General features: G+C 71.2%; 55 protein-coding genes and 2 pseudogenes (2 of these 57 cut by a window edge). 31 read left to right on the plus strand and 26 right to left on the minus strand.

Going from position 1 to position 55,606, the window contains the following annotated elements:
- Positions 1-570 carry the final stretch of a hypothetical protein gene (locus AB0B40_RS18370; RefSeq protein ID WP_362264558.1) on the plus strand. It extends 2,073 nt beyond the left edge of the window, so 570 of the gene's 2,643 nt are visible here — the last part of the coding sequence; its start codon lies off the left edge, out of view; its stop codon occupies positions 568-570.
- 105 nt (positions 571-675) lie between these two features.
- Positions 676-1,104: a nuclear transport factor 2 family protein gene (locus tag AB0B40_RS18375; RefSeq protein ID WP_345055876.1), complete on the plus strand. Its 429-nt coding sequence runs from the start codon at positions 676-678 to the stop codon at positions 1,102-1,104.
- Positions 1,105-1,156: 52 nt separating this feature from the next.
- Here the strand turns inward: AB0B40_RS18375 and AB0B40_RS18380 are convergent, their stop codons facing one another.
- From AB0B40_RS18380 to AB0B40_RS18395, 4 genes are all read right to left on the minus strand, one after another.
- Complete coding sequence (locus AB0B40_RS18380) at positions 1,157-3,595, minus strand: right-handed parallel beta-helix repeat-containing protein (protein ID WP_362264493.1); 2,439 nt, start codon at positions 3,593-3,595, stop codon at positions 1,157-1,159.
- Between the two features lie 226 nt (positions 3,596-3,821).
- The gene (locus AB0B40_RS18385) at positions 3,822-4,427 is read right to left on the minus strand and encodes a hypothetical protein (protein ID WP_345055878.1); all 606 of its coding nucleotides are present in this window, start codon (positions 4,425-4,427) and stop codon (positions 3,822-3,824) included.
- Between the two features lie 172 nt (positions 4,428-4,599).
- Positions 4,600-5,460 (minus strand): MOSC N-terminal beta barrel domain-containing protein, encoded by an 861-nt coding sequence (locus tag AB0B40_RS18390; protein ID WP_362264495.1) that lies wholly within the window; start codon positions 5,458-5,460, stop codon positions 4,600-4,602.
- 45 nt (positions 5,461-5,505) lie between these two features.
- Positions 5,506-5,937, minus strand: coding sequence for a DUF6643 family protein (locus tag AB0B40_RS18395; RefSeq protein WP_345055881.1), 432 nt, complete (start codon positions 5,935-5,937; stop codon positions 5,506-5,508).
- A gap of 309 nt (positions 5,938-6,246) precedes the next feature.
- On the opposite strand from AB0B40_RS18395, the gene AB0B40_RS18400 reads away from it, so the two are divergent.
- Complete coding sequence (locus tag AB0B40_RS18400) at positions 6,247-7,491, plus strand: TerD family protein (protein ID WP_362264561.1); 1,245 nt, start codon at positions 6,247-6,249, stop codon at positions 7,489-7,491.
- Between the two features lie 6 nt (positions 7,492-7,497).
- Here AB0B40_RS18400 and AB0B40_RS18405 read toward each other — a convergent pair whose 3' ends face one another.
- Positions 7,498-8,673 carry a glycosyltransferase gene (locus AB0B40_RS18405; protein ID WP_362264497.1) on the minus strand — a complete coding sequence of 392 codons (1,176 nt, stop codon included), beginning with the start codon at positions 8,671-8,673 and terminating at the stop codon, positions 7,498-7,500.
- A gap of 57 nt (positions 8,674-8,730) precedes the next feature.
- On the opposite strand from AB0B40_RS18405, the gene AB0B40_RS18410 reads away from it, so the two are divergent.
- Together AB0B40_RS18410 and AB0B40_RS18415 are read left to right on the plus strand one after the other, a co-directional pair.
- A complete protein-coding gene (locus AB0B40_RS18410; RefSeq protein ID WP_345055884.1) occupies positions 8,731-9,516 on the plus strand; it encodes an aspartate/glutamate racemase family protein in 786 nt (261 codons plus the stop codon).
- Positions 9,517-9,621: 105 nt separating this feature from the next.
- A complete protein-coding gene (locus AB0B40_RS18415) occupies positions 9,622-10,167 on the plus strand; it encodes a hypothetical protein (RefSeq protein ID WP_345055885.1) in 546 nt (181 codons plus the stop codon).
- Positions 10,168-10,303: 136 nt separating this feature from the next.
- On the opposite strand, the gene AB0B40_RS18420 is transcribed toward AB0B40_RS18415, so the two are convergent.
- The gene (locus tag AB0B40_RS18420) at positions 10,304-11,275 is read right to left on the minus strand and encodes an O-antigen ligase family protein (protein WP_362264499.1); all 972 of its coding nucleotides are present in this window, start codon (positions 11,273-11,275) and stop codon (positions 10,304-10,306) included.
- Between the two features lie 416 nt (positions 11,276-11,691).
- Here AB0B40_RS18420 and lnt point away from each other — a divergent pair, with 416 nt between their 5' ends.
- The 4 genes from lnt (at position 11,692) to AB0B40_RS18440 (ending at position 16,707) form a co-directional block, all read left to right on the plus strand.
- Positions 11,692-13,302 carry an apolipoprotein N-acyltransferase gene (gene lnt / locus AB0B40_RS18425; protein WP_345055888.1) on the plus strand — a complete coding sequence of 537 codons (1,611 nt, stop codon included), beginning with the start codon at positions 11,692-11,694 and terminating at the stop codon, positions 13,300-13,302.
- Between the two features lie 56 nt (positions 13,303-13,358).
- The gene (locus tag AB0B40_RS18430; RefSeq protein WP_345055890.1) at positions 13,359-13,838 is read left to right on the plus strand and encodes an NUDIX domain-containing protein; all 480 of its coding nucleotides are present in this window, start codon (positions 13,359-13,361) and stop codon (positions 13,836-13,838) included.
- Positions 13,839-13,892: 54 nt separating this feature from the next.
- Entirely contained in the window at positions 13,893-14,714 is an 822-nt protein-coding gene (locus tag AB0B40_RS18435; RefSeq protein ID WP_362264501.1) for a 3-hydroxybutyrate dehydrogenase, read from the plus strand.
- 76 nt (positions 14,715-14,790) lie between these two features.
- Positions 14,791-16,707, plus strand: a complete 1,917-nt coding sequence (locus tag AB0B40_RS18440) for a GAF domain-containing protein (protein ID WP_362264503.1) — start codon at positions 14,791-14,793, stop codon at positions 16,705-16,707.
- A 49-nt stretch (positions 16,708-16,756) separates the two neighbouring features.
- Here AB0B40_RS18440 and AB0B40_RS18445 read toward each other — a convergent pair whose 3' ends face one another.
- Entirely contained in the window at positions 16,757-18,133 is a 1,377-nt protein-coding gene (locus tag AB0B40_RS18445) for an MFS transporter (protein WP_345055896.1), read from the minus strand.
- A 299-nt stretch (positions 18,134-18,432) separates the two neighbouring features.
- Between AB0B40_RS18445 and AB0B40_RS18450 the strand changes: the two genes are divergently transcribed.
- A complete protein-coding gene (locus tag AB0B40_RS18450) occupies positions 18,433-18,597 on the plus strand; it encodes a hypothetical protein (RefSeq protein ID WP_176986079.1) in 165 nt (54 codons plus the stop codon).
- Positions 18,598-18,653: 56 nt separating this feature from the next.
- Here the strand turns inward: AB0B40_RS18450 and AB0B40_RS18455 are convergent, their stop codons facing one another.
- Genes AB0B40_RS18455 through AB0B40_RS18465 form a run of 3 tightly spaced genes read right to left on the minus strand, consistent with a single transcriptional unit; the run spans position 18,654 to position 19,705 of the window.
- A complete protein-coding gene (locus AB0B40_RS18455; RefSeq protein WP_362264505.1) occupies positions 18,654-19,016 on the minus strand; it encodes a hypothetical protein in 363 nt (120 codons plus the stop codon).
- Between the two features lie 29 nt (positions 19,017-19,045).
- On the minus strand, positions 19,046-19,270 hold the full coding sequence (locus AB0B40_RS18460; RefSeq protein WP_362264506.1) for a hypothetical protein: 225 nt from the start codon (positions 19,268-19,270) through the stop codon (positions 19,046-19,048).
- A 36-nt stretch (positions 19,271-19,306) separates the two neighbouring features.
- Complete coding sequence (locus AB0B40_RS18465) at positions 19,307-19,705, minus strand: hypothetical protein (RefSeq protein ID WP_362264508.1); 399 nt, start codon at positions 19,703-19,705, stop codon at positions 19,307-19,309.
- A 594-nt stretch (positions 19,706-20,299) separates the two neighbouring features.
- Between AB0B40_RS18465 and AB0B40_RS18470 the strand changes: the two genes are divergently transcribed.
- On the plus strand, positions 20,300-20,650 hold the full coding sequence (locus AB0B40_RS18470) for a DUF5335 family protein (RefSeq protein ID WP_362264509.1): 351 nt from the start codon (positions 20,300-20,302) through the stop codon (positions 20,648-20,650).
- A 390-nt stretch (positions 20,651-21,040) separates the two neighbouring features.
- Here the strand turns inward: AB0B40_RS18470 and AB0B40_RS18475 are convergent, their stop codons facing one another.
- From AB0B40_RS18475 to AB0B40_RS18490, 4 genes are all read right to left on the minus strand, one after another.
- Positions 21,041-21,790 carry a hypothetical protein gene (locus AB0B40_RS18475; protein ID WP_362264511.1) on the minus strand — a complete coding sequence of 250 codons (750 nt, stop codon included), beginning with the start codon at positions 21,788-21,790 and terminating at the stop codon, positions 21,041-21,043.
- A gap of 204 nt (positions 21,791-21,994) precedes the next feature.
- Positions 21,995-22,360 carry an STAS domain-containing protein gene (locus AB0B40_RS18480; RefSeq protein ID WP_345055905.1) on the minus strand — a complete coding sequence of 122 codons (366 nt, stop codon included), beginning with the start codon at positions 22,358-22,360 and terminating at the stop codon, positions 21,995-21,997.
- A gap of 160 nt (positions 22,361-22,520) precedes the next feature.
- A complete protein-coding gene (locus AB0B40_RS18485) occupies positions 22,521-24,089 on the minus strand; it encodes a PP2C family protein-serine/threonine phosphatase (RefSeq protein WP_345055907.1) in 1,569 nt (522 codons plus the stop codon).
- Positions 24,086-24,640 (minus strand): methanogen output domain 1-containing protein, encoded by a 555-nt coding sequence (locus tag AB0B40_RS18490; protein WP_345055909.1) that lies wholly within the window; start codon positions 24,638-24,640, stop codon positions 24,086-24,088. The genes AB0B40_RS18485 and AB0B40_RS18490 overlap by 4 nt, the downstream gene beginning before the upstream one ends.
- Positions 24,641-24,884: 244 nt before the next feature.
- Between AB0B40_RS18490 and AB0B40_RS18495 the strand changes: the two genes are divergently transcribed.
- Both AB0B40_RS18495 and AB0B40_RS18500 read left to right on the plus strand, forming a co-directional pair.
- Positions 24,885-25,247, plus strand: coding sequence for an STAS domain-containing protein (locus tag AB0B40_RS18495; RefSeq protein ID WP_362264513.1), 363 nt, complete (start codon positions 24,885-24,887; stop codon positions 25,245-25,247).
- Complete coding sequence (locus AB0B40_RS18500; protein ID WP_362264515.1) at positions 25,244-26,170, plus strand: sensor histidine kinase; 927 nt, start codon at positions 25,244-25,246, stop codon at positions 26,168-26,170. Before AB0B40_RS18495 ends, AB0B40_RS18500 begins: the two co-directional genes overlap by 4 nt.
- A 116-nt stretch (positions 26,171-26,286) precedes the next feature.
- On the opposite strand, the gene AB0B40_RS18505 is transcribed toward AB0B40_RS18500, so the two are convergent.
- Positions 26,287-28,407: a SpoIIE family protein phosphatase gene (locus tag AB0B40_RS18505; protein WP_345055915.1), complete on the minus strand. Its 2,121-nt coding sequence runs from the start codon at positions 28,405-28,407 to the stop codon at positions 26,287-26,289.
- Positions 28,408-28,758: 351 nt separating this feature from the next.
- On the opposite strand from AB0B40_RS18505, the gene AB0B40_RS18510 reads away from it, so the two are divergent.
- Entirely contained in the window at positions 28,759-28,881 is a 123-nt protein-coding gene (locus tag AB0B40_RS18510) for a hypothetical protein (protein ID WP_362264517.1), read from the plus strand.
- Positions 28,882-28,933: 52 nt separating this feature from the next.
- On the opposite strand, the gene AB0B40_RS18515 is transcribed toward AB0B40_RS18510, so the two are convergent.
- Entirely contained in the window at positions 28,934-30,403 is a 1,470-nt protein-coding gene (locus AB0B40_RS18515) for an MFS transporter (protein ID WP_362264519.1), read from the minus strand.
- 151 nt (positions 30,404-30,554) lie between these two features.
- Between AB0B40_RS18515 and AB0B40_RS18520 the strand changes: the two genes are divergently transcribed.
- Entirely contained in the window at positions 30,555-31,121 is a 567-nt protein-coding gene (locus AB0B40_RS18520; protein WP_345055921.1) for a TetR/AcrR family transcriptional regulator, read from the plus strand.
- Between the two features lie 104 nt (positions 31,122-31,225).
- Here AB0B40_RS18520 and AB0B40_RS18525 read toward each other — a convergent pair whose 3' ends face one another.
- A complete protein-coding gene (locus AB0B40_RS18525) occupies positions 31,226-31,435 on the minus strand; it encodes a hypothetical protein (RefSeq protein WP_345055922.1) in 210 nt (69 codons plus the stop codon).
- A gap of 403 nt (positions 31,436-31,838) precedes the next feature.
- The gene (locus AB0B40_RS18530) at positions 31,839-33,059 is read right to left on the minus strand and encodes a metallophosphoesterase (RefSeq protein ID WP_362264521.1); all 1,221 of its coding nucleotides are present in this window, start codon (positions 33,057-33,059) and stop codon (positions 31,839-31,841) included.
- 184 nt (positions 33,060-33,243) lie between these two features.
- On the opposite strand from AB0B40_RS18530, the gene AB0B40_RS18535 reads away from it, so the two are divergent.
- The 5 genes and pseudogenes from AB0B40_RS18535 (at position 33,244) to AB0B40_RS18555 (ending at position 36,983) form a co-directional block, all read left to right on the plus strand.
- Positions 33,244-33,729, plus strand: coding sequence for a MarR family transcriptional regulator (locus tag AB0B40_RS18535; protein ID WP_345055926.1), 486 nt, complete (start codon positions 33,244-33,246; stop codon positions 33,727-33,729).
- Between the two features lie 319 nt (positions 33,730-34,048).
- A pseudogene (locus AB0B40_RS18540) lies at positions 34,049-34,719 on the plus strand (nitroreductase).
- A gap of 98 nt (positions 34,720-34,817) precedes the next feature.
- On the plus strand, positions 34,818-35,546 hold the full coding sequence (locus AB0B40_RS18545; protein WP_345055928.1) for an SDR family oxidoreductase: 729 nt from the start codon (positions 34,818-34,820) through the stop codon (positions 35,544-35,546).
- Between the two features lie 95 nt (positions 35,547-35,641).
- Positions 35,642-36,307, plus strand: a complete 666-nt coding sequence (locus AB0B40_RS18550) for a nitroreductase (RefSeq protein WP_345056044.1) — start codon at positions 35,642-35,644, stop codon at positions 36,305-36,307.
- Positions 36,308-36,536: 229 nt separating this feature from the next.
- Complete coding sequence (locus tag AB0B40_RS18555; RefSeq protein WP_345055930.1) at positions 36,537-36,983, plus strand: cupin domain-containing protein; 447 nt, start codon at positions 36,537-36,539, stop codon at positions 36,981-36,983.
- 180 nt (positions 36,984-37,163) lie between these two features.
- Here AB0B40_RS18555 and AB0B40_RS18560 read toward each other — a convergent pair whose 3' ends face one another.
- The 5 genes and pseudogenes from AB0B40_RS18560 to AB0B40_RS18580 all read right to left on the minus strand — a co-directional run bounded on the left by AB0B40_RS18560 (position 37,164) and on the right by AB0B40_RS18580 (position 40,553).
- Positions 37,164-38,072 carry an NAD(P)H-binding protein gene (locus AB0B40_RS18560; protein ID WP_345055932.1) on the minus strand — a complete coding sequence of 303 codons (909 nt, stop codon included), beginning with the start codon at positions 38,070-38,072 and terminating at the stop codon, positions 37,164-37,166.
- 133 nt (positions 38,073-38,205) lie between these two features.
- Positions 38,206-38,961: pseudogene (locus tag AB0B40_RS18565) on the minus strand (alcohol dehydrogenase catalytic domain-containing protein); the annotation flags it as partial.
- Between the two features lie 2 nt (positions 38,962-38,963).
- Positions 38,964-39,164, minus strand: a complete 201-nt coding sequence (locus AB0B40_RS18570) for a hypothetical protein (RefSeq protein WP_362264524.1) — start codon at positions 39,162-39,164, stop codon at positions 38,964-38,966.
- A gap of 12 nt (positions 39,165-39,176) precedes the next feature.
- Complete coding sequence (locus AB0B40_RS18575) at positions 39,177-39,368, minus strand: hypothetical protein (protein WP_362264526.1); 192 nt, start codon at positions 39,366-39,368, stop codon at positions 39,177-39,179.
- A 48-nt stretch (positions 39,369-39,416) separates the two neighbouring features.
- Positions 39,417-40,553 (minus strand): MFS transporter, encoded by a 1,137-nt coding sequence (locus AB0B40_RS18580; protein ID WP_345055935.1) that lies wholly within the window; start codon positions 40,551-40,553, stop codon positions 39,417-39,419.
- A gap of 209 nt (positions 40,554-40,762) precedes the next feature.
- Between AB0B40_RS18580 and AB0B40_RS18585 the strand changes: the two genes are divergently transcribed.
- The 4 genes from AB0B40_RS18585 to AB0B40_RS18600 all read left to right on the plus strand — a co-directional run bounded on the left by AB0B40_RS18585 (position 40,763) and on the right by AB0B40_RS18600 (position 45,280).
- On the plus strand, positions 40,763-41,314 hold the full coding sequence (locus AB0B40_RS18585) for a helix-turn-helix domain-containing protein (protein ID WP_345055937.1): 552 nt from the start codon (positions 40,763-40,765) through the stop codon (positions 41,312-41,314).
- Positions 41,315-41,501: 187 nt separating this feature from the next.
- Positions 41,502-43,853 (plus strand): SpoIIE family protein phosphatase, encoded by a 2,352-nt coding sequence (locus AB0B40_RS18590; protein ID WP_345055939.1) that lies wholly within the window; start codon positions 41,502-41,504, stop codon positions 43,851-43,853.
- Positions 43,854-44,084: 231 nt separating this feature from the next.
- The gene (locus AB0B40_RS18595; RefSeq protein WP_345055941.1) at positions 44,085-44,675 is read left to right on the plus strand and encodes a hypothetical protein; all 591 of its coding nucleotides are present in this window, start codon (positions 44,085-44,087) and stop codon (positions 44,673-44,675) included.
- A gap of 116 nt (positions 44,676-44,791) precedes the next feature.
- The gene (locus AB0B40_RS18600) at positions 44,792-45,280 is read left to right on the plus strand and encodes a GNAT family N-acetyltransferase (protein WP_345055943.1); all 489 of its coding nucleotides are present in this window, start codon (positions 44,792-44,794) and stop codon (positions 45,278-45,280) included.
- 219 nt (positions 45,281-45,499) lie between these two features.
- On the opposite strand, the gene AB0B40_RS18605 is transcribed toward AB0B40_RS18600, so the two are convergent.
- A complete protein-coding gene (locus AB0B40_RS18605) occupies positions 45,500-46,480 on the minus strand; it encodes a zinc-binding dehydrogenase (protein ID WP_345055945.1) in 981 nt (326 codons plus the stop codon).
- Positions 46,481-46,566: 86 nt separating this feature from the next.
- Positions 46,567-47,151: a helix-turn-helix domain-containing protein gene (locus AB0B40_RS18610; RefSeq protein ID WP_362264528.1), complete on the minus strand. Its 585-nt coding sequence runs from the start codon at positions 47,149-47,151 to the stop codon at positions 46,567-46,569.
- A gap of 530 nt (positions 47,152-47,681) precedes the next feature.
- On the opposite strand from AB0B40_RS18610, the gene AB0B40_RS18615 reads away from it, so the two are divergent.
- The 3 genes from AB0B40_RS18615 to AB0B40_RS18625 are packed head-to-tail and all read left to right on the plus strand — an operon-like array spanning position 47,682 to position 51,469.
- The gene (locus AB0B40_RS18615; RefSeq protein WP_345055949.1) at positions 47,682-48,251 is read left to right on the plus strand and encodes a 2Fe-2S iron-sulfur cluster-binding protein; all 570 of its coding nucleotides are present in this window, start codon (positions 47,682-47,684) and stop codon (positions 48,249-48,251) included.
- Positions 48,248-49,231 (plus strand): xanthine dehydrogenase family protein subunit M, encoded by a 984-nt coding sequence (locus AB0B40_RS18620; protein WP_345055951.1) that lies wholly within the window; start codon positions 48,248-48,250, stop codon positions 49,229-49,231. The genes AB0B40_RS18615 and AB0B40_RS18620 overlap by 4 nt, the downstream gene beginning before the upstream one ends.
- Positions 49,232-49,240: 9 nt before the next feature.
- Positions 49,241-51,469 carry a xanthine dehydrogenase family protein molybdopterin-binding subunit gene (locus tag AB0B40_RS18625; protein ID WP_345055953.1) on the plus strand — a complete coding sequence of 743 codons (2,229 nt, stop codon included), beginning with the start codon at positions 49,241-49,243 and terminating at the stop codon, positions 51,467-51,469.
- Positions 51,470-51,674: 205 nt separating this feature from the next.
- Here AB0B40_RS18625 and AB0B40_RS18630 read toward each other — a convergent pair whose 3' ends face one another.
- On the minus strand, positions 51,675-52,097 hold the full coding sequence (locus AB0B40_RS18630) for a hypothetical protein (RefSeq protein ID WP_345056046.1): 423 nt from the start codon (positions 52,095-52,097) through the stop codon (positions 51,675-51,677).
- A gap of 289 nt (positions 52,098-52,386) precedes the next feature.
- Here AB0B40_RS18630 and AB0B40_RS18635 point away from each other — a divergent pair, with 289 nt between their 5' ends.
- The 4 genes from AB0B40_RS18635 to AB0B40_RS18650 all read left to right on the plus strand — a co-directional run.
- Positions 52,387-52,665 carry an FmdB family zinc ribbon protein gene (locus AB0B40_RS18635; RefSeq protein WP_362264531.1) on the plus strand — a complete coding sequence of 93 codons (279 nt, stop codon included), beginning with the start codon at positions 52,387-52,389 and terminating at the stop codon, positions 52,663-52,665.
- Positions 52,666-52,753: 88 nt separating this feature from the next.
- Positions 52,754-53,398, plus strand: coding sequence for an AmiS/UreI family transporter (locus tag AB0B40_RS18640; protein WP_362264533.1), 645 nt, complete (start codon positions 52,754-52,756; stop codon positions 53,396-53,398).
- 28 nt (positions 53,399-53,426) lie between these two features.
- Positions 53,427-54,677 (plus strand): formamidase, encoded by a 1,251-nt coding sequence (gene fmdA, locus AB0B40_RS18645; RefSeq protein WP_345055957.1) that lies wholly within the window; start codon positions 53,427-53,429, stop codon positions 54,675-54,677.
- Between the two features lie 249 nt (positions 54,678-54,926).
- A protein-coding gene (locus tag AB0B40_RS18650) for an alpha/beta hydrolase (protein WP_362264536.1) crosses the window boundary here: on the plus strand, positions 54,927-55,606 show its 5' portion. 100 nt of this gene lie beyond the right edge of the window; the window shows 680 of its 780 coding nt (coding positions 1-680); its start codon is at positions 54,927-54,929; its stop codon lies beyond the right edge, outside the window.

Consider the following 55,606-nt stretch of genomic DNA (forward strand, 5'->3'; position numbering starts at 1 on the left):
ATCCTCTGGGACGTCGGCACCTTCTGGCCGCGCGCCGCCCATCCCTTCGCACCGCCCTGCTACGCCGAACGCGCGGTGCCGGACCTGACCTGGCGCATGGCCACCTGGACCCGGCGCAGCGGAGGCCGGCTGGTGCTGTCCGGGCACTCGCAGGGCACCGTCCTCGCCGCGGCGGCGGCCTGGCAACTCCCGCCGTCCGTACGCGCACGAGTCGCCCTGCTCACCTACGGCTCCCCGCTGGAGCGCCTGTACGGCCGCTGGTTCCCGGCCCACTTCGGGCCGCCGGCGCTCGCCGCCCTGCACCACGACATCGCCTGCTGGCGCAACCTGTACCGCCGGACCGACCCCATCGGGGGCCCCGTCCGCGTCCCCGGCGACCAGACCCCGGACGTCGACCATGAGCCCCTGCCGGATCCCCGCGCCTACGGTCGCACCGCCCGACACCCGCTTCCGGCCCCGATCCTCGGCCACTCCGACTACCAGTCGGATCCCGCCTTCGCCCGCGAACGGGCCGCCCTCCTGGCTCGTCTGAGCCCGGACCTGCCGGGCCAGCGCCCGGACACCGGCTGACTAATCAAGTTTTACTAAGTCGCTCGTGCGGTGTACTCTCCTGGGCGTCCACTAGAAAAACTTGACTACTTATTCGTATGTGACCGCTTCTCCGAAGGAGCCCGCATGACCCTTCTCCCCGACACCGGCTACGCCCCGACGGCCGAGGACCGCGCGAGCCTGGACGCCTGGTTCGCGGAGTACGACGCCGCGAGCGGCAAGCGCGACGTGCAGCGCATGGCGGACATGGCCGTGTTCCCGCTCAACCTCGTCAGCGACGATGCCGCCGGCAACGGCCGGTCGGCGCAGTGGGACCGGGACCGGTTCACCGCGACGATGACCCAGGTGCTGGGCGAAGGGAGCCGGGACATCACCTTCGAGTCCACCCGGACCCCGGTGTTCCTGTCCTCCTCCATGGCGGTGGTCTTCACGGACTCCACCATGACCGTGGACGGCCGATCCCAGCAGCTCCGGTACGCGGACATCCTGCTCAGGCGGGACGGGAAGTGGGCGTTCCAGACCATGATCCAAGAGGGCTGGGGAGACAGCCTGTAGGCCTTCGGGGCCTTCGGGTGCGGCCACCGCCGCCGGCCGATCACGGCAGCGCTCAGGGCAGCTCCGGCAGGTCCTCCGGGAACAGCAGTGTCAGGTCGTCGGTGCTCGGGTCGGGAAGCCGGGCGACGCGGCTCGCGTGGCGCTCCACCATCGCCTCGAACGTCTGCCGGGCGGTACGGCCGTTGCCGAACGCGGGCCCCTTCGGGATCGCTGTGAAGTACTTCAACAGCGCCTCGCCCGCGCCCGGCGCCAGCCGGTACTCGTGCTCGTCGGCCTGCTGCTCCACGATCCGCAGCAGCTCCTCCGGGCCGTAGTCGCCGAAGGTGATGGTGCGGGAGAAGCGCGAGGCCACGCCCGGGTTGACGGAGAGGAAGCGCTCCATCTCCGCGGTGTACCCGGCGACGATCACCACCACCGCGTCCCGCTGGTCCTCCATCAGCTTCACGAGGGTGTCGATGGCCTCCTTGCCGAAGTCCCGGCCGGCGTCCTGCGGGGACAGCGCGTAGGCCTCATCGATGAACAGCACACCGCCGCGCGCCCGTTCGAAGGCCTCCTGGGTGCGGATCGCCGTGGAACCGATGTGCTCGCCGACCAGGTCCACCCGGGACACCTCCACCAGGTGGCCCTTCTCCAGCACGTCCAGCGAGGCGAGGATCTCGCCGTAGAGCCGGGCGACCGTCGTCTTGCCGGTGCCCGGAGAACCGGTGAAGACCAGATGCCGCTTGACCGAGGCCGCCTTGAGCCCCGCCAGCTGCCGGCGCCGGCCCACCTCGATCATGTCGGTCAGCGCCCGCACCTCGAGTTTGACGCTCTCCAGGCCCACCAGCGCGTCGAGTTCCCCGAGCACGTCCTTCGACGTCCGCTGCGCCGCCGCCGGTTCCGCACCGGCGACGGCCGGCTCCCGCTCCGCCGCCCGCTGCCCGGGGAGCGCGCCCAGCAGGCCGGGGGACTGCGTCACCGTCTGCACGGCCGGCTCCCGCGCCGCGGGCGTCCGGGGACCGCCACTCTCGTCGCTGGTGCAGTCCTCCACGACCGGGCCCGTCCCGGAGCCGGTGTCCGGGCCGCCGTCGGCGAACTCGTACCCGCCGCGCGCGCACCGCTCCGTACGGCACCGGCGCAGCGTCGTACGGCAGCCGTCGATCACGTGGAAGCCGTAACCGCCGCTGCCGGTGACCCGGCAGTTCAGGAAGCTGCCCCGGCCGCCCGCCGAGACGTAGAAACCGGCCTCCGAGGGCGAGTCGACCGTGCAGCGCTCGATGGTCGGGTCGGCGCCCTTGGTGACGATCACTCCCGTCTGGGTGCCGTCCAGGGTGCAGTTGTTGAGAGTGCCGCCGCTGCCGTGGTCACGGAACCAGGCTCCGGTGGCCGCCTCCCGGATCCGGCAGTCGTCCAGTTGCGCGGTCGCCCCGTCGCTCACCGACACGGCCGTGTTGCGCACCTGCGACAGGTCGCTGTCGACGACGTCCGCGCGGGAACCGCGGTCCAGGACGAACAGCGCGTCCGGCACATCGTGCACCCGGCAGGAGTCGAGCACGGCGGTGGCCCCGTCGCTCACCCACACCGCCGGGTAGTCGCCGGTGCTGTCGAAGATCTCGCACTGGTTGGCGTCCACCCGGGTCCCCGGGTCCCACACCGACAGGCCGTTGCGCCCGAACTGACGGACCGTCGTCCGGGTCAGTGTGAGCACCGACCGGGAGCGCAGGTCGACCGCGTTCTCCGGGATGTCGTGGATACGGCAGTCGGCGAGCGTGAGCACCGCGTCGGTGTCCAGGGTGATCCCGTCGGCGGTGGTGCGGTGCACGTCGCAGTCCGTCAGGTGCGCGGTGGCCCGCTGGGTGACCTGCACGCCGGAGCCGCGCACCTCGTAGATCTCGCACCCCACCGCCTCCAGCGCGGAGTTCTCGCCGGTCGCGGTGAGCCCGGCACCGGCGGCGTGGTGCACCCGGCAGCGCTCCAGACGCGGATGGGCCCCGCCCCGGACGGTCACGCCCGCCTGCCCTGCCGCGACGACCTCGCACTCCTCGAACAACCCTGCGCCACCGTCGAGTACGGCGATGCCGATGCCGGCCGGGTTGTCGACGGTGCACCGGCGCACGGTCGGACGGGCCCCGCCGCGCACCTCGATGCCGGCGGCGGACCGGGTGACGATCCGCAGGTCCATCAGCTCGGGCGTGCCCTCTTCGACCAGCAGCGCGGGCGCCGCGCTGTCCTGGCCCTCCACGTGCAGGTCTTGCACCACGGCCGAGGCCCGCACGGTGAGCGGCACCCCGTCCACGGGCGCGATCCGCACCGAGCCGGGCGAGCCCTCGGGCCCACGCAGCGTCACCGCCCGCTCCACGACGAGGTTCTCCCGGTACGTGCCGGGGGCGATCATGAGGACGTCGCCCTCCGCGGCGGCCTCCAGGGCGGCGGTGAGCGAAGCGTACTCACCCGTGCGGCGCCGCCACCGCGACGTACCGGTGTGCGTCACCTGGACCGTGCCCTGTGCCATGGCGTTGCTGTGCCCCCACCTCGTCGTACTGATGGCTCGCTGCCCGTCGGGACGGCCGCCGGCGCCCGGACCGCGACCGTGCTCGGCGTCCGGGCGTGAGCGCGTTCGCGCTCCCGGAAGTGTGCTCGCTCCCGGGGTCACGGACCCGCGGGGCGCCGCCGGCAGCGCTTCAGCCGGTCCACCGTAGCGCGTGCCGGGACGCCCGGTGACCAGAGCCGTGCCCCCGTCAGCTCCCGGTGCCCGCCTTGCCCCAGTCCGGGCCGGCCCGGTCCCACGCCTGGTCCCAGCGCGCGTACCGCCGGCGGACCAGGCGCCAGACGGTCAGGCGCCGGCCGCTCTCGGCCAGGGCCGCGGTCAGCAGGCCCGCGCCGAGCCCGGCGAGCACGGCATGTGCCGTCGCCGTGGCGGAGTCCAGCGGGCGGGTCGTTATTCGGCCGTGCGGGTCGGTCCAGAGTCCGAAACGGTCCCCACGGTGCGGGGATGTGAGGCTCGCCAGGGCCGGGCCGTGCTCCGGGGCACCGTCCGGCGCGGTCCACCGCGCGAGCACACGACTGCGGACCCCATGCCCGGAGGCCGTCTCCGGGTCGGGCTCCGGCAGCGCGCCGCCCAGCTTCCGCACCACGGTGGCCGTGACGAGATGGCGCGCGTGCTGCTGCTGTCGCGCGGACCGCTGGAGGGAGGCCTCGGCGGAGGCACCGACCAGGCACCCCGTGACGGGTGCGACCACGGCGATCAGCAACAGCGCTACGAGGGCCGCCCACGCCTCGGCCAGATCGGTCGTGCGGCACAGCGGATTGTGCCGCCAGCGCCACAGCCCCTTGAGCGCCCGCATGTCCTCGCCCCTCTCCGGTCCGCCGCGACCCCCGCGCCGGCGCCCGTCCCCGGCCCGGACCGGGGACGATCGGCACCGCCTGCGCCGCGTCGGCTGACGCACGGGGCCTCGCACGGATCTCCCTCGCTTCCTCAACGAGCGGGCAGCGGGCACCGGTTCCCGGCCCGCCGGATCAGCTCCGGCCCACTGCCGGGGTACCGCTCGCGGGCTGGTCCAGCAGCCGGACCGGGTCGCCCACTCTGATCGTGCCGGGGGAGAGGGGCACGAGGTTCTGCCCGAACAGCAGCTTCCCGCCGATCCTGCGGTGGGCCGCCAGGGTCTGCAACGGTTCCCGGCCCCGCACCGCCGTCGCCTGGTCGGTGGTGGTCACGACACACCGTCCACTCGGCTTGGGGGCCCGGAAGACCACCTCACCGACGGCGATCCGCGTCCAGTGGTCCTCGGCCCAGGGCTCCGTGCCGGCGACGACGACGTTGGGCCGGAACCGGTTCATGGGCAGCGGGCCCTCGTTGCCGGCGCGGCCCTCGGCGATCAGCGCGTTCAGGGCGTCCAGCGAGGCCACGGTGGTGATCAGCAGGGGATATCCGTCGGCGAAGCTCACCGTCTCGCCCGGCAGGGCGTACTCGGGGTCGACGGGACGGCGGGTGGCCGGGTCGTCCATGTGCACCAGGCGGACCCCGACGCCCAGATAGGCACTGCACCAGGCGTGTGCGGCCGCGGCGGCCGGTACCGCCTCCACCTTCGTGCCGAACACGCTGACCGGCACGGTCACCGCCGGCTCCGGCACCTCGACCGTCAGCGGCGCCCGACCGGGCGCGGACAGACGAACGCCGCCGCCGGCCAAAGGCTCGGCGGCGGCCAGCGCGAGGCGTGGCTGCTCGCGCTGTGTGACGACCTTTCCCCCGTCGTCGATCAGCGTCCAGCGCCGGTCACCGGCCAGGCCCCAGGGCTCCACGGCGGCCTCCCGGAGCGACACGGCTCGGAACGCTTTGACCGGATGGACGTGGATCGACAGCACCGTGGCGTTTCCCATGCCGTCCATGGTGCCAGCCGGCACCGACAGCCAGGGGCGCGCCGGTCAGTAGCCGCGGTACTGCTGGTTGTTGTACGGGTCCTGGTACTGGGTCGGCGCGGGCCGCGGCGCGGCCGGACGCATGGCCTCGTACCCGGTGCCCGCCGCCATCGGCCGCTGCTGCTGAGCGTGCGGACCGGGATAGCCGCGCGGGGCGCTCGCCTGCTGAGGGATGTACGCCGTGGGCGCCTGATGCATCGGTACGTGCTGCTGCTGCGGGTAGCCGTAGGCGGGGGGCTGTGCGGAGGGGGCCGCCGGGAGGGCGGGCAGCGCCGACGGCAGGGCGGGGAGGCTGTTGCCCGTGTCGTAGGCGGCGGGGACCCGGATCGGGGCGATCTGCGGGGTGCCCCTCTCGGCCACGAGCGAGTCGTAGATCGGGGTGTCCGGGAAGGAGGCGGAGTAGTAGCCGCCACCATAAGTGGAGCGGGGGGAGGTCATGGCACATAAGTTAAGCCCACGATGTGCTGGTTGGGGAGACCGATAAGAGGGTTGTTTTCCGTGTCGGCAGTGGTCTGGGACCCTCAATATGAGCGAACTTGGCAAAAAGGGACACCCCTGACTGTTCGGATCGTGTAAAGGCCGGGCGCCTCCGGGGTTACCAGCGGTTGACCGGCGATCTTGCTGTGCCGTTCGTGGGCGCGCGCCGCCCCCCGGAATAGGTTGTGCGGGTAGGGATGACACGGGCCTGGACGGCCCGGCCGAAGCGCGAAAAGCCGGAGCCGATATGCGATGGGGGCGGACATGACAATGTCGAAAGGGTCGAACACGCCGGTGCCGAGCACGGCGCTGCGCGTCGAACTGGGCTGGCGTTCCGGTCCCGGCGTGCCTGACGCGGACGCCTCGGCGCTGTTGCTCGTGGCCGGAAAGGTCCGCTCCGACGGCGACTTCGTCTTCTACAACCAGCCCGCCCACACCTCCGGCGCCGTACGCCACGAGGGCAAGCGGACCGCCGGCGGGCGGGTCACCGACACCCTGCTGGCCGATCTCCCGCGCGTGGAGGACGCCGTCGAGCGGATCGTCCTCGCCGCCTCCTCGGACGGCGGAACGTTCGGGCAGGTCCCGGAGCTCTACATCCAGGTGACCGACGCCGCCACGGGCCAGGTGGTCGCCCGCTTCGACAACCCGGGCGCGACCGTGGAGACGGCCTTCGTGCTCGGCGAGTTGTACCGCCGCCAGGGCGGCTGGAAGTTCCGTGCCGTCGGCCAGGGTTACGGCAGTGGACTCGAAGGCCTCGCAACGGACTTCGGCATCACCGTGGACGAACCCCAGCACGCCGCACCGCCGGCGGCACAGCCCCCGGCCGCCGTCCCGCCGCGCCCCGCCGCGGCCCCGGCGGCCACGCCCCCGGCCCCGCCCGCCCAGCCGGTGCGTCTGTCCAAGGTCACGCTCACGAAGGCCGCCCCGTCCGTGTCGCTGGCAAAGCAGGGCGGTACCTCCGGTGCCATGCGGGTGAACCTCAACTGGCAGATGCGCAAACAGTCGCCGGGCTGGGGCGGACGGTGGGGCGGCCGCGGCGACGTCGACCTCGACCTGTGCGCGCTGTACGAACTCACCGACGGGCGCAAGGGAGTCGTACAGGCCCTCGGCAACGCCTTCGGCTCGCTCCACCGGCCGCCGTACATCCACCTCGACGGCGACGACCGGACCGGAGCCGCGGCCGGCGGCGAGAACCTCACCATCAACCTCGACCACAAGAACGACTTCCGGCGCGTCCTCGTCTTCGTCACCATCTACGAAGGCGCCACGTCCTTCGCCGACCTGCACGCCACCGTCACCCTCCAGCCGCAGCACGGCGCCCCCATCGAGTTCTCGCTCGACGAGTGCACCGTCGCCTCCCCGGTGTGCGCGCTCGCCCTGATCACCAACACCGGCGGTGACCTCATCGTCCAGCGCGAAGCGCGGTACCTGGTCCCGGACCGCGGAACGAGTCCCCAGCGGACCATGGACCGCGCCTACGGCTGGGGCATGAACTGGACGCCCGGCCGCAAGTGACCGGGCTCAGCCCTCGTCCGGCACGGCGTCCGGACGGGCATAGGTGCGGCCCTTCCACGCGGCCCCGCGCCCGCGGTAGTGCTGCACGGCGGAGTCCACCGTCATCAGCAGGTACAGCAGCGCGGTGAACGGCAGCAGCGGGGCGAGCCACAGCGGCTGCCGGTAGTAGCGCAGCATCGGCAGATACGTTCCCGTCATCACCGTCCACGCCGCCGCCCCGACGAGCGCGGTCGCCGCACCGCCGCCGGCCACGCCCACGACCACCGCGGTCGGCGGCACCAGGTACACCAGCGCGAGCCCGGCGACCGTGCCGAGGAGCAGCAGCGGGTTGTGCCGCAGCTGTGCGTAGGCGCTGCGCGAGACCATCCGCCACAGGTCGCCCAGCCGCGGGTAGGGACGCACGCTGTCCACGTGGTCGGCCAGCCCCAGCCAGACGCGACCGCCCGAGCCCTTCACCGCGCGCGCGAGCGCCACGTCGTCGATGACCGCGTGCCGGATGGACTCCGGGACGCGGGCCTCGTCCGCCATGCCCGCGCGCAGCAGGACACAGCCGCCCGCCGCCGCTGCCGTACGCGCTCCCTTCCGGCCGATCCACCGGAACGGATACAACTGCGCGAAGAAGTACACGAACGCCGGGACCACGAGCCGCTCCCACGGACTCGCCACCCGCAGCCGCGCCATCTGCGAGACGACGTCGAACCCCCCGGTGCGGGCCGCCGCCACCAGCTCGCGCAGGCCGCCCGGCGCGTGCGCGATGTCGGCGTCCGTCAGCAGCAGGTATTCGGGGTCACGCGCGCGGGCCAGCCCGATGCCGTGGCGCACCGCCCACAGCTTGCCCGTCCAGCCCGCCGGCGGCTCACCGGGCGACCCGACCGTGAGCGGCAGCCCGCCGTGCCGCCGGGACAGCTCGCGGGCCAGCTCCCCGGTGCCGTCCGTACTTCCGTCGTCCACCAGGAAGACCTCCGCCCGCCCCGGATAGTCCTGCGCCAGCAGCGACGGCAGACTGGCGGACAGCACGGCGGCCTCGTCGCGGGCCGGTACGACCACACAGACCGACGGCCACTCCTCAGGTTCCCGGCGCGGCGGCAGCCGCACGTCGGTGCGCCAGAAGAAGCCCTGGCCGAACAGCAGCCAGCACCACGCGGCCAGTGACACGACGGTGATCCACAGCAAGGCGCTCACGGCGGCAGTCTGCCCCACCCGGGCGGCTCACCGGGGCCCATCGTCTATCGTGGCCGGGTGAAGATCGCGCTCATGGACTCCGGAATCGGCCTGCTTCCCGCTGCTGCGGCGGTGCGCCGGCTGCGGCCCGACGCGGATCTCGTGCTGTCATGGGACCCGGACGGCATGCCCTGGGGACCGCGTACCCCGGAAGACATCACCGAGCGGGCCGTCGCCGTCGCCGCGGCCGCCGCCGCGCACGAGCCCGACGTCCTCATCGTCGCGTGCAACACCGCGTCGGTGCACTCGCTGCCGGCGATGCGGGCCCGCTTCGAGCCGGACATCCCGATCATCGGCACCGTTCCGGCGATCAAGCCCGCTGCCGCGGGGGGCGGGCCCGTCGCTATCTGGGCGACCCCGGCCACCACGGGAAGCGCCTATCAGCGCGGGCTGATCGAGCGGTTCGCCGACGGTGTGACCGTGGCGGAGGTGGCGTGCCCCGGCCTCGCGGACGCCGTGCACCACGCGGACGAGAGGGCCATCGACGCCGCCATCGCCTCGGCCGCCGCCCGTACCCCGGACGACGTGACCACACTCGTGCTGGGCTGCACCAACTACGAACTGGTCGCCGAGCGCATCCGGGCGGCCGTCCAGCGACCCGGCCGCCCGCCCCTCGTCCTGCACGGCACCGCGGGAGCGGTGGCCGCCCAGGCGCTGCGCCGGATCGGAGCGGAGCCGGCTCCGGCCGCGGTCGCCGACACCACCCTCACGGTGCTGCTGAGCGGTCGTACGGCGACGCTCCCGGACACGGCGCTGTCCTACGCCGAAGGCCGCTTCCTGCAGGCCGTCAGCCCCGTCCGCTGACCGGGCGCGCGGCGAACCCGGCCGCGGGTCCACCGTGCTCCGCCCGGGCCAGTCACCCCGCGCCATGCCCTACCCGCGCGGCGAAACCTGAGTAACCTCATAAACATGAGGGACCACCCCGACGCCGACGACAGGCTCCGCCCGGACGTCTGGACGGGACGCGCCACCAACCGGGTCCAGTGGCTGCTCGCCCTGGTCGGCGCCGCCTGCCTGGCGCTCGGCATCGAGCTGGCCGTCGACTCGGCCTGGACCTCCGGCATCGCCCCGCTGGTGATGTCCGTCGTGGGCTGCATCGCGGCCGGCCTGCTCGTTCTGTTCGGCACGCTCGCCTTCGTGCACGTCGACCTCAAGCTGGACAGGGAGTGCGTCGAGGTGCGCTGCGGGCACGTCGGGCTGCCGCGCCGCCGCATCCCGCTCTCCCAGGTGGCGGGCGCCGACTTCACCGCCCTGGTCACCCCCAGACACTGGGGCGGCTGGGGCTACCGCTGGCGCCCCGAGAAGGGCACCGCGGTCGTCGTACGCCGTGGCGAGGGCATCGTGCTGCGCCTGTGGGACGGCCACACGTTCACGGTCACCGTCGACAACGCGGAGTCCGCGGTACGGGTCATCAGAGACCGCCTCCGCACGATCCGCCCCGGCACGGCAGGCTGAGACAGCCCCGGCCGGGTCTGCGTGGACCGTCCGCCCCGGCCGTGTGTCGCCGGGATGGCCCCCGCACGGGGCCAGGCCGTGCCGTTCCCGCTCAGCAGCCGGAGGTCGTGGTGTCGCCCGTCCGGGCCGTTCCCGCTCAGCGGCCGGAGGTCATGGTGTCGCCCGTCCACGGCCGGGCCGTGGCCCAGCCGGCCAGGAGGCCCGCGCCGACTGTCACCGTCGTGAAACTCAGCGCGTTGCTCACCGAGGCGAGCGCGGCCAGTGCCGTCAGGGCCGCGCCCGCCGTGAGGGCGACGGGCGTGGGGCGGGAGGTGCGCCACAGCGCGTACAGGACCCAGGCGAACACGGCGGCCAGCAGGCACACCCCGATCAGGCCCTGCTCGGCCGCCTGCTGCAGCGGGGCCGAGTGCGGTCTGCCGTCGGACAGCGGTGTCCGCGGCAGGACCTGACTCAGCTCGCCGAACCGGCCGGGCCCGACACCGAGGCCGCTGTTGCGGTCCGCGAGCCGCAGCGCGTCCTCCCACCGAGGCACCCGCTGCGGGGGCAACCGGTCCGCCAGTGCCCCGGCGAGGCCGGCGGGCAGCGTGCCCGCCGCGACCGCCCAGACCGTGACCGCCACCAGGCCCGCCGCCGCGGCCAGCCCCGCCAGCCACGGACCCCGGCCGCGTGCCGAGCCGGCGGCCACTGCACAGAGCAGGACGGCCGCGCTGGCCACGCACCCCGCCGACGACCCCACCACGATCCCGGCCGGCACGCCGGCGCAGGCCAGGGCGCCCATCCCGAGCCGCAGCCCGGGTGCGGTCGCCGCCCAGGCGGCACAGCACGCGGCCCCCGTGGCCAGGGCCAGCAGGGCGGCCGTGGCACCTGCGTAGCCGAGCGGGGCGGTGTACCAGCGACCGGGGGAGAGCCTGGGCAGCACCACGGCCAGGGCCAGTCCCGCCGCCGCGCCGACGCAGGGCGCGGCCACCGGCAGCAGTGCCCCGGAGACCCGGCCCGCGGCGTAACCGGCGGCCACGGCGAGCACTGCCAGCAGCATGCCCTCCGGCCGTCCGTCGTGGGCCGCCGCGGTGATCAGCGACCACCCGGCGCAGGCCCCCAACAGGATCATGCCCGTGCCATCGGAAACGTTTCTTCTCGTGCTGTAGGCGTCCGCACCGTATGCACCGGTCACGGACCGCGTCCCCGTCGACCCCACCCGCCGCCCCTCGTACCCGGTCCCCCGACCTGTGGCAGGCCACGGCCGCGTACCGGGTCCGGCAGCGCCGCCGAGGCTGCGCACACCGTAGCGGCTCATGGCCGGTTTGGTCACGAGACGCGGAGGAACGGCATGGTTCCGTCAGGTACCGCCCACCGTCCCGCCCAGGCACCCGCAGGGGTCCGATCCGCGCCCCCGGGGGGCGGGCAGCGCGGCCGGACACTCCGCCCGCGGTGCCCGGACACCGGCGTTCACCAGCGACAACCGCCGGTGCCGGGGCTCCCGGACCGTCCTGTCGGCGGCGGCCACAGCCGCCGTACACTCACCCGGTGACCGTCACCGCAACTTCCGTGGACCAGCCGGACCAGCTCAAGCCGCGCCCCGCCTCCGGCGCGGGCCGTGGCCGACTGCTGCGCCTGGTCCCGGCCGCCGCCTCCGTGCTCTGCGGAGTGCTGCTCTACGTCAGCTTCCCGCCGCGGACCCTGTGGTGGCTGGCCCTGCCCGCCTTCGCCGGCTTCGGCTGGGTGCTGCGCGGCCGGAGCTGGAAGGCCGCCCTCGGCCTCGGCTACCTCTTCGGGCTCGGCTTCCTGCTGCCCCTGCTGGTGTGGACCAGTGTGGAGGTCGGCCCCCTGCCCTGGCTGGCCCTGGTCCTCATCGAGGCGGTCTTCGTCGCCCTGGTCGGGGTGGGCGTCGCCGCCGTCTCCAGGCTGCCCGCCTGGCCGGTGTGGGCCGCCGCCCTGTGGACAGCGGGAGAAGCGGTACGCGCGCGCGTGCCCTTCCACGGCTTCCCCTGGGGCAAGATCGCCTTCGGCCAGGCGGACGGCGTCTTCCTGCCGCTCGCCGCGGTGGGCGGAACGCCCGTGCTCGGCTTCGCGGTCGTCCTGTGCGGATTCGGCCTGTACGAGGCCGGGCGGCTGCTCTCCGGGCGGCGCCGGACCCGGACCGTGCGGCGCGCCGCCGCGACCGCCGCGCTGCTGAGCGTCGCCGTGCCGGTGGCGGGCGCGATCGCGGCCCGCGCGCTGGTCAGCGACAAGGCGGAGAGCGGCACCGCGACGGTGGCGCTCATCCAGGGCAACGTGCCGCGCTCCGGGCTGGAGTTCAACGCCCAGCGGCGGGCCGTGCTCGACTACCACGCGCGCGAGACGCACAAGCTCGCCGCCGACATCAGGGCGGGCAAGGTCGCCAAGCCCGACTACGTCCTGTGGCCGGAGAACTCCTCCGACATCGACCCCTTCGAGTATCCCGACGGCGCCGCCGTCATCGAGCAGGCGGTCGAGGACGTCGGCGTGCCCGTCTCCGTCGGCGCCGTCGTGGAGAAGGACGGCAAGCTGCTCAACGAGCAGATCCTGTGGGACCCGGCCAAGGGCGCGACGCAGACCTACGACAAGCGGCAGATCCAGCCCTTCGGCGAGTACCTTCCGCTGCGCTCGCTCGTCGGCGCGATCAACAAGAGCTGGACCGACATGGCCCGCCGGGACTTCAGCCGGGGCGGCAAGCCGGGCGTGTTCGACATCGACGGCGCGAAGGTGGGCCTCGCCACCTGCTACGAGGCCGCTTTCGACTGGGCCGTGCGGGACACGGTGACGCACGGCGCGCAGATGATCTCCGTGCCGAGCAACAACGCCACGTTCGACCGCAGCGAGATGACCTACCAGCAGCTCGCCATGTCCCGCATCCGTGCCGTCGAGCACAGCCGCACCGTGACCGTGCCGGTGACCAGCGGCGTCAGCGCGGTCATCATGCCGGACGGACGGATCACGCAGAAGACAGGCATGTTCGTGCCCGCCTACCTCGTCCAGAAGGTGCCGCTGCGCACGTCCACGACGCCCGCCACGGAGCTGGGCATCCTCCCGGAGATCGCACTGGTGCTGGTCGCCGTCGGCGGGATCGGCTGGGCGATCGGGTCCGGCCTGCGCTCCCGGCGCGCCGGTGACGCGTAACCGTACGACCCCTGAACCGGCCGGGCCTCGCGCAGCGGCCGGTTAGGGTCGGGCTCATGGCTACTCCCGAATTCATCCGCACGCTCAGGGACTCTGCCGGCCGGCAGCTGCTCTGGCTTCCCGGAGTCACCGCGATCGTCTTCGACGACGAGGGCCGGGTGCTGCTCGGCCGGCGGACCGACACACGCAAGTGGTCGGTGATCGGCGGCATCCCCGATCCGGGCGAGCAGCCGGCGGCCTGTGCGGTGCGGGAGGTCTTCGAGGAGACGGCGGTGCACTGCGTGGCCGAGCGGGTGGTCCTGGTCCAGGCGCTGGAGCCGGTGACGTACCCCAACGGCGACGTCTGCCAGTACATGGACATCACCATCCGCTGCCGGGCCGTGGGCGGGGAGGCCCGGGTCAACGACGACGAGTCTCTGGAAGTGGGCTGGTTCGCGGTGGACGCACTGCCCGGCCTGAACGAGTTCGGCCTCTTCCGGATCAAGCAGGCCATGTCCGATGCACCCACATGGTTTGACCCTACGGCCGCCAGCTGAAGTATGGGTGGCCACCACATGTGGTGGCCTTCGGGTTCTGCGTAGGGTCGGGACATGACCTCGCCCACCCCCCTGCCCGGTCCCGGACCCCTGCTCCAGCCGCTCGCCCTCGACCTCGCCGGCCGCACCGCCCTCGTCACCGGCGCCGCCGGCGGCATCGGCCGCGCCTGCGCACTGCGGCTGGCCGCCGCCGGGGCCGAGGTGCGCGCCGTCGACCGGGACGCCTCCGGCCTGGCCGAGCTGGCCCAGCAGGCGGAGCGGACCGGCGCCTTCACCGGCACCGTCGTACCGCGGGTCGTGGACCTCACCGACCTGGACGCCGCCGAACGTGCCGCCGAGGGTGTCGATGTGCTGGTCAACAATGCCGGACTGCAACTCGTCCGGCCCATCGAGGAGTTTCCGCCCGACGTCTTCCACACGGTGCTGACCGTGATGCTGGAGGCACCCTTCCGTCTCATCCGCGGCGCCCTCCCGCACATGTACGCCCAAGGCTGGGGCCGGATCGTGAATGTGTCCTCCGTCCATGGTCTGCGAGCCTCAGCCTTTAAATCCGCCTATGTGGCCGCCAAACATGGCCTCGAAGGACTGTCCAAGACGGCCGCACTGGAGGGCGCGGCCCACGGAGTCACCTCCAACTGTGTGAACCCGGCATACGTGCGCACCCCCCTGGTCGAGAAGCAGATCGCCGACCAGGCACAGGCGCACGGGATTCCCGAGGAGCGTGTCCTGTCCGACGTGCTGCTGAAGGACAGCGCGCTGCGCCGGCTCATCGAACCCGAGGAGGTCGCCGAGGCCGTGGCCTACCTGTGCAGCCCGCAGGCGTCCTTCGTCACCGGCACCTCGCTCGTCCTGGACGGCGGATGGACGGCTCACTGACCGGCCCGGCAGCACCGGCCCCGAGAGTTTTCCACAGGCATGCCGGGCCTGGTGGCCGATACGGGATCCTGTGACCATGTCCCGCGATCACCTGCAGTCGGCCCCCGGCACCAGCGCCGAGACCCCGTACCTCGGCCTGCTGGCCCGCGACGCCTCGGTGGAGGCCTATGAGCGGCCCGTCCTGCTCGCCCGTGCCGAGGGTGAGCCCGCAGGCCGGATAGCCGCGCTGGAAGAGGCCAGACTGCTCGCCCTGCGCGTGCGTGCCGAACTGGAGGGACGCAGGCGGCGCGAGGCGGAGCTGTCGGCGCTCTTCGAGACCGCGCACGACCTCGCCGGACTCCGCGACCTGGACGCCGTCCTGCAGGCCATCGTGCAGCGCGCACGCTCCCTGCTCGGCACGGACGTCGCCTACCTCAGCCTCAACGACCCGGCACGCGGCGACACCTACATGCGGGTCACGGAGGGCTCGGTGTCCGCCCGCTTCCAGCAGCTGCGCCTCGGCATGGGAGAGGGGCTCGGCGGGCTCGTCGCCCAGACGGCGCGGCCGTACGTCACGGACGACTACTTCCAGGACGGCCGGTTCCAGCACACGCACACCATCGATGCCGGGGTCAGCGACGAGGGCCTGGTCGCCATCCTCGGCGTCCCCCTCATGCTCGGTCCGCACGTGATCGGTGTCCTGTTCGCGGCGGACCGGCGGGCGAGAGTCTTCGAACGCGAGCAGATCGCCCTGCTCGGCTCCTTCGCCGCGCTCGCCGCGGCGGCCATCGACACCGCCAACCTGCTCACCGAGACCCGCTCGGCCCTGGCCGGTCTGGAGCGCGCCAACGAGATCATCCGGGACCGCAGCGGCGTCATCGAGCGGGCGTCCGAGGTTCACGACCGGCTCGCCGAACTCGTCCTGCGCGGCGGCGGAGTGCACGACGTGGCCGCAGCGGTCTCCCAAGTCCTCGATGGAACCGTGGAGTTCACCGAGGAAGCGGCGGTACCGGCCGAGGCGCTGGAGGCGTCCCGAGCCGAGGGGCACGCCGTACGGCACGGCAGGGACTGGATCGCCGCCGTGGCCGCGGGAGGGGAACTCCTCGGTGCCCTGGTCCTGCGCGGCCACCCCGGCCTGGACCCTGTCGACCAGCGCACCCTGGAGCGCGCGGCGATGGTCACCTCCCTGCTGCTGCTCGCCCGGCGTTCCGCCGCCGAGGCCGAACAGCGGGTGCGCGGCGAGTTGCTGGACGACCTGCTGGACGCGCGGGACCGGGACTCGCGCCTGCTGCGCGAGCGCGCCGGCCGCCTCCATGCGGACCTGGACGCCACCCATGTCGTCCTCGCCGCACGTCTCGACGGACCGGCGGCCGACGCCGACGAGGAGGCCGCGGCCCGCCGCCGGCTGTGGTCCGCCGCGTCGCACCTCGCGGCCACGCGGCACGGTCTGGCCGCCGCCCGCGACGGCGGCACCGTTCTGCTGCTGCCGCTGGGCGGCGACACCGCCACGGAGGTGGCCCGCCGCACCGCCCGTCACCTGGGCACGGCCGTCCACCAGCCGGTCACGGTCGGTGCCTCCGCCCCCGTCACCGACCTCGCCGCCCACCCCGAGACCGTGGCGTCCGCCTACGCCGAGGGCCGCCGCTGCCTGGACGCGCTGCACCTGCTGGGCCGGCCCGGGGACGGCGCCGCGGCCGAGGACTTCGGCTTCCTCGGCCTGCTCCTCGCCGGTGAACGGGACATCGCCGGTTTCGTCGACCGGACCATCGGCCCGGTGGTGTCGTACGACGCGCAACGCGGCACGGAACTGCTGCGAACCCTGGACGCCTACTTCGAGGGCGGGATGAGCCCGGCCCGCACCAAGGACGCGCTGCACGTGCACGTGAACACGGTGGCCCAGCGTCTGGAGCGCGTGGGGCGTCTCCTCGGCGCGGACTGGCAGACCCCCGCCCGGGCCCTGGAGATCCAACTCGCCCTGAGACTGAACCGGTTGGTGACACCGGGACCCCGCTGACCGGCCCCCGCACGGCGGCCGGCCGGTGCGGAGGCGGTCGTGACGCCGGTCAGGCGGTCCGCGCCCCGGCGGCCGGTGCCGCCTCGGCGGACTCCGCGCTCTCACCTTCGACCTGCGCGAGGTCCCGATGCCGCGTCTCTCGCGAGACGGCCACCGCGACCAGGGTCAGTACGGCGGCGGCGATCACGTACAGGGCGATCGGGGTGGAGCTGTCGTAGTCGGAGAGCAGTGCCGTGGCGATGAGCGGTGCGGGGGCACCGGCCGCCACGGAGGCGAACTGGGCGCCGATGGAGGCTCCCGAGTACCGCATCCGGGTCGCGAACATCTCGGCGAAGAACGCGGCCTGGGGTGCGTACATCGCGCCGTGCAGCACGAGTCCGACGGTCACGGCCAGGACCAGGTACCCGAACGAGCCCCTGTCGACCAGCGCGAAGAACGGGAACATCCACAGTCCGATGCCGGCCGCGCCGAACAGGTACACCGGCCGCCGTCCGACCCGGTCGGACAGCGCGCCCCAGGCCGGGATGACGGCGAAGTGCACGGCGGAGCCGACGAGTACGGCGTTGAGCGCGGTCTGCTTGGTGACGCCGGCCGAGGTGGTGGCGTAGACGAGGATGAACGCGGTGATGACGTAGTAGCTGATGTTCTCCGCCATCCGGGCGCCCATCGCCACGAGTACGTCCCGCCAGTGGTGGCGCAGCACGGAGACGAGCGGCGGCTTCTCGTCCGCGTCGCCCTGCCGTGCCTCGGCACGCTCCAACGCCTGCTTGAAAACGGGCGATTCATCGACAGACAGACGAATCCACAGACCGACGAGCACGAGCACTCCGGAGAGCAGGAACGGAATCCGCCAGCCCCAGTCGCCGAACGCTTCGTCGGACAGGACCGCGGTGAGCAGCGAGAGCACGCCCGTCGCGAGCAACTGACCGGCGGGTGCGCCGGTCTGCGGCCAGGAGGCCCAGAAGCCGCGCCGCCGCGCGTCCCCGTGCTCCGACACCAACAGCACGGCGCCGCCCCACTCGCCACCGAGTGCGAAGCCCTGCACCAGCCGCAGCGTGGTGAGCAGGACGGGGGCGGCGGTCCCGACGGTGGCGTGCGTGGGCAGCAGCCCGATGGCGAAAGTGGCCCCGCCCATCAGCACGAGACTCAGCACCAGCAGCCTCTTCCGCCCCAGCCGGTCACCGTAGTGGCCGAAGACGAGCGCCCCCAGCGGGCGGGCCGCGAACCCGACGGCGTAGGTCAGGAACGACAGCAGCGTACCGACGAGCGGGTCGGAGTCGGGAAAGAACAACTTGTTGAACACCAGTGCGGCGGCGGAGCCGTAGAGAAAGAAGTCGTACCACTCGATGGTGGTGCCGATGAGGCTGGCGGCGACGATTCTGGGGAGGCTGGCGGGGGGTGGGGGAGCGGTGGTTCCGGAGGCCATGTGCGCCACTTCCTCGTGTGCGGTGGGGACGGGTACGTGTCGGCACACGGTAGGAAGATGCAGGTCAGGGGCACATGTGGTGGGGCACCATATTTCGGGGGTTGGCTATGCGTGCGGCCACCATGCCGGCTCGCGGAAGGCGTGAGCCAGGTCAGTCGGTATGGACCGCCGGTGCGGGGGTTGGGTGCCCGCCGGGGTGTACCGGGGCTCGTAGGGCCCGGCCTTGCGGATGCGACGGTCGGAGGTGCCACCGCGGCCTGAGAGGGGAGAATGGACGTGAGCGATTAAGGAGGCCCGTCATGAAATCCGGAGCCCCTGATTACGACGCCTGGTACTCGCGCACACCTTCGCAGGCCGAGGGCGAGCGGGACGAGACGGGCGAGCGTACCGCAACCGAACAGCACCCGGACGTCCCCCGGAGCGAGCCGTCCCAGGCAGAGGGCGAGCGGGGCGACGACGCCTAGCACCCCTGGACGATCCGTTGCCGGGGGCCGGGTGCGGGTGCACTTTTTCGGCGCTGTCACCGGTTCCCGGCCCGCCTGCCGTCCAGCAGTCCGTGCAGGTGCGCGGCGGCGTTCTCGATGTCCGCGTATTTCTGCTGTCCGGCGTGTACCTCGGCGGAGAGGACACCGCAGCGGTGGACGCGCTCGAAATCGCCGTAGGGGAACTTGTACCGGCCCTTGGTGTCCTCTCCCATACCGTCGTCGATGCCCAGGTACCACCTGGCGTACTTGTTGAAGCCGTTCTCCTCGAGATAGGCATTCTCGTCCGCAGCCGAAGGCCGGTGCTCGCTCCACTCGTCCCGGTCGTCCAGGACGATCCGGCCCTCTTCGGCCAGTTTCCTCGCGTGGTCGAAGGCCCTCGCGTTCAGTTTCACCGTCATGCCGTTCACCTCCGCGTCGACTGCCGTGTTCAGATGTCGGCTGCTGCCGCCCGGATGTCCTGCGACGCCTGCTCCATCAGCTCGTCCAAGTCGCCGACCTCAGGGGTGAGTTCCCGCACGCGTGGCGCGACCTGCTGCAGCCATGCCGCAGTGGCCAAAGCCAGCTCGACGGCCTCCTGGGCCTGCTCCTCGCCGAGCAGTTTCTCGATCTTGAAAGCAATGCTCGCGAGCGTGTCGTCATCGGTGGCCGGCACCAGGTAGGGCTCGAGGCCCGGCGGATACGGGGTCCGCTACCGGTATTCACGCATCGCGGTCACGACCGCGGGCACCGCGCTGTACCGGTCGAGGAGGCCCATGAAGACGTACAGGCGTGCCACCAGCCGTGGCAGGCCGGGGTGCCGGTCCAGCCAGGCCATCAGCTCGCGCTGATCACCGAAGTGGTCGATGAGCTGCCTCATCCCCTCCCCGACCCGGTTGGGCCAGGTCCAGTGGAAGGGCAGCAGCCGCGCCACCTGATGAGCGAGCGCCGCCTCGCCCTCCGCGTCCAGCGTGCCGGCGACGAATGCGCCGACCTGCCCGCGGTCCAATCCATAGTCGGCCGGCGCCGTCCGGTCCTGCGAGGTCTGCGACGCGTCGTGACGCAGACGCAACAGCTTGGTGCCGATCTTGCTCAGTGTCCGGTTCCGCATTGTTCCTCCCAGCTCGCGATGGCGCACCGTGCGGCTCCCACACCTCGGGGTCGCGATCGCCCTCGGACCGCAGCAGTGCGGCGGCCGGTACGGCACCGGCCGTGGTGCCGGCGGCGACTTCGGCGGTGGCGAGGCGGCGCTGGTGAGGTGGATGCCGCTGTTCGGTTCGGTCATGCGTGAGGCGACCGCGCCGACGATGGTCACTTCGAGTCCACGCGTCCGCTGCATCCGGCCACGTCGTCGGCACGGTGACGGCGAGCGGTCCGTGCCCGTACGCACGGACCAACCGCCGACGACCCAAGGAATGCGAGGGACCCCCTCGCGGCACGGGATCCGAGCCGCGCCACGGCACTCTGCGCCTTTCCGTGGCTGCCGACGGGCGGCTGGAGGGCCTCCGCCTGTGCGGCCACCCTGACCGAGCGGCGGCCTGCAGCGGCAGTGGCGGAAGCGGTCGCCTGGCACCCGCCGTGCGCGGGCCCCGGCCTGGCAGGTCCAGCGCGGTCGCACCGCTGGACCTGCCAGGCCGAGGCCGCGGGCAGGCGGCGCGGCGACTGTCGTATCTGTGGACCACTGCGCATCCATGGAGGACCGTCGATGACCGGCAACGGAACACTCACCCGTGACGAATGGAAGACCGCGCTGGACCGGATCACTGAGGAGCGAACGGGCGAACACGTCACCATCGAGCTGCTGGACCCGGAGGTCGGGCACCAGTACGAGGCCGAGCGGCTGCCCTTCGCGTACCTCGACTACGACCCGAAGGACGACACGGTGATCGTGGCCGTCGGCGGGCGGTCGGCCCGCTACCCGGTAGTGCTGAGGCACATGATCGCCCACCCCAGGGAGGTCGACGTCGCGACCCAGGACATCCCGGAACCGGCCGTCCGGATCGTCGGCTCGGACGGCGCCACCACACTGATCACCTTCTTCAAGGCCGAGTCGTGATCCATGCCGAGTCCTGATCCACCGGACCCGCGGTGCTCGGGCCGGACGGGTGGGGCCACTCGCACGGCGCCTCGCACGCTTGGCCCGGCCGGGGCGATCTTCCGGCGCTCCGGCCGCCCGGGGACTGCCCGAAGGCCCGGTGAAGCGGACTGACCGCTCGTAGTTCCGGGAGTGGGCACGTCAGGCGGTTGCCCATGCCATGCTGGGCGGGCCGGGCACTGAGAGGATCACATGCCAAGAGCACCCGCGAGGCCGGCGCGGACGCGGGGGACGAGCCGCTGCTGACCGGGAACGTCTTCCCTGGGCACCCACCCGGCTGTGTTGGACTACACCCCCAGTCAGCGGCCCGGCCGGCCTGCTCCGCCACGGCTGCCATGCCCCAGTCATCCGTCAGGGTGTGGGCGAGGCCTCGGTGAGTGACATCCAGGCGCGGACCGTCTCCTGGTGCGAACCGCTCGCTGTGCTCGCCGTCACTGCCTCCGCGTCCTCGTCAGAGCACGGCGCCCCTGCTCGGGTGAGCAGGACGAGCGGCCACTCGGGGGCCGTGCCGGCCGACTCGCCGTCGAAGGCGGCCCAGTCCCAGGGCCCGTCGAACCGCCATGCCCGGCCGACGGCGTCGGCGACCTCGTCGCCCACCCGGAGAGACGCGTACGGACGCATCAACAGTTCAAAGGTGAAAGGGATCCCGTCACCAGGGTGGATGGTGTACCCCGAGCCATCAAGATGGCTCCCGTCCGGGAAATCGCGATAGGACAGGCCTCGGCGCAGCACGGTCACGGTCAGGGTCGGTCGCGGCAGCCAGGCTGTCTCCAGCGGAGGGTCGTGGTGGTCGACAGCCGTCACGTGCACCACCGTGGGTGGCACGCCGACCCGGCACGCGTCTCCCGCCTTCAGCCGCTCGGGCGGAGGGTCGGTTCGAAACAGCTCACCCTCTACTTCAGGCGCGCCGCACTCGCCGCTGCTCACACCGAGGGCGACGATCCCGTTCCAGTGCGCGAACTCGTTGGCGGTGTCGATCTCCCACCACGGCCATCGCACCGACAGGTGACCTGACGTCACACCCCGCTCGACCCTGGTGTCCGTGAAAGGGCAAGCGACCGACAACACGTCGCCGACCCGGAAGTCCCCCGCATCCGTCATCCGACCAGGGTAGACGGGCTTGTTACGGTCTACTGTCGCTGAGCGCCCCAGTCGGGCCGTCCGGCCGGTATGCGCTCAACCGGAGAGCCTGATCTTCACGTCCCACGCGTCGGGGGCTGCCCGGTGCGTCATCCGCACGTGGAACGCGTCCCGCGGGCCAACTGGATCGCTCAGTCACATCCCGGGTCGCCGCGGTAGGGGAGGTCAGGGGTTCAGGGCCTGTTCGAGGGTGGGATGGCAGGGGATGACCTCGTCGATGCCGACCAGGTGCAGCAGACGTACGACGGACTCCTGGGCGCCGGCGATGCGCAGCCATCCCTGAGTGCCGCTCACGCGTTGGTGGGCGGCGACGAGGACATTGAGGCCGCTGGAGTCCATGAAGGTCACCCCGCTGAGGTCCGCCACGATCCGCGGCGGCGCCGTGCCGTCCTCGGACTGCAGGGCCTGGCTGAGGACGTCCTTGACGTCGTGATCGATCTCGCCGTGCACGGTCACGACGAGGACGCCCTCGAGCTCCTCGTGCTGGATGGAGAGCCGGCCTGGCCGGACTGGTTTGTGGATGTCGCTCACGTCTCCTCGGCTCGCGCCTAGGCTTGCCCACTCAGGGCTTGCCCGGACGATTCTGCCCCACCGCCGCGGCGGCATACGCCCAATCAGCCGTGCCGTACACCACCCTGCCCCGTCGACGGGACGTCGGGTCGTCCGGCTCGCGCCAAGTCCGTCGGGCGGGTCAGCGGGGCGTGTCCGGGCGGGCCACGAGCAGGGCACGGTCGTCGGGGTAGTCGGCGCCGGGCTGGTGGTCGAGGAACAGCTGGCACAGTTCCTGCACGTTCATGCCTGCGCCCTGGAGGGCTGTCTCCGTGAGGCGGGCCAGGCCGGTGTCCAGGTGCTCCCCGTGGCGTTCGATGAGGCCGTCGGTGTACAGCAGGACTGACTCGCCCTTGGCCAGGGTGGTCTCGCCCTGGCGGTAGCGGGCGCCGGGGACCGGTCCCACCGGCGGGCAGATCGGTCCGTCGAGGTAGTGGCTGGAGCCGTCGGGGCGTACCACGAGCGGCGGGGGGTGTCCGGCCTTGACGTAGGTCAGAACCCGGGTGGGCCGGTGGTACAGCAGGTAGGTGGCGGTGGCCATCTGGCCGCGGTGGTACAGGTACAGATACTCGTTCAGTTCGGTGAGGACGGCTTGGGGGCGCGTGCCGCACCGCAGGACGATGCCGCGCAGTGCGGCGATTATCTGGGCCATGACGGCTGCCTGGGGCAGGCCGTGGCCGGCGACGTCGCCGATCGACAGGCCGATGTGGTCCTCGTCGAGGCTGTAGAGGTCGTACCAGTCGCCGCCGACCATGACCATGTCGCTGCCTGGCGCGTAGCAGGTCGCCACCTCCAGACCCGTCACGTCGGGGAGTTGGGGCAGGAGGCCGAGCTGAAGGCGCTCGGCGACGCGGTGTTCGTGTTCGTACAGCCCGGCGCGGCGCACCGCCTGGGCGATCTGCTGGCCCACCGCGGTCAGGTGCTGCGGCTCCGGCACCCCGGCCGCCCCGGGATGCACGGTGAGCGTGCCCAGTACGACATCGTCGGCCTCCAGCGCGATCCGTACCGCTCCCGCGGGCACAGCGCGCACGCTGTCGTGGGGATGATCGAGGTCCTGCCAGGCGGTTTCCTTCAGGACATGCAGGTCCTCACCTGGTTCCAGGGCGGGCACCAGGCGCTGGGAATGCAGCTCCAGGGTCACGTCCTTCACGTCCAGCACCGCCGCGGCAGTGGAGGCCACGGCTTCGGCGACCTGGGCCAGGGTGGCGGACGCGGCCAGCGCCGCGGTCAGCTGATACAGGCGTTGCAGACGGACGCGTGCGGCCTGCTCGGCGAGCAGCAGTTCCTCGCGCTGGGCTTCCGCGGTACGCCGGATGGCGATTTCCCGGTTCAGCGCGCTGACCTGCTGGCTGAGGACAGCGAACCGGTCAGCGTGGTCCACCCGGCGCAAGGTCAACTGCACCGCGGGACCGGGCCCCTGCCACCAGGTGGCGCGCACACCGTGGCAGCGAAAGCGCACCGGACCGCCGTCGCCGTCCTCGAGGACGAGCGCGCCCGGCAGCGGGCCGCCGTTGCGCAGCCAGTTGCCCAGATGCCGTCGCAGGACACTGGCGTCGTCGCGGTTGAGGGCATACAGGCTCGCGCCCGCGCACAGCCGAGGGACGGAGGCGCGGGCGGCCGGGTTGGCCGCCAGGATCGTGCCGTCCCCCGCACACAGCACGACGGGATCGGGCAGGGATTTGACGACGGCCTCAAACAGGCCAAGGCTCACGCAGGTACCGTACCGGCGCCCGGGCCGCCGGCGGCCGGCTCCGCGTCGGCGAAGTACTCACGCCCACTCGTCGGGCCGCCGCCGGGGACCAGGTGCACCACCACGCGGCAGCCGGCGTCCCCGCGGGCGATGGTCTCCTGCAGCTCGACGCTGGCGTAACCGAGATTGCGGGCGGCGATCGTTCCGAAGACGTTCGACGTCATCATGCACATCGACTCACGACCCAGCACCTTCTCCGCGAACGGACAGGCCCGGTTACCCAGCACGATCTTCGTCTCGTCGTGCTCGATGAGGTAGAAGTCGCCCTTGATGCGCCGCTTGAGATCGACCAGTGCCTCCGCGACCTGCTCCCGGGACAGCCTGTCGGTGCCGAGCGCCTTGAGGTACATGTCGTCGATCTGTGTTCCCACGGCCTGGCCCACCAGACTGATGTACCCGGATGCCTCCTCCAGACCGATCACCGATTCCAGCGACGTCGCCAGCTCCCGCACCAACGTCCGCAGGAACACATCACGGTCGAGATCGATTTCCACATCCACCGGCTGACTCACAAGCGCCGTCCTCCTCTTTTTCAGGGTCTCGCAGCCGCGCGAGCACCCGGTACATGACCAGCCCACGCTGTGCGAGCCACAGCGCTGCGAACCCTTGTACCCTCCCACAGTGCGGCCCGGACGCGGTCCGACGGCGGTCCGACGCCGACGTCCACCGCAGACGTCCCTTCCGCCATGCTGCCCCATTCACTTCATCCGTAGGAGATACTCGGCAGAAGACGGCAGGTGACCCAGGGGTGACGGCGTGGACAGTTCAGGGCAGGCGGAGGCGTCGCCGGCATCGCCGACCCAGCCCGCGGGCGCTCTGCGCGTGCACCCGCTGGCGGACCGGCCAGGCTGGCAAGCGGCCGGCGAGATCAATCTGCTCACCCGATCGGCCTGGGAAGAGACGCTGCACCACCTTGCTCTGAGCGACGAAGAGGCATGCCACTTGGAACTCTCCGCGATCACCTTCGTCGACGTCGCCGGAGTCTCGGCCCTGGCGGTAACAGCCCAGGGCCTTGCCGAGGGGCGACGCATCGTGCTCGAAGAGCCACCTGCCACCCTGCGGCGCGTGCTGAACATGTTCTGGCCGGACCTGCCCACCGTCGAGGTGATGGCGCGATGACTGCCTCGACCCAACCGTTCGTTCATCCCGCCTTGTTCTACCAAGGCGACAAGGAGTACCTGCACGGCACCGTGCCCTTCATCCGCGACGGCCTGAAGGCCGGGGAGCCGGTGGCGGTCGCCGTGCCCGGGCCGAACCTCGCCATCCTGAAGACGGCCCTGGGCGAGGACGCCGCACACGTGAAGTTCCTCGACATGACCGAGGCGGGGCGCAACCCCGGACGGATCATTCCCAAGGTGCTGCGCGCCTTCGCGGACTCCCATCGCCAGACGCGCGTGCGGATCATCGGTGAGCCGATCTGGGCCGGCCGCAGCAGCGTGGAATACCCGGCATGTGTCCAGCACGAGGCACTGATCAACCCGGCGTTCCAAGGCCGGAACGTCACTATCCTGTGTCCCTACGATGCCGATCACCTCGACGAACAGGTACTCGCCGACGCCTACGAGACCCACCCCCTCGTCATCGCCGACGGCAGGGAACGGCCCAGCCCCGCCTACGCCCCCGAACATGTGGTCGCGCGCTACAACCAGCCCCTGGAGCAGCCGGCCGCGGCCGAGGAACTCCTTTTCCACGTCGACCGGCTGCCGGACGCCCGGCAGTTCGCTGTCACACACGCCGCGCGGCTCGGCCTCTCCGGAATCCGCCTGGAAGACGTCGCCCTCATCGTGGCCGAGCTGACCGCCAACAGCGTCATACACGGCGGGGGCTTCGGCACCCTACGGGTGTGGGCTGACGGCGGCCAGGTGGTCTGCGAGGTGCGCGACCAGGGGCACCTGGACGATCCGCTCGCCGGACGACGCCCACCCGCACGGGACCAGATCGGCGGCCGGGGCCTGCTGCTCGTGCACTTCCTCGCCGACCTGGTACGCATCCACACCAGCCCCGACGGTACGGCCGTCCGCTGCTACATCAGCCCTCACTGACCCTGCCTCAGCAAGCCGGGGGTCGTCCCTTCATACACCCGGCCGGCCCATGGGACGCAGCGTCCGCGGGAGGGTTCGGCCTCACTGTGGTCACGGCACCACGCGAACTGGCTTTTTCAGCGGGGACGTTCGTCAGCATCTGGTGCGAACGACTGCGTACGGGCGATCAGCAGGGCGACGTCGTCGTGGTCGTCGGGCTGCCGCAGGTCGTGCAGGAGCCGGTCGCAGCTCTCTTCCAGGGGGCAGTCGGGTGCGTCGAGGACGCGGAGGAGTGTGTCGAGGCGTTCGTCGATGGGGTGGTGGCGGGTTTCGACCAGTCCGTCGGTGTAGAGGACCAGCCGGTCGCCCGGATCAAGGCTGACGGTGGTGGTCTCGAAGCGGACGCCGCCGACGCCGAGGGGGGCGCCGGAGGGCAGGTCGAGCAGTTGGGGATGGTTCCCGGGGCGGACGAGGGCGGGGGGCAGGTGGCCCGCGTTGGCGATGTGGCACTCACCGCGGTGGGGGTCGTAGGCGGCGTAGAGGCAGGTGGCGATGTACTGCTCCAGTCCGGAGGTGATCGTGTCGAGCTGTTCGAGGACGCGGGTGGGGTCGAGGTCGAGGCCGGCGAAGGCGGCGGTCGCGGTGCGCAGACGGCCCATGGCCGCGGCCGCGTCGATGCCGCTGCCCATGACGTCACCCACGACCAGAGCCGTCCGGTCGCCGCCCAGCGGGAGGACGTCGTACCAGTCACCGCCGATCTCGTAGGCGGCCTGTGCGGGCTGGTACCGGGTAGCGATCTGCAGGCCGGGCAGGTGGGGCGGATGGCGGGGGAGGAGGCTGCGCTGCAGGGTTTCGGCGGCGTTGCGCACGCTCTGGTGGGCGCGGGCGTTGTCGATGCACACCGCGGTGCGGGAGGCCAGTTCCGTGGCGATGGCGAGGTCGTCCTCGTCGAAGGGCCGTGGGTCGCGGGCGCGGGCCAGGCCCAGGAAGCCGAGGACGGTGGCGCGTGCGGTGAGGGGGACGGCCATGTAGGAGTGCACTCCGGCGCGGGCCAGCAGCGTGGCGGCGTGGTCGTCGCGCGCGATGCGCGTCAGGTCGTTTCCGTCGGCGTGCGGGATCAGGATGGGCCGGCCGGTGCGCACGCAGCGGGTGGCCACGCGGTCCGCGTCGTACGCGGCGATGTGGCCCGGCGGATCCGCAGCCTCAGCGGCCTCGGTGGGGTAGGCGGCCTTCAGGGCGAGGGCGCGGAAGAACGCGGGACCGAACCGGGTGCGAGGCCGGTGCTCGTCCAGGGCGGAGTCGAGCACATCGACGGAGACCACGTCGGCGAGCTCGGGAACGGTGACGTCGGCAAGCTCCCGGGCGGTCTGTGCGACGTCCAGGGTGGTGCCGATACGGGCGGAGCCGTCGGCGATCACGGCCAGGCGCCGCCGCGTCGCGGTCGCCTCCTTGGCCGACTGGTAACGCTCGGTGACGTCCGTGACCAGCTCGGCCACCCCGATCACGCGGCCCTGGGTGTCCTCCAGCCGGTAGACCGAGATCGTCCAGGCGTGCAGGCGCGGTTCCGCGTCGGCCGGGCTGTGGCCGACGATGGTGGACTGGTCGATCATGGGGAAGCCCGTGCCGAGGACCTGCCGCATCGCGGCCTCCGGCATCTCGAACTTCGTGGCCTGCATGATCTCGCGGTAGTAGCGGCCGAGGTGCTCTTTCGCGGGGATGCCGTGCATACGCTCCAGCGCGGGGTTGACAGCCAGGTACCGCAGGTCGGCGTCGAGGATCGCGATTCCGATGGGGGACTGGGAGATCAGCCGGGTGGACAGGGCGAGGTCCCGCTCCACCTCGCGCAGTGTGGGCGAGTCGGTGCCGAGCCCGAGGGCGTAGAAGTCGCCGCGGTCGTCCAGGAGCCGCATGTTGCGCAGCTCCACCAGTCGTGTGCCGCCGCCCTTTCGCCGGACGGGGAACGTGCCGCTCCAGCCCTGGCCCGTCTCCATGACCTCGGCGAACTTCTTGAGCACCCAGTCCCAGTGCTCCTCGGGGACCAGTAGCTGCGCGGCGTACTGCCCGAGTGCCTCCTCGGCGGTGTAGCCGTACAGTTCCTCGGCCTGCGGGCTCCACAGGACGACCCGTCCCTCGGCGTCCAGCAGCACCGCCGCGACACCGAGAAGATCCATCAGCCCGCTCTGTTGCGATGGTTCGTTGTTCGGTCGGCCGCCGAGCGCCTGTCCGATGCCCGCGGGATGCCCTTCGGCTTCGCTCATCGCAGGCACTCCTTCCGCTGGTCCGCGCCATGTGAGCCATTCCTCGGCCTGGAGCGCGGCCTGTCTGCGCCTGGTGGCGCTTCGGCTTCCATGGTTCACCCAGTCCGTGGGGAACACACCCCGTCCATGTGCGTGCGGGCCGGTACTGGAGGCGGAGCCCGGCACACCCGCTGGGGTGCGGCGAACCGACGCTGCCCGGGGTCGTGGACGTCGGGTACGAGCGCCGGATCCTTGGTCAGGCCCCAGACGGCGCCCTGAAGCGCGTCCGGTCCGTGGGTGCGGGTGGGGGAGCGGAGCGGCGCCGTCGGACGGCGGACCGGTCAGCGAGGCGTCGACCACACTCCTGGACCGGTGGGGCTTCAGGTGTTCTCGGGGCTGGGCGGGGTGCCCCCCGACCAACTGGACGATCATGCCGCCGGGGCCGGTGACCTGGAGCAGCTCACGCCCCTGGGCTCCTCGGCGGCGGCATGGTGATGTCGACGCCCTCGGCGCGCCGCCGCTGCTCCCGGCCAAGGCGTTGTCATGGTCAACGGCTTTTCACGGATGCCTCGTTCGAGGTGGTGACCGCATCCGGCTCGGTGGAACGATGCGGCGCCGCGGAGCCTTCCGCAGGCTCGGACCTCGCCAGCCGCAGGCCGGTGAACACGGCGGTGGCCAAAGTGACGGTACCGGCCGCGACGAAGGCGCTGTTGAGGCCGGTCTCGAAGGAGGCGCCGCCGGATTGCCGGGTGCGGACGATGGCCCCGAGTACCGCCACGCCGAGCACCGCGCCGATCTGCCGGGTGGTGCTGCTGACGCCTGAGGCGAGGCCGCCTTCCCGCGGGCTGACCGCTTGGATGGCGGCGCCCGTCAGCGGGGACATGGCCAGGGCGAAGCCGATGCCGGCGAGTCCCAACCGCCACCACACGTTCCCGTAGCCGGTGTCGGCGTGCACCGTGCCGAGCGCCAGCAGTCCCAGGCCGGCCAGGGCCAGGCCGGTGGTGACCACGATGCGGAAGCCGTACCGGGCGGCGAGCCGGCCCGCGTACGGGCTGACGATCACCATGGCGAGGGATACCGGCAGGGTCTGCAGGCCGGCGCGCAGGATCGAGCTGCCCTGGACGTACACGAAGAACTGGGAGAAGAAGAACGACGAACCCATGAGCGCGAACCCCACCACGACCATGGCGGTGTTGGACACGGTGAACAGGCGCTGGCGGAACAGCCGCAGGGGCAGCATCGGAGCGGCGCGGCGCGCTTCGACGGCGATGAAGGCAGCGAGGAGGATCGCCGCGGCGGCGAAGCTGCCCAGGATGACCGGTGAGGTCCAGCCGCGGGCACCCCCCTCGATCAGCCCGTAGGTCAGTACGCCCACCGCCGGCACGGACAGCACCGTGCCCGGGATGTCGATCGCGGGGGCGCTCGGATTGCGGGACTCGCCGAGGTGGCGCAGGCCGACCAGCAGCAGGACCACGCCGATGGGCAGATTGACCAGGAAGATGGCGGGCCAGCCGAAGGCTTCCGTCAGCACACCGCCGGCCACGGGACCCGCGGCCAGACCGATTCCGCTGAATCCGGCCCACAGCCCGATCGCCCTGATGCGTTCTTGCGGCACGGGATGGGCGGCGGCGAGCAGGGCGAGCGAGGCAGGGCTCAGCGCCGCGGCCCCGATGCCCTGCAGCACCCGGCCGGCGACCAGCCAGCCGACCGAGGGCGCGAGGCTGCACAGCAGCGACGCGGCGGTGAAGACCGCCACGCCGGTCAGGTACACCCGCTTGCGGCCGAACCGGTCGGCGAAGACACCGCCGGACAGCAACAGCATGGCGACCAGCAGTACGTACGCGTCGACGATCCATTGCAGACCGGTCAGCTGAGTGTGCAGCCGGTGCTGCATATCGGGCAGTGCCGCTGCGACGATCGTGTTGTCGAGCAGGACCATGAACTGGCCCAGGCAGGTCACCGTGAGCAGCACGGCCCGGTTCGGTCGACTGCCTGCGGTCGCATGCGATGCGGCCATGGGGATCCCCCTCAATCGGTAGCTGCGCCCGGCCACGGCCGAAGCGGGCGGCGATGTACCCGAGCGCTTTAAAGCAGTCAGTGACTGCGTTAGGCGACTATAGAGAGGATCGCCTCACAAACGCAAGTCACGACTGCGTTAAAGTGAGGGCATGAACGAGCGACAGCGAGCCCGGCGGCCCGGCGGGCGCAGCGCCCGCGTAGCCGCGGAGGTGCACCAGGCCGTCACCGACCTGATCGGCGAGCGCGGCTACGGCAACTTCACCGTCGGCGATGTCGCAGCCCGCGCGGGTGTGGCCGACAGCAGCATCTACCGCCGGTGGGGCAGCCTGGCAACCCTGCTCACCGACGTGGCGCTCACCCGCCTCAACGCGCGGTCGCCGATGCCCGACACCGGGAGCCTGGCCGGCGACCTGCGTACCTACGCGGCCAACGTGGCCCGCGAGATCACCGGACCCGACGGTCTGGCGGTGGTGCGCCTGGCCGTCGCCCTGTCGAACAACGGTCAGCAGGACCTGCAGGCCCGTGACGACCTCCGCGACGAACGCACCCGGCAACTGCAGTCCATGCTCGACCGCGCCCGCGAACGCGGCGAGCACGCACCCGACGCGCTCGACGTGCTGGACCACATCCTGGCCCCGATGTACATCCGCGTCCTGTTCGGCATGGGCCCGCTCACCCCGGACTACGTCGACGGGCTGGTCGACCGGTTGCTGTGACCGCAGCCTGGCCCCCGGATCATCCCTCGGGCGCGGTGCCAGGACACCGAGAGGTGCTCGCCGACACGCGCCCGGTCCGCTCGGGCATCCGGCCCCTGGCCGGCTCACGCGGCCTGGCTGGATCCGTCGGTCGGCGGGCCGCCGCCGCGGAGCGGGGCGAAGCCGACGTTCAGGTGCGGGTCGTAGGCGCCGGGATCGTCGGCGAGCTGGTGGGGTGGCGTATTCGCCGACGCGGCGGATGTGCCGGTCAGCGATCCCCATCGCCGGAGCCGACGCTCCCCGACGTGCGGGTCGCGCAGATCGACGTCGAGCACATGGACACGGGTCGGGCCGCCCGCAACCTGGATGTCACGCCACTCGTAGACACACCGGACGCGACCCGTACGGCGTCCCCCGCAAGCGCGCCGGCCGGTGCTGCCTCCGATAAGGGCAGCACCGGCCCTGAGTGGCACCGACTGGTCTACCGACCTCACGTCGAAGGCCCGCACGTGCGGCCGGTGGAGCGGACGGCGGTGCAGCACTTGGGCTGGCTACTGGGTGAGGGGCGCGTCACGGAGGTGGCGGACGGGCGGTTTCGGGCCACGTAGACCCGGCACGGTCCCGCGCCCGCATCGCTGCGGCCGTCCGTCGAGAGCGACTCGTGTACGTGTCGGGACACCGTAGAACATGCAGGTCAGGCGCAATTGTGGCGCAAGCGGGGATGGCGCCCCCCTAGCACTACGGCGAGGTGGGCAGGTGCGGGGAGCGGAGCACGAGCAGGGTGATCTCGCTGGGGGCGAAGACGCGGAACGGCGGGCCCCAGAAGCCGGTGCCGCGGCTGGTGTAGAGGAGGGTGCGGGGGCCGTGGTGGCTGAGGCCGGCGAGGGCGGGCTGGTCCAGGCGGACGAGGTGGTGGAAGGGCCAGATCTGGCCGCCGTGGGTGTGACCGGAGAGTTGGAGGTCGATGCCGGCGGCTGCCGCCCGGTCGATGAACTTGGGCTGGTGGGCCAGGAGCAGGACGGGCAGGTCGGGGTCGGCGCCGTTCAGGGCTCCGGCGAGGTGGGCGCGGTGGCCTGCCAAACCGGAGGACTCGGCGGTGACGTCGTCCACGCCGGCGACCACGAGGGTGTCGCCTCCGCGTTCGAGCAGCACATGGCGGTTGCGCAGCGGCTCCCAGCCCAGCTCGTCCATCAGGTCGACCCAGCCCTGGGCCTCGCTGTAGTACTCGTGGTTGCCGGTGACGTACACCCGGGCATGGGTGGCCCGCACGGTACCGAGTGGGACGGCCTGGGCGCGGCGGCGTTCGGCCGTGCCGTCCGCGATGTCGCCGGTGTGGCAGACCAGGTCGGCTTCCAGGGTGTTCACCGTCTCGCACACCCGCGCCGACCAGCGGGCGCGATCGAGCGGGCCGTAGTGGGTGTCGGTGATGAGGACGACGCGGATGCCGTCCAACCCGGCGCCCAGACGCGGGAGTCGCACGTCGAGTCGGCGCACGCGTGGCACGCGGCGGGCCTCGGCGTACCCCCAGGCGAGCAGTACGGCGGTCACGCCGAGGACGGCCCACGTGACGATCCGGGCCCGGTCCTGACTCTCGCCGACGCCGGCCACGGTCAGGGCGAGCCGCAAGAAGACGCCGAGCAGAACGGACCAGGTGAACAGAACCCAGCTGGTGCCCAGCAGGGTGGCACCGACGATCGCCGCCCGGTCCTGCTGACGCCGGCCGTGGCCGCGCACCATGGCGAGCGGCATACCGGCGAGGCCGAGGACGAACAGGGCGGTGCCGGCCAGAGTGACGGGCAGCGGCCAGTGCTGGCCGGTGTACAGGAGCACCCAGCAGGGCACGGCCCACAGCAGGACAGGGGCGATCAGGGGGATGTAGCGCATCAGGCGGTGCAGTCCGCTCTGCCGCGGAGCGTGCGCTTCGCTGTCGGCGGGTCGGGTGCTGCTGGTGTCGGTCACGCTTCGCCTCTCTGGCCGGGCTGCCGTCCCGCGCACTGTATCCGGTCACCCTCGGGCCGTCCGGACGGGCGTTCCTGGCCGCGGCACCAGGGAGCGAAGGGCATCAGCACGCTGGTGCAGGTGATCACCCAGGCGGGCCATTTGGTTTCAGGAGAGACGGTATCGAGTGACGTAGTCTGAGTTCATGGCCGCCGACGTCCCTCACCGAACCACCGCCTCGCAAGCGACCGACCGCCCCGGGGATACGTCGCCTTTCGCTCTCGGCCTGCTGCTGCGCCGGGCGCACTGGCGCGCGGCCGCGGTGATGGGGGAGGCGCTTCGGCCGCTCGGCATCGAGTTGCGCCATTTCGCGGTGCTGATCGAGCTGGTCAATCACGGGCCCACGGTGCAGCGGGATTTGGCGGCGGCTACGGGGTCGGACAAGGCGGGAATCATGCGGGTCGTGGACGACCTGGAGCGGAAGGGGCTGGCCGTACGCAAGGCCGTTCCCGGGGACCGGCGGGTGCGGGCGGTGTCGATCACCCCTCAGGGGCTGGAGCTCTTCGATGCAGTCCATGTGGCGGCGGAGCCGCTGGCTGAGCGTCTGGTCGCCGAACTGGGGCCGGGTGAGCCCGAGAAGCTGAAGGATCTGCTGACCCGTTTCGCCCATCCGGCGGACGGCGAGGCGTAAGCGCGCGCACCGGTTCCCGGCCGCGCCGGCACGCCTGGTTACCCACGGCTTTCGCAGCGAACCCGGCGATGACGGCTGCGGCGAACGTTGCCAGACGCCGACCTGGCCACGGACGGGCAGGCAGGGCTTCGCCGCCGCCGGGGCCGAGTGGTACGCCCGGGTGTCGCGCAGCATGCGTGGTCGGCGGTGCGCCGTCGCCCTTACCGGCCTTGGTGATCGGGTCCTCGAAGACAGAGATGGTTTCACTCGATACGGTATTCACTGATACTGTAGCGAGTGCAACGAAGATGCCGGCGTTGGACAGGTGGAGGCGGTGGACATGGACGTCTATGAGGCGGTCACGAGCCGGCGGGCGGTTCGCGCGTTCACCGGCAGGCCCGTGCCGACGCAAACACTGGAGCGGGTGCTGTCCGCCGCGGCCTGGGCGCCGTCCGGGTCGAATCTCCAGCCGTGGCGCGCCTACGTGCTGACCGGCGCACCGTTGGCCGAACTCAAGAAGCGCACCGGCGAGCGTCTGGCCTCGGGCGATCCCTGGGACGCGCCGGAGTACCAGATGTATCCGCCCGAGCTGAAGTCTCCGTACCGCGAGCGCCGATCCGCCTTCGGCGAGCAGCGCTACGGCGCACTGGGTATCGCGCGTGGGGACCTGGAGGCTCGCCAGAGGGCCGCTGCCGCGAACTGGGAGTGCTTCGGTGCGCCCGCCGCCCTGTTCTGCTACATCGACCGTGACATGGGCCGGCCTCAATGGTCCGACGTCGGTATGTATCTGCAGACCGTCATGCTGCTGCTCCGCGCCGAAGGGCTGCACAGCTGCCCGCAGATGGCCTGGGCGAAGTACCACACGACCCCGTCGCAGAGGTCCTGTCACCCCCGCACGGACTCATGCTCTTCTGCGGCATGTCGATCGGGTTCGAGGACGTCACAGCGGGTGACCACCGAACAGGCCGGGTGTCACTCGACGAGACGGTCACGTTCCTCGACGGTCTCTGACGCCACCGCTCCCTGGTCGGTCGACGAGCCTTTCCCACCGCACCCACCTAGCGTTTTACATGCCACATTGCGCACATAATCCCGGTGAAAGGCATGTCATGAAGATCGCGGTCATCGGCGGCACCGGACTGATCGGGTCGCAGGTCGTCAAGAACCTGAACGCCGCCGGGCACGAGGCGGTACCGCACTCGCAGTCCACCGGCGTCGACATCATCAGCGGTCGGGGAGTGGAAGAGGCGGTGGCGGGCGCCGACGTCGTCGTCAACGTGACGAATTCCCCGACCTTCGACGAAGCCTCGCTCGCCTTCTTCCAGACGTCGATGGACAACCTGCTGGCCGCGGCCCGCAAGGGCGGCGTCGGTCACTTCGTCATCCTCTCGATCGTCGGCGCGGACCAGGTGCCGGAGCTGGACTACTACCGGGCCAAGGTGCTCCAGGAGAAGATCCTCGTGGCCGGTCCGATCCCCTACTCGATCGTCCGGGCGACGCAGTTCATGGACTTCATGGATGCCGTCCTGTCCTGGACCGCCGACGGCGACACCGTCCGGTTGCCCGCCACGCCGATCCAGCCGATCGCCTCCAAGGACGTGGCCCACGCGGTGGCGGAGGTCGCCGCGGGCACCCCGCTGAACGGCATCCACAACATCGCCGGCCCCGAGATTCTCCCGCTGGACGAACTGGGCCGGATCACCCTGTCCCACGAGGGCGACAACCGCACCGTCGTCACCGACCCCACCGCCGGGATGTTCGCCGTCGTCAAGGGCGACGTCCTCACCGACAAGAACGCTCACCTCGCCCCCACCCGCTACGCCGACTGGCTCTCCTGACATCCACGGACTCCTTGTCACGTTGTGCGTCACGTTGTGCGACCCGCCCCGCTTCGATGAGCAGGCCAGTGGAGCAGTGCTGGAGGTGGATGATTTTGGACGTCTACGAGGCGGTCACGAGCCGACGGGCGGTGCGCGGGTTCACCGACCGGCGTGTGCCGAGGGAGGTGCTGGAACGTGTGCTGTCCGCCGCGGCCTGGGCGCCGTCCGGGTCGAATCTCCAGCCGTGGCGCGCGTACGTGCTGACCGGCGCACCGCTGGCCGAGCTCAAGAGGCGCGCCGGCGAGCGTGTGGCCTCGGGTGACCCCTGGGACGAGCGGGAGTACGAGATGTACCCGTCCGTACTCAGGTCTCCCTACCATGAGCGCCGATCCGCCTTCGGTCACGAGCGCTACAGCGCACTGGGCATCGGGCGTGAGGACTGGCAGGCTCGCCAGAGGGCCGCTGCCGCGAACTGGGACTGTTTCGGTGCGCCCGCCGCCCTGTTCTGTTACATCGACCGTGACATGGGCCGGCCTCAATGGTCCGACGTCGGTATGTATCTGCAGACCGTCATGCTGCTGCTCCGCGCCGAAGGGCTGCACAGTTGCCCGCAGATGGCCTGGTCGGTGTATCGCAGGACCGTCGCTGAGGTCCTGTCACCCCCCGACGACCTCATGCTCTTCTGTGGCATGTCCATCGGATTCGAGGACGTCACGCTGGGCTACGTCCGTACGGGCAGGGCGCCGCTCGACGAGAACGTCACGTTCGTCGAGGGCTAGGGTCTGCGGCGAAAGTCGGTCTTGCCGGTCGGTGATCACGTGCTGTGGGACGGGGGATGGGCCGAACGGCCAGGGGGTCGGCTGGAGCCCGTGACGGGCGGGGGCGCCCCGGCCGGTGACGGCGGAGTCGGGCCCAGGTGCGGCGAGCGGTGGGGTCAGTTTCACTGGTCCAGGTAGCGGTGGCCGACACAAGTCGTTCATTTCAGGCAGGGCTGCGGAGGTGTGGTGCATGGCAGAGGAGAACCCGGTGCACGGGACCGCCGACGAGGGGCACGAGATCTCGTTGCCGCCCGAAGTCCAGTTGCTGCAAGACGTCGCTCCGCCTTTCTTCCCCGAAGGCGGTTCGGCGATGACCATCCTCGTCGAGTGGCCTCCCGGTCACCCCGGGCTCCCTCCGCACCGCCACTCGGGGCCGTCGTTCGGCTATGTGATGGAGGGTGCGGTCCGGTTCGAGCTGGAGGGTGAGCCGGAGCGTGTGGTCGAGGCCGGTGGGACGTTCTGGGAGCCGGGTGGCGACGTGATCCACTATCAGGACGGCAACGCCCTGTCGGACGCGCCGACCAGGTTCGTCGTGACCATGGTGTGCGCGCCGGGTCAGCCGATGCTCACGGTGGTCGGCGCGGAGGAGCTGAGGGAGCGGGCGCGCCTGCGGGCCCCACGTCCTTGCCTAGGCTGACCCGCGACGCCCTCGATAGGCGCAGGCGACGCCGACCGGGGCCTGACACCTGGAAGACAGTGGGACCTCAAGCCGTGTCGCTCGACGACCCCCGCACCGCACGGCACTGCCGGCCGACCCGGTTCATGGCGCCGTACCACCGGGCCAGGGTTCATGGGTCAAGATCACGACCGGCCTGGGCTACGCGGCCGGTGTGTTCCTCACGAGGTGGTCGAACCCGAGCGGTGGGCGTCCGAGGAGTTCGGTGATGTCGTTCGTGGCGCGGTCGTAGCGGTTTTGGCGGTGGAGCCGGGCCATGGTGGCGATGTGCTCGAAGACGTGGGGCGGCAGGTCCGCCTTCTTCAGGTCGTCTTCCAGCCACTCCTCGTAGGGCACGTCGGTGTAGGTCACGGTACGGCCGAGGGCGGTGGAGAGTTCGGCGGCGATGGCCTTCATGTCACGGGACTGTGCGCCGGTCAGTTCGTAGATCCGGCGGGATGGCTCGGTCGGGGCGAGCAGAAGGTGTGCGATCGCCTCCGCCACGTCGGCCGCGGCGACCGGAGAGGTCCGGGCGGAGCCGAACGGGAGACGGATCGTGCTGTCACGCCGGACCGAGGTGGCGGCGACCCGGGCGAAGAGCGGATTCTCCATGAAGACCGTGGGCCGCACGTGCACGACCGGCGCTCCCGACCAGTCGAGGACATGCTCGGACAGCCAGTGCAGTCGCTGTTGCCGGGATTCGGCGGTGCTGGTGAGGCTCATCTGTGAAACCGTCATCTGCGACATGCTCACCAGCAGGTCGAGGCCGTCACCCTCCTGGACGGCCGCCGCGACCGTGGTGGCGGCCTCCAGGTACGTGGGAGACACGCCCATCCCGAAGTAGGCGCGGCGGCAGCCCGAGAGTGCGTCGACCACGTCGGCGCCGCGCGTGAGGTCGCCGACCACCACCTCCACCCCGTCCAGGGCCCGTAGCGCCGCGGCCCGCTCGTCGTCGTGATGCACCAGGGCCCTCACCGGCACACCGTTCGCACGCACATGGTCGAGGACCTTGTTTCCGACTCCGCCGACCGTGCCACCGACGCCGGTGACAAGGATGGGTCCTACGCTCATGTCTTTCGTCTCCTGTTGTTCGGACCGGGGTGTCCGGTCGCTCGGGTATGTACGGCCCCGGGTTCTGTCGGTCGCCCGGGCGTCCGCCGGCCGGCACCAGGGTGATGTTTGTCCGCAAGCCCTCCTGCCGTATCACGGTGGCGGTGATGGCTTCGGAGTTTCCGGCGGTGGCGAGGACGGCCCTGGCGCCGCCGAGGGACTGGAGGGACTCGGCGACCGGGGTGCCGGAGGTGCTGTCGACGTAGTGGTGGGCGCCGAGCTGCCGGGCGAAGCCGGCCTTCTCCGCGCCCCGGGCGATCGCCACGGTCTCGAAGCCCATCGCCGCCGCGAACCGCACCCCGAGATGGCCGAGGCCGCCGAGGCCGAGCACCGCGACCAGGTCGCCGGGCCGGGCGGAGCTTTGCCGCAGTCCGTTGAAGACGGTGACGCCCGCGCAGGCCATCGGCCCGGCGTCGGTGGCCGAGAGAGCGTCGGGGATGCGGGCCAGGGCGTCGACGGGGGCGATCACCTTGTCCGCGAAGCCGCCGTCGTACGCCCGGCCGGGGACCTTCAGGTCGGCGCACAGGACGAAGTCGCCCTTGCGGCAGGACGTGCAGTGGCCGCAACTGCCGCCGAACCAGCCGACCGCGACCCGGTCGCCGACCCGCCAGCCATGGTCTTCGCTACCTGCGCCCAGCTCCTCGATGTGCCCGGCGATCTCGTGCCCGGGGACCTCCGGAAAGGAGACGCCGGGAAGGGCGCCGCTGACGAAGAGGGCGTCGGTGTGGCAGACGCCGCACGCCTCCACGGCGATCCTGACCTGGCCGGCGCCGGGCCGGGGCACCTCTCGCTCGGTCAGGTGCAGGGTGCCGTTCGGTGCGGTCGCCTGCGCGACTCGACAGGTGTCCATGTTCAGTGCTCCTCGGGGAAGTCGTCGCCGTACATCGGCAGGCCGCTCAGGGACTGTCCGCGGGTGGCCTCCTCTTCGATCACGTCCCAGTGCTCGGCGAGGACGCCGTCTTCGAGGCGGAGGAAGTCGGCGGCGATCCACGGGGCGGGCCGGCCGTGTCCGGAGAACCGGCCGCGCACCATGACCATGTCCCCGTCGGCCATGACCAGTTCGCACTAGTGCCGCAACTGCGCCGGGAGGCTCCTGACGAGGTCGAAGAGTCCTTCGCGGCCCGGTGCGATGTGGGCGCTGTGCTGGATGTATCCGGGGGACCAGAACCGCTCGGCGGCTGCGTAGTCCCGCTTGTTGAACAGGGTGTCGAACGCTTCGCGGACGATGGCCTTGTTCCGGTCTTCGACGGTGCTCATGAGGTGGTCACCTACTGTCTGACTCGTGTGGGGGCGGCCCTGCTCCGGTCAGCGGGGTCTGCTGATGCGGTACTGCGCGAAGAGTCCGAGGGCCGAGGTGGCGAGGACGGCGGCGCCGTAACCGAGGACCGTCCCGCGCAGACCGGCCGGAGCGACCAGGAAGCCTGCGATGATCGCCGGGACGCCGAAGCTCAGGTAGGCGACCAGACAGACGGCTGCGAAGAGCCCGGCCCTCTGGTGCGGTGGAACGAGTGGAGCGATGGTACGGATGGCGCCCGAGAACGAGGCTCCGAACCCCACGCCACCGATGACGCCTCCCGCCCACAGCAGGGAGAGCATGCCGGTGACCACACCGGCCTCGATCACCGCGGTGCCCAGCAGTACGCCCGCGCCGCCGACGAGGACGGTGCGCCGGGCCGGCAGACGGCCGAGGAAGATGCCGGCCGCGGCCGCCGCCGCAGGCTCGATGAAAGCGGTGGCACCGTTCAGCAGACCGCTGTGCAGGCCCAGCAGGTCCCGGATGATGGTCGGTACGAGTCCCATGAACAGACCGCCCAGCATCCACGCGGCGATGTGAGCGGGGACGCTCGCGACGAACTCACGGCGCGCCTGCAGGGGTACGCGGACGCGGGGCATCAGGGATCGGGCCGTTCCGGGACGCGGCGAGACCGTCTCCGCGGAGAACGCGACGATCACCGTGCCGACGATCATGATCAGTGCGAGAGCCGCGAACACGATCGCACCGGCATGGGTGCTGAACTCGATCGCCACGCCGGTCAGCAGGGCTCCCAGGCCCAGCCCGCCGGCCGGGGCGATGCTGGTGATGATCGTGCCCAGCTGCTTGTGCCGCCGCGGTGCGTGCTCCACGACGGAGGCCGAGAACGCGCTCGTGGCCGCTCCCGTGGCGATTCCCTGGACGGTGCGGGCCGCGATGACCCAGCTGATGCCGGTTGCGAAGACGAACATGAGCATCGCGGCGATTTCCACCAGCAGGGAGCCGACCAGCACGGGATGGCGCCCTGTGTAGTCGGACAGCGAGCCTGCGAACAGCAGAGCCGCGAGGAGGCCGAGCGCGTAGGAGGAGAAGGCCACCGTCAGGACCCAGGCGGGGAAGTGCCACTGCTGCTCGAAGACGACCAGGAGCGGCGTGGGCGCGCCTGCTGCCACATACAGCGCCGCGAACACGGCGGCCGATCCGGCGAAGGCCGCGAATGGAGGAAGTGCCCGGCGGTCCCGGGCGGGTCCGTGAGCCACGCGAGCGGGCCGGGGCCCTCGGTCCTGCCGTGAATCGGTGCGGAACACCTGAGGCCTCCTAAGGCCAAATTCTGTGCCTTAGATGCACGGTGGACCCGGAAGCCCGTTAATGCCAAGTGCTGTGCGTTACAGTGCGGTGCATGGTTGCTGAATCGTCCCCGCGCCGGCGCACCGGCGGCCGCAGCGCCGTGGTGCTGATGTCCATCAGGAAGGCCGTCGAGGAACTGATCGCCGAGCACGGCGGCGACGCCGTCACGATCCCGATGGTCGCGGAGCGGGCGGGAGTCAATCACTCCAGCATCTACCGGCGGTGGGGTGACGCCCGCACCATGATCAACGATCTGGCGACCTACCGGCTCGACCCGGATCGCGGTCTCCCCGACAGCGGAGACCTGCGCGCCGATCTGACCGCGTGGGCACAGGAGTTGATCACCCACTACGGCAAGCCGGTGAACGCGGCCCTGCTGCGCGGCGGGGCCGCCGCGGCGGGCGGGAGCGAGTCGGACTGCCTGCGTGACCGCCGGGCGGAAGCGGCTGCCTTCGCCGGCCGGCCCGGCAGCACCTTCACCGACGACCAGATCGTCGACAAGGTCGTGGCCCCCGTCATCTACAGGGTCATCTTCCTGCCCTGGACGCTGTCCGAACTGGATGTGCGCAGCTACGTCGACGACCTCTTCGGTAGGTCCGCCTGAGCCCCACCTCCCTGCGGGCGGCTGTCGCCTTTCGGCCGGGAGAAGACGGGGCGTCCGCAGCGGCGGCCGATGCAGCCGCGCGGCCGCAGCCCCCCGCACCGCGCCTCGTGCGGAGCCGCAGCCGGGTGCCGACTGCGGCGGCGCAGCCCCTGGCCGCCGGGCAAGCTGAGAGGTGGAGGTGGTTGCCGTGGCCGGTGAGACACCGCTGATGGTCGTGGACGGCGGAGGCGTGGTCGTGCAGTGGAGCCACCAGGCGGAGGAGCTGTGGGGGCTCCCGGCGGGCGAGGCGGTCGGGCGGCGGGCAACCGACCTGGTCAGCATGGCTCCCGCGCCAGGCGTCGCTGACGTGGAGCGCCGCAGGCGTGACCGCCTGCGCGAGGATGCAGAGGGTGCCGACGGCGGTGGCCTGCGTGTGCGGCCGGTCCTGCGCGAGGATGGTGCGGTGACGTGGGGGATCTTCCTCCCCCCTGTGGACGGGGTGGCGCCCGGCGTCGAGACCGCGGTGCTCGAGGCACTGTCCGCCCACACGGCAGGGGCTTTGTTCGTGGTGGACGAGGAGTTGCACGTCGTCTCGGCCAATACGGCCGTGCAGCCCCTCGCCGGCGCGAGCGCACGGCAGATCCGCGGACGCCCCATCACGAATGTGTGGCCCCTCCCATCCCGGGGCGAACTGGAGCACATCCTGCACCGGGTCATGGCGGACGGTACGCCGGTGGCGGACCACGTGATGCGGACGGACCGCGAGAACGATCGCCGGCGCACGCACACCGTCGCGGTGCTTCCCCTGCGCGATGCGCCGGGGGCGGTGGTCGTGGCGCACGATGTGACCGGTCAGGAGAAGGCACACCGCGGGGTCCAGGCCCTGTATGCCGTCCGGGAGCGGGTGGGGCAAACCCTGGATGTGGTGGCCACCTGCCAGGAGTTGGTCCATGCGCTGGTCCCCGGGTTCGCCGATGTCGTCGTGGTGGAAGTGGTGGAGCCTGTGGTGCGCGGAGAGGAACCACCGCTGAGCCCTCTGGGACGGGACGTGCCGCTGCGTCGGGCCGCCTTCAGGACCAGCGGCGGCGATCAGCAGGCCCGGGCGCACCCGGTGGGAGACGTCCGCGCGCTGCCGTTCCCGACCCCTTACGCGCAGGCACTGGCCGACCTCAAGCCCCGCGCGATGGCCCTGCGCCCCGACACCCCCTGGCTGGCGGGCGATCCGGCGCGGGCCGAAGCGATTCGCGCATCCGGCGCACGCGCCCTGCTCGTCGCACCGCTGACGCTGCGCGGAAAGGTGCTCGGGCTGCTGAGCCTCTACCGCACCCAGCCATCCGACGGTTTCGACGAGAAGGAACTCGCCCTCACCCTGGAACTGGCCACTCACACCGCCCTGAGTATCGACAACGCCCGCCTCTACACCCGCGAGCACACCATCGCAGCGGCACTGCAACGCCATCTGCTGCCACCGGCTCCTCCCTTGCAGGCCGCGGTCGAGACCGCCGGCCTGTACGTGGCCGACGACCGGGGAGCGGGCGGCTGGTCCAACGCCGGCGCCCTCCCCGGCGCCCGAACGGCTCTGGTCGTCGGGGAAGTCGCGGGCCACGGCATCCACACGGCCGTGGCCATGGGGCAGCTGCGGACCGCCATGAACTCGCTCGCCGCACTGGACCTGGACCCCGCGGAGCTCCTCGCCCGACTCAACGACGCCACGGCGCGTCTCGCGCGGGAGCGGAGGACGTTGCCGTCCGGCGACCCCTTGCGCACACTGCCCCTTAGCGCGACGTGCCTGTATGCGGTCTACGACCCCTTCACCCACACGCTCGCCATCGCCTCCGCCGGACACCCGCCGCCCGTCGTCGCCACCCCCGGTTCCACCCCCCGAGTGGTCGACATGGCCGCTGGAGCCGCCCTCGGCGACGGAGAAGGTCCCCCGTACGACACGACCGCCGTCACGCTCGCCGACGGAGACATCGTCGCCCTCTACACAGGCTCGCTGCTGTCCGCGGCACGGCCCGAAGGCGGCACGAGCGACACGCGGCCGCTCCAGCGCCTGCTCGCCGACACCGGCCGACCCCTGCAGGACCTGTGCGACGACGTCCTCTATCAACTGCGCGTCGATGCTCTTCCCGGCGACGCCATCCTGCTGCTCGCCCGCGTCCACCCCTTCCCCGCCGACCGCGTCACCACCTGTCCGCTGGACGCAGAGCCCACCGCCCCCGCCATCGCGCGGCGGCACGCCCGGCGCCAACTCGCCGGCTGGGGCGTGGACGAGGACACCGCCTACGACACGCAGGAAATCGTCAGCGAGCTGGTCACCAACGCCTTGCGGTACGGCGAGCCGCCCGTACGCCTGCGCCTCATCAACGACCGGACCCTCACCTGCGAGGTCCACGACTCCGGCACCTGTGCCCCGCGGCTGCGCCACGCACGGTCCGTCGACGAAGGCGGCCGCGGCCTGTTCATCTGCGCCCAGCTCGCACAGAACTGGGGGATCCGCTACACCGACGCCGGGAAGACGGTCTGGACCGAGCAGGCTCTCCCCTCCTGGCGCCCGTAGCAGGCCTCCCTTTCACGCGGAGCCGTGTACGTGCGGGCTTGTCGGCCCCGGGCTGCCCGGGCCGCGATGAGCGTCCCCCGACGAGCGCTTCGGCTTGTGCGGCGGAACCTCGCGCCTCAAGCGACCCCGCCGGCCCACGCGCTCGTCAATCGCGCGATGTGCCGTGTCGGGCAGCGCCGACAGTGAGGGCGATTGGTACAAAGTCGGCCGATACCTGACCGGAAGGACGACATGACAGCGACTGAAGCCCCACCGCTGGAGCTGGACGAGATCCAGGGCATCGTGCTGCGCTCCCGGCCGTCGCCGTACGTCGGCACGTACATCCTGCTCCGGGTGGACGATCCCGGCAGCGGACGTGAGCTGATGGGGCGCCTGGCCGGACTGGTCGACTCCGCTGCGAACTGGTGGCAGCCGCCCCTGCCGGCGCTCCTCAACGTCGCGGTGACGTACCGGGGGCTCGAAGCGCTTCAGGTGCCGCCGGCCTCCCTGAGCAGCTTCCCCGAGGAGTTCCGGCAGGGCATGGCGGCGCGGGCCGGGCTCCTGGGTGACACCGGTGAGAGTGCGCCCGCGCACTGGGAGCCGCCCTTCGGCACGGGCCAGGTGCATCTCGTGCTGTCCCTGGTCGCCGCCGACCAGGAGTCACTGGCCGTCGTCCTGGAACGGGCGCGTCAGGCGCGTGTGCAGCTTCCCGGCGTGCAGGTGGTGTACCGGCAGGAGCTGTACCTGTGGTCCGGCTCCCAGGCGCTCTGCGACTCGCGCAAGAACCCCGAAGACACCCGCCGGCACATGCTCGAAGGCTGGGTGAAGGTCTACCAGCCCTGACAGCCGCGCCCGGTACAGCACGGAAGTACAGGAACCGTCGGCGATCCCGCGGGAGCGCCTGCCCGAGCGGCCGACCCGCCGCACGAAGGCACTCCCCGGTGCGAAATACTCTCCCGATGAGTTCACGCACTTCCCCGGTCAGGCAGCCGGTCACGATACGGAGGGCCGTCGCGCGGGATGCCAAACGGCTCACACGGCTCGTGCGTGGCTCGGGCGCCTACGAGGGCCAGTACGCGGCCGCAGTCGCGGGCTACCGGGTCGGTCCTGATTACATCGAGGCCCATCGCACCTTCGTAGCCGTCGGCGCCGACGAGCATGGAGGCCGGGTCCTCGGGTTCTACTCGCTCGTCCTCGCTCCACCGGAGCTGGACCTGCTGTTCGTCGCGGACGAAGTGCAGGGGCGGGGGATTGGGCGGCTGCTCGTCGCGCACATGCAGTCCGAGGCCCGTGCCGCCGGGCTCGACCGTGTCAAGGTCGTGTCGCACGTTCCCGCCGAGGGTTTCTACCACCGCGCCGGTGCGGTGAGGACCGGGACCGCGCCGGCGAACCCGCCCGCCGTGCCGTGGGACCGTCCCGAGTTCGAGTTTCGCATTCCTTCGGGATGACGCGGTGTGCCGGTCCACAGGGGGCCGGCACAGCCTGCATGGTGCACCGGCTCCGCCTGTATGGTGCACCGGCTGCGTCTGCGATGGTGGCCGGCAGGAGCCGCTGGACGCCGTACGCTCCGTGTGTGCCTGCGAGGACCGGCTCGTCCTGCGCGATCATCCGAAGGGCCACGGATTCCATCCCCGACGTGCCCACCGCAGTGGGGCCGGTCCGGGGGCTCAGCCGAGAGTGACGACCATCTTGCCGAGGGCTGCTCCGGCCTCCATGACCCGGTGGGCTTCGACGATCTCGTCGAACCGGAAGGTCCGGGTGGGACGGGCCCGGAGGGCACCGGCTTCGACCTTGGCGTAGATCTCGTCCCACGGCACGTCGGTGAGCGGGAATGCGGGGGTGCCCAGGACGAAGGCGCTGCCGAAGAAGCTGAGCCGGACCCCGCTGGGGAGATCGGCGATCGGGTCGAAGTCCCGCACCGGGTCGAAGCCGCCCAGGAAGCCGAGCTGGCACACCCGGCCACGGGGCCGGACCAGGGCCAGCGAGTCGCGCAGGACGCTGTTGCCGACGACGTCGAACACCGCGTCGACGCTGACCTCCCGCTCCCCGATCTGGGCGGCGAGCGCGCCGTCGTCGATGAGCACGTCCGCGGCTCCGAGCTCCTTCAGCAGTGGTACGTGTGCAGGGTTGCGGGTCGTGGCGAGCACGGTCGCACCGAGGTCGACCGCGAGGTTGACGGCGGCCTGGCCGAGTGAGGATGTCGCTCCCCGCACCACGATCGTCTCGCCCGTCCGCAGGTCCAGATTCCCGAACAGGCCGCTCCACGCCGTCGCGTACACCTCGGGAACCGCGGCCAGGTCTGCCCAGTCCAGCGACGAGTGCACGGCCACCACATTGGTCGCCGGCACGGTCACCAGTTCCGCGTAGCTGCCGTTGCGGGTCCGGCCCATGCCGCCGAGGATCGCCACCACCCGTGTCCCGACGGGGAGTTCGCCGGACGGGTCGGCCTCGACCACCCCGGCGCACTCGATGCCGGTGACGGCCGCAACCTCGCCCCAGGCTCCGCCACGCATGTACGCCTCGGCGTGGTTGAGGCCGAACGCCCTGACCCGGATCAGCACTTCGCCGTGGACGGGCACCGGGTCGGGCAGGTGGGTGAGGGTGAGCACCTCGGGGCCGCCGTGGGCGGAAATGACGATGGCCTTCATACCGTGACTCCATTCTTGAGCATGTATTCAACTATTGGGGCCGAAAAAAGAGGGCCACCTCGTACGGTGACCCGTGTGGGCGGCCGTCAGCCGAGAGCGGCGAAGGCGTTGTCGACGATCGCCCGCAGGAGCGTCTCGTCCGGATTCGCCTTTCCGACCACCATCAGCCCCTGGCAGGTCGCGACCAGCAGCTTGGCGCTGCCGGTGCAGTCCAGCGAGGCGCGCACCTGACCCCTACGGGTCGCGTTCTCCAGCGCGTGGGTCATGCACCGTTCGAGCCGGGCCAGGTGGCCGCGTACGACGGCCGCCGCCTCGTCGTCCTCGGCGGCCTTCTCGATCGCCGTGTTGACGAGCAGGCAGCCTTGCCGGCCCTCCGGGCTGAGCAGATCGCGCACCAGCCCGTCGAAGTAACCGCGGATCTCGGCGACCGACGCGCCCGGAGCCTCCAACTCGCCCAACTTCTCGGGGACGACCAGCTTGGAGTAACGCTCCAGCGACTTGAGGAACAGCGCACGCTTACCGCCGGGGAAGGCGCTGTAGAGGCTGCCGGGCTTCACCCCGGTCGCCTTCACCAGATCCTCGATGGAGGTCGCCCGGTACCCGCGCTCCCAGAACCGCAGCATGGCCGCGTTCAGGACGGTGTCGGGCTCGAACTCTCGAGGTCTGGGCATGAGGCAAACGTATATGAGTGTTCATTCAAGAACAACCCCGCAGGACAGCGGCGAGCCGAAGGCCCGCCAGGGGGCCGGCCGGGGCCCGCCCGCCCACCAGCAGGGCTCGGACAAGGGCGAAAAGGCGGCGGCGAAGACGGCGGAGCCCCCCGGGCCGGCAGCCCGGCCATCCATGATCGCGCCCTCCATCAGCTCGATCGTCCGCGGGCACGATCCCCGGCCGGGACGGGGCGCCCCCTCGGCCGGCCATGCCGCCGGGTTCGGCGAGAGCGGAGGGTGGCGGAGTCGGCCGCCTCGGCCACCACCGCCATCACACGGGCCTCCACATGCGCGGTGACGCGCCAGGCCGCGCGATGACCGACACCGAGGACCCCGCTGCAGCCCGGCGCCCTCCGTCCGACGCGTCCGGGACGACGGCTTTCCGACGCGCGGGGCGACGGCTTTCGCGAGACGCTGAGGGGAGGGGCGCGCCCGGAAGCGGCGACGCATTTCCAGCTGGAACCCGCACCCGGACAAGAAGGCGGGCCGTGATGAGCGATTCGGATATGGGCGCCATGGGGCGGAGCCAGGGCGAGGCGGCCGGACTTTCGACGATCAGGCTGAACGTCAACGACCAGGTGCGACAGCTGGAGGTGGATCCGCGGACCTCGCTGCTCGACGCACTGCGCGAACACTTGCGCCTGAGCGGCACCAAGAAGGGGTGTGACCACGGGCAGTGCGGAGCGTGCACCGTGCTGATCAACGGCCGGCGGGTCAACTCCTGCCTGACGCTCGCCGTCATGCACGAGGACGACGAGATCGTGACGATCGAAGGCCTGGGCGATCCCGGTGCCCTGCACCCCATGCAACGCGCCTTCGTCGAGAGCGACGGCTTCCAGTGCGGTTACTGCACGCCCGGCCAGATCTGTTCGGCCGTCGGCATGCTCGCCGAGGTGGAGGCGGGCTGGCCCAGTCACGCCACGGCTGACGTGTCCGCGCCGCAGGTCGCGCTCACCGACGAGGAGATCCGCGAGCGGATGAGCGGCAACATCTGCCGGTGCGCCGCCTATCCGAACATCGTCGCGGCCATCCGCAACACCGCGCACGGAGGCCTGGGATGAAGCCGTTCACCTACGAGCGGGCGGCGGACGCTCGGACCGCCGTCACCGCGGTGTCCCGGGCCGGCGCGAAGTTCATCAGCGGCGGCACCAATCTGCTCGACCTGATGAAGCTCGACATCGAGCAGCCCAGCCATCTGGTCGACATCAGCCGGCTTCCGTTGCGGGACATCGAGGAGCTCCCGGACGGCGGACTGCTCATCGGCGCCCAGGCGGCGAACTCCGACGTGGCCGCCGACGCCCGGGTGCGCACCCGCTATCCGGTGCTGGCGGAGGCCCTGGTGGCCGGCGCCTCCGGACAGCTGCGCAACAAGGCGTCCACCGGCGGAAACCTGTTGCAGCGCACCCGCTGCCCCTACTTCTACGACACCGCCGCGGGCTGCAACAAGCGGGATCCCGGGTCCGGATGCTCCGCGATCGGCGGGTTCAACCGGATACACGCGATCCTCGGCGCCAGCGACTCCTGCATCGCCACCCACCCCTCGGACATGGCTGTCGCGATGACCGCGCTGGGAGCGGAGATCGAGCTGCTCGACGCCGATCAGGCGGTACGCCGCGTCGCCATCACGGACTTCTACCGGCTGCCGGGCGACACCCCGCACATCGAGACCGTGCTGCGGCCCGGCGAGATGATCACGAGCGTCCTCCTGCCCGCGCCCCCGCCGGGCCGGCAGAAGTACCGCAAGGTGCGTGACCGGGCGTCGTACGAGTTCGCGCTGGTCTCCGTGGCGGCTGTCGTCTCGACCGACCAGGGGACGATCGGTGAGGCGCGGGTGGCGTTCGGCGGTGTCGCGCACAAGCCGTGGCGGTCCGTCGAGGCGGAGGCCGCGTTGACCGGCCGTCCGGCCACGATGGCCACCTATCGCGCCGCGGCCGAGGCGGCGTTGGGCGACGCGGTCGGGCAGGGGCACAACGACTTCAAGATCGAGCTGGCCAAGCGCACGCTGTGCCGGACGCTGGCGCAAGTGGCCCGGGCAAGCTGAGGAGGCGGCATGATCGGGCAAGCTCTGAACCGCGTCGACGGCCCGTTGAAAGTCGCCGGCCGGGCCACCTATGCCTACGAGCAGTGGGAGGCCGGCCAGCCGCTCTACGGTTTCATCGTCGGCGCGACGATCGGCAAGGGCCGCATCACCCGGATCGACACGGAGAGCGCCGAACACGCGCCCGGCGTGTACATGGTGATGACCCATCTCAATGCCCCGGCGCAAGGCGCTCGCGACGAGTCCATTCCGTTCGAGTACTGGCGTGCCCAGCCGGTGTTGACCGGCCCCGACATCCACCATTACGGCGAGCCGGTGGCACTCGTCGTCGCCACCGCCCTCGAACAGGCCCGTGCGGCGGCCGATCTCGTCGACGTCGAATACGCCACCGGGCGGGGGCGTTTCGCCTTCGACGACCAGGACGACGAGGTGTACATCCCGAAGGTGGTCAACGCCGGTCTCCCCACCGACACCGCGGTGGGCGACTTCGATGCCGGGTTCGACAGCGCGGACGTCAGGATCGACCAGTACTACACGACACCGTACGAGTTCTCGATGCCGATGGAACCGCACGCGTGTCTGGTGGAACCGCGTGACGATGGCCTGGTCGTCTACGTCAGCTGCCAGATCGTCGATGCGGCGCGGGCGTCGATCGCCGCCACGCTGGGGATCGACCCGGCGCGGGTGCACATCGTCACCCCCTTCGTCGGCGGGGGATTCGGGTCCAAGCTGGGCATCCACTCCGAGACGATCCTGGCGGCGCTCGCCGCTCGCGCCTTGCGTAAACCGGTCAAGATCGCGATGACCCGGCAGCAGATCTTCCAGCTCGTCGGCATGCGCCCCACATCCAGCCAGCGGGTCCGGCTGGGCGCGGGGCGGGACGGACGGCTGGCCGCGATCGCCCATGACGTCACCATGCACACCAACCCCGACGTGGAGTACGCCGAGCAGACCGCCGCCACGACCCGCAGCCTCTACGCGGCACCCCACCGGCTGACCAGCCACCGGCTCGCGCCGCTCGACCTGCCGCGCGGGACGGACGTCCGCGCACCGGGCGAGGCGCCGGGCATGCTGGCGGTCGAGTCGGCGATGGACGAGCTGGCGCACGCGCTCGGTATGGACCCGGTCGAGCTGCGGATCCGCAACGAGCCCACCGTCGATCCCGAGAGGGACGTCCCGTACAGCGACCGCCACCTGGTCGAGTGTCTGCGCGAAGGTGCGCGCCGGTTCGGCTGGGAGCGCCGCCCCGCCGCCCCGGCGAGCGTGCGCGACGGGCGATGGCTGGTCGGCTACGGCATGTCGGCCGCCATCCGAGGGCACTTCCAGGGGCCGACCGCGGTGCGCGTGCGGTGGGAGGCGGACGGCACCGCCGTCGTCCAGACGGACATGACCGATCTCGGCACCGGTACCTACACCATCCTGACCCAGGTCGCGGCCGACGGCCTCGGGCTCTCGCCCGACCGGGTGCGGATCGAGCTGGGGCGGTCGGACTTTCCCGCCAGCTGGGGGTCCGGGGGCTCGTGGGGCGCCACCAACTCGTGCACCGCGGTCGATCGGGCGTGCCAGGCCCTGCGCGAAAAGGTGCTGGGCGCGGCGGTCGCCGACACGCGCTCTCCGCTGCACGGCCTCGACCCGGCAGACGCCGTGTTCTCCGAAGGCAACGTGGGTATCGGCGGCGCGTCCGAGGCGGTGAGCGAGATCGTCGCACGCAACCGTCCCGAAGGGGTGGAGGCGGAGGGCGCGACCCGCTTCATGGGCGACGACCCGAACTACACGGCCTACTCGATCAACACCTACGGGGCCCACTTCGCCGAAGTGGGGGTCGACGCGGACACCGCCGAGATCCGCCTGAGGCGGATGCTCGGCGTGTTCTCGGTGGGCCGTGTGTTCAACCCGAAGACGACCCGCTCGCAGCTGATCGGCGGCATGATCTGGGGTCTCGGCGCGGCTCTCGAGGAAGAGGCCGTCGTCGACCCGCGATCCGGCGCCTTCGTCAACCACGATTTCGCGCAGTACCTGGTGCCGGTCCACGCCGACGTCCCCGACGTCGACGCCGTCGTCCTTGACGGGTTCGACGACAAGGCCAACGTCCTCGGCGCGAAGGGCGTCGGTGAGCTGGGAATCTGCGGGGCCGGCGCGGCGGTCGCGAACGCGGTGTTCAACGCCACCGGCGTGCGCGTGCGCGACTTCCCCGTCACCATCGAGAAGGTGCTGCCCGGTCTGCCACTGCTGGAGTCCTGATTCCCTGACGCGCCCGTGGCGGCGATGCCGGTCCCGCCGGGCCGCCGGGAGAGCGGAGGTTCCGGAGGCCGTGTGCGAAAGCGTTCAGTGCGGACTGCGCGCTCTCTGGCCGGAGGCCGCCTCGATGACCGGTCGAGGACGGCCTCACCGCCCTGGACTCCCGTCATTCTTCACACGTCTCTCCGGCCGAGCCTGGAGGGAAGGCTCAGAGCTTGCCGCCGATCTCGCACGCCTGGCACGGCGGCCGGCCGCAGGTGCACTGCATGAGGGCGTCCAGGACGTCGAAGTCGTGGTAGAGACACTTGTCCTGGCAGGTGTGGCGCGGAATGAACCCCGCGGGGATCTCGCCGGGCCACGGCTCGTGGCCGTCCCGGCAGCGGGCGAACCGGTCGGGATCGGTGGAGTGCAGGTCGTGCATCTTCGACCGCGCCTCGTCCTCCAGCTTCCGCACGCGCTCCGCCAGACCCTTGAGCTCGGCGGCGACGTCGGAGTAGTGGTCGGTACCGGTCCTCACGTGTGCGGCCCGCAGCGCCATCGCGGCGTTGCCCAGAAACCGCCCGGCATCTTGAAGGTCGGTCACGTGATGCATCTGGATGCCAGTCACGCCTCGAACCCATACGGCGTCCATGCTGCTCACTGATCCACCTTTCCGGCGTACACCTCGGTCATGTGCAGGACAGTATGCGCGGCGCCGGTGCGTGCGCATAAGAAAAATCAAACCATTAAGGACGCTAAAGGGTTCGGATGTGCCCGTCCAGTGGTTTCGGGGTGAATCGGCTCACAGGGGGTGAGTCGTTCAGTCCGTTCAGTGGCATGCGGTGGGCCGCGGGTGCGATCTTCGGTGACCTTCATCCACTTGACATGGAGATTTTCCAGACGTCTCCTGGAAGGGACGAAGAAAATGGCGGAGGCCGCTGATGGCAACGTATGAATATCGATGCGGTCGCTGCGGGTCCTTCGACGTGAAGTTGCCGATCGGTACGGCACCCGACGCCTGGGACTGCCCGGTCTGCGCGGCCGCCGCGAGGCGTGTGTACTCCGTCCCCGGCCTTGCGCGGACCTCGGCCGCGGCCGCTGCCCTCCACACGCGGGAGGAGCGGTCCTGTGAGGCCCCGGACGTGGTCTCCGAGGTGCCGCCCGGCAGGACGGCGCCCCGGCAACCGCACCCAGCGCTCTCCCGGTTGCCGCGTCTTTGAGGGCGGTGGTCGGCACAGCGGATCGTCTCGTGCGTCGACATCCGAACACGGGCGTCCTCCCCACGCTGACTTAAGGAGGTGCGTCCCGGTGGCAAACGCGGGATTGCTCTTCGTCGGTGCGGTGCTCTTCATGAACGGGCTGGTCCTCCTCTACAAGGTCGACGCCCGCTCGGGAGCGGTGTTCAACCTCTTCGTCGGTGTACTCCAGGTGATCACGCCGACGTACCTCATCTTCACCGCCGACAACGACCCCATAAAGATCCTGGCGGCATCCGGAATCTATCTTTTCGGATTCACCTACCTTTACGTGGGTATCTGCCTCCTCACCGGCATCGAGAGCGATGGGGTCGGCTATTACTCGCTCTTCGTGGCAGTCGCCGCCCTTGGGTATTCGTTCGCCAATTTCCACCTTTTGAAGGACTACCCGTTCGGAGCCATCTGGCTCTACTGGGCATTCCTGTGGTTCCTGTTCTTCCTGCTGCTCGGCCTCAGGATGGACAGGCTCCGCCCCTACGTCGGCTGGGTGACAGCGATCGAAGGCTGGGTCACCGGCGTGATACCCGCCGGTCTGCTGCTCTCCGGTTACTGGAAACACCCCGACGAGACCGCCATCGCACTGGGCGCCTTCGCCGTCGTGGTGTTCGGGGCGCTGTGGCCGCTCACCCGGGCATCGCGGGACCGAGTCACCGCCACCCCGACCACCCCTACGGCCGGCCCGGCCGCATCCACGTGACCGGATCAGAATCAACGAGGAAGCTGTCATGCCTGAAGTGATCTTCAAAGTGGACCAGAACAAGTCCATGCGCGATCAGGACGTACCCGGACACAACAGGTGGCACCCGGACATCCCCACGGCTGTCATGGTGAAGCCGGGGTCGGAGTTCCGCGTGGAGTGCCGTGACTGGACCGACTGCCAGATAGGCGACAACGACTCCGCCAACGACGTACGGGACATCGACCTGACCATCCCCCACATGCTCAGCGGCCCGATCGGAGTGGAGGGCGCCGAGCCGGGAGACCTGCTCGTCGTCGACATCCTCGACCTCGGCCCCGTGCCCCAGCAGACCGGCGACGCGGCGGGCCAGGGCTGGGGCTACACCGGCATCTTCGCCAAGGCCAACGGCGGAGGGTTCCTGACCGACTACTTCCCGGACGCCTACAAGGCGATATGGAACTTCCACGGCCAGCAGGCCGTCTCCCGTCACCTCCCCGGCATCCGGTTCACCGGAATCACCCACCCCGGGCTCTTCGGAACCGCCCCCTCGGCCGAGCTGCTCGCCCGCTGGAACGCCCGGGAGAAGGCGCTGATCGAGACCGACGCGAACCGGGTCCCGCCGCTCGCCGTGCCGCCGGACGCCAGCAACGCGCTGGCCGGCACGGCCACCGGGGACCTCGCACGGCACATCGCCGAGGAAGGCGCCCGCACGGTGCCGGCCCGTGAGAACGGGGGCAACCACGACATCAAGAACTTCACCCGGGGCTCACGGGTCTTCTATCCCGTACACGTCAAGGACGCCAAACTCTCCGGCGGCGACCTGCACTTCAGCCAGGGCGACGGGGAGATCACCTTCTGCGGCGCGATCGAGATGGGCGGCTTCATCGACTTCCACGTCGACCTGATCAAGGGCGGCATGGAGACGTACGGCATCTCCACCAACCCGGTGTTCCTGCCGGGCAACGTCGAGCCGAGGTACACGGAGTTCCTCACGTTCATCGGGATCTCCGTCGACCACGACACCGACACGAACTACTACCTGGACGCGACGCTGGCGTACCGCAGGGCCTGCCTCAACGCCGTCGAGTACTTCAAGAAGTTCGGCTACAGCGGTGAGCAGGCCTACCTGCTGATCGGCTCCGCCCCGATAGAGGGGCGTATCAGCGGCATCGTCGACATCCCCAACGCCTGCTGCTCGTTGTACATCCCCACCTCGATCTTCGACTTCGAGGTCCGGCCGAGCGATGCCGGCCCCATGAGGGCCGACCGCGGCAAGTGCGCGGTCTCCACGGCCTGACCGGCACCGAGGACCGCGAAGGCGGATCTGTTCAGGGCCACGAAGGCGGACCGGGTCAGGGGCACTGCGACGAGCGCCCCTGACCCGGCCACGCGGGCACCGTGGCCGGGCGGACCCCGCCGCGAGCGCGCCTCAGCCGCGGCGTCCGTAACCGTCCCGTATGCCCATCCGACTCCTGCCTCTCCCATGGATCGGACAGGGATCGAGCCGGACAAGAGCCAGGAACGTGCGTGCACGTAGGGGGCGCTCATGATGGTGATCAGTCGTCGGCAGTTCTCGTTCCTCGGCGCCGGAGCGGCGGCCGCCACGCTTTCGGGCGCTCCGGCAGCGCGGGCGGCAACCCGCGGCCGTCGAGCCGCGGTACGCAATGTCGTACTCGTCCACGGTGCCTACGCGGACGGCTCTTCCTGGGCGCAGGTCATCCCGTTCCTTCAAGCGGCGGGACTGAACGTCATCGCGGTGCAGAACCCGCTGACGTCCCTCGCGGACGATGTCGCCGCCACCGACTTCGCACTGGCCCGGCAGGACGGCCCCACGGTACTGGTCGCACACTCCTACGGCGGCACCGTCATCTCCCAGGCCGGGCTCTCCCCGAAGATCACCGGACTCGTCTACGTCGCCGCCCGCGCCCCGGAAGCCGGCGAGGACTTCACCGCGCTCTCCGCGCGGTTCCCCACGCCACCGGTCAACTCGGACCTCATCACCAAGAACGGCTTCAAGTTCCTGAGCCGGGCGGCGTTCCTGCGGGACATCGCGAACGGCGTCCCCCGGAAGCAGGCCCTTGAGCTCTACGCGGCCCAGGGGCCGCTCTCGACCGCCCCGCCCACCACGAGCGTCGCGGCCTGGCACGAGAAGCCGTCCTGGTACGTGGTCTCGAAGGACGACCGCACCATCAACCCCGAGCTGGAGCGCTTCATGGCCAAGCGGAT

Source organism: Streptomyces sp. NPDC042638, from assembly GCF_040647235.1.
GTDB classification, from domain to species: domain Bacteria; phylum Actinomycetota; class Actinomycetes; order Streptomycetales; family Streptomycetaceae; genus Streptomyces; species Streptomyces rameus.

Coding starts and splice junctions, on each gene's coding strand:
- AB0B40_RS18555 (WP_345055930.1), top strand. CDS start 36,537: ATGGCAGAGGAGAACCCGGTGCACGGGACCGCCGACGAGGGGCACGAG.
- AB0B40_RS18505 (WP_345055915.1), bottom strand. CDS start 28,407: ATGAGCGAAGCCGAAGGGCATCCCGCGGGCATCGGACAGGCGCTCGGC.
- AB0B40_RS18395 (WP_345055881.1), bottom strand. CDS start 5,937: ATGACCTCCCCCCGCTCCACTTATGGTGGCGGCTACTACTCCGCCTCC.
- AB0B40_RS18375 (WP_345055876.1), top strand. CDS start 676: ATGACCCTTCTCCCCGACACCGGCTACGCCCCGACGGCCGAGGACCGC.
- AB0B40_RS18520 (WP_345055921.1), top strand. CDS start 30,555: ATGAACGAGCGACAGCGAGCCCGGCGGCCCGGCGGGCGCAGCGCCCGC.
- AB0B40_RS18445 (WP_345055896.1), bottom strand. CDS start 18,133: ATGGCCTCCGGAACCACCGCTCCCCCACCCCCCGCCAGCCTCCCCAGA.
- AB0B40_RS18585 (WP_345055937.1), top strand. CDS start 40,763: ATGGTTGCTGAATCGTCCCCGCGCCGGCGCACCGGCGGCCGCAGCGCC.
- AB0B40_RS18465 (WP_362264508.1), bottom strand. CDS start 19,705: ATGCGGAACCGGACACTGAGCAAGATCGGCACCAAGCTGTTGCGTCTG.
- AB0B40_RS18570 (WP_362264524.1), bottom strand. CDS start 39,164: ATGGCCGACGGGGACATGGTCATGGTGCGCGGCCGGTTCTCCGGACAC.
- AB0B40_RS18575 (WP_362264526.1), bottom strand. CDS start 39,368: ATGAGCACCGTCGAAGACCGGAACAAGGCCATCGTCCGCGAAGCGTTC.
- AB0B40_RS18475 (WP_362264511.1), bottom strand. CDS start 21,790: ATGACGGATGCGGGGGACTTCCGGGTCGGCGACGTGTTGTCGGTCGCT.
- AB0B40_RS18500 (WP_362264515.1), top strand. CDS start 25,244: ATGACTGCCTCGACCCAACCGTTCGTTCATCCCGCCTTGTTCTACCAA.
- fmdA (WP_345055957.1), top strand. CDS start 53,427: ATGCCTGAAGTGATCTTCAAAGTGGACCAGAACAAGTCCATGCGCGAT.
- AB0B40_RS18615 (WP_345055949.1), top strand. CDS start 47,682: ATGAGCGATTCGGATATGGGCGCCATGGGGCGGAGCCAGGGCGAGGCG.
- AB0B40_RS18605 (WP_345055945.1), bottom strand. CDS start 46,480: ATGAAGGCCATCGTCATTTCCGCCCACGGCGGCCCCGAGGTGCTCACC.
- AB0B40_RS18385 (WP_345055878.1), bottom strand. CDS start 4,427: ATGCGGGCGCTCAAGGGGCTGTGGCGCTGGCGGCACAATCCGCTGTGC.
- AB0B40_RS18420 (WP_362264499.1), bottom strand. CDS start 11,275: ATGATCCTGTTGGGGGCCTGCGCCGGGTGGTCGCTGATCACCGCGGCG.
- AB0B40_RS18620 (WP_345055951.1), top strand. CDS start 48,248: ATGAAGCCGTTCACCTACGAGCGGGCGGCGGACGCTCGGACCGCCGTC.
- AB0B40_RS18380 (WP_362264493.1), bottom strand. CDS start 3,595: ATGGCACAGGGCACGGTCCAGGTGACGCACACCGGTACGTCGCGGTGG.
- AB0B40_RS18595 (WP_345055941.1), top strand. CDS start 44,085: ATGACAGCGACTGAAGCCCCACCGCTGGAGCTGGACGAGATCCAGGGC.
- AB0B40_RS18545 (WP_345055928.1), top strand. CDS start 34,818: ATGAAGATCGCGGTCATCGGCGGCACCGGACTGATCGGGTCGCAGGTC.
- AB0B40_RS18470 (WP_362264509.1), top strand. CDS start 20,300: ATGACCGGCAACGGAACACTCACCCGTGACGAATGGAAGACCGCGCTG.
- AB0B40_RS18515 (WP_362264519.1), bottom strand. CDS start 30,403: ATGGCCGCATCGCATGCGACCGCAGGCAGTCGACCGAACCGGGCCGTG.
- AB0B40_RS18635 (WP_362264531.1), top strand. CDS start 52,387: ATGGCAACGTATGAATATCGATGCGGTCGCTGCGGGTCCTTCGACGTG.
- AB0B40_RS18400 (WP_362264561.1), top strand. CDS start 6,247: ATGTCGAAAGGGTCGAACACGCCGGTGCCGAGCACGGCGCTGCGCGTC.
- AB0B40_RS18610 (WP_362264528.1), bottom strand. CDS start 47,151: ATGCCCAGACCTCGAGAGTTCGAGCCCGACACCGTCCTGAACGCGGCC.
- AB0B40_RS18415 (WP_345055885.1), top strand. CDS start 9,622: ATGAGGGACCACCCCGACGCCGACGACAGGCTCCGCCCGGACGTCTGG.
- AB0B40_RS18455 (WP_362264505.1), bottom strand. CDS start 19,016: ATGACGGTGAAACTGAACGCGAGGGCCTTCGACCACGCGAGGAAACTG.
- AB0B40_RS18450 (WP_176986079.1), top strand. CDS start 18,433: ATGAAATCCGGAGCCCCTGATTACGACGCCTGGTACTCGCGCACACCT.
- AB0B40_RS18600 (WP_345055943.1), top strand. CDS start 44,792: ATGAGTTCACGCACTTCCCCGGTCAGGCAGCCGGTCACGATACGGAGG.
- AB0B40_RS18430 (WP_345055890.1), top strand. CDS start 13,359: ATGGCTACTCCCGAATTCATCCGCACGCTCAGGGACTCTGCCGGCCGG.
- AB0B40_RS18625 (WP_345055953.1), top strand. CDS start 49,241: ATGATCGGGCAAGCTCTGAACCGCGTCGACGGCCCGTTGAAAGTCGCC.
- AB0B40_RS18440 (WP_362264503.1), top strand. CDS start 14,791: ATGTCCCGCGATCACCTGCAGTCGGCCCCCGGCACCAGCGCCGAGACC.
- AB0B40_RS18390 (WP_362264495.1), bottom strand. CDS start 5,460: ATGGGAAACGCCACGGTGCTGTCGATCCACGTCCATCCGGTCAAAGCG.
- AB0B40_RS18535 (WP_345055926.1), top strand. CDS start 33,244: ATGGCCGCCGACGTCCCTCACCGAACCACCGCCTCGCAAGCGACCGAC.
- AB0B40_RS18435 (WP_362264501.1), top strand. CDS start 13,893: ATGACCTCGCCCACCCCCCTGCCCGGTCCCGGACCCCTGCTCCAGCCG.
- AB0B40_RS18630 (WP_345056046.1), bottom strand. CDS start 52,097: ATGGACGCCGTATGGGTTCGAGGCGTGACTGGCATCCAGATGCATCAC.
- AB0B40_RS18560 (WP_345055932.1), bottom strand. CDS start 38,072: ATGAGCGTAGGACCCATCCTTGTCACCGGCGTCGGTGGCACGGTCGGC.